The 56,313-nt window shown below is 71.8% G+C and carries 50 protein-coding genes and 1 pseudogene (2 of these 51 only partly in view); 28 read left to right on the forward strand and 23 right to left on the reverse strand.

The window, feature by feature from the left end; genetic code table 11:
- Window positions 1-212, reverse strand: the start of a protein-coding gene (locus ACWD5O_RS22365) for an aldo/keto reductase (protein ID WP_450086430.1). Its footprint begins 772 nt before the window's first position; the window shows 212 of its 984 coding nt (coding positions 1-212); the start codon lies at window positions 210-212; the stop codon falls past the left edge of the window.
- An 83-nt stretch (window positions 213-295) separates the two neighbouring features.
- On the opposite strand from ACWD5O_RS22365, the gene ACWD5O_RS22370 reads away from it, so the two are divergent.
- Together ACWD5O_RS22370 and ACWD5O_RS22375 are read left to right on the forward strand one after the other, a co-directional pair.
- Window positions 296-1,090 (forward strand): trans-aconitate 2-methyltransferase, encoded by a 795-nt coding sequence (locus ACWD5O_RS22370; RefSeq protein WP_450086431.1) that lies wholly within the window; start codon window positions 296-298, stop codon window positions 1,088-1,090.
- On the forward strand, window positions 1,087-2,112 hold the full coding sequence (locus tag ACWD5O_RS22375; RefSeq protein ID WP_450086432.1) for an adenosine deaminase: 1,026 nt from the start codon (window positions 1,087-1,089) through the stop codon (window positions 2,110-2,112). Before ACWD5O_RS22370 ends, ACWD5O_RS22375 begins: the two co-directional genes overlap by 4 nt.
- Window positions 2,113-2,328: 216 nt before the next feature.
- On the opposite strand, the gene ACWD5O_RS22380 is transcribed toward ACWD5O_RS22375, so the two are convergent.
- Together ACWD5O_RS22380 and ACWD5O_RS22385 are read right to left on the reverse strand one after the other, a co-directional pair.
- Complete coding sequence (locus ACWD5O_RS22380; RefSeq protein WP_450086433.1) at window positions 2,329-3,732, reverse strand: HAMP domain-containing sensor histidine kinase; 1,404 nt, start codon at window positions 3,730-3,732, stop codon at window positions 2,329-2,331.
- Window positions 3,733-3,761: 29 nt separating this feature from the next.
- On the reverse strand, window positions 3,762-4,451 hold the full coding sequence (locus tag ACWD5O_RS22385; protein WP_354964148.1) for a response regulator transcription factor: 690 nt from the start codon (window positions 4,449-4,451) through the stop codon (window positions 3,762-3,764).
- Between the two features lie 73 nt (window positions 4,452-4,524).
- Here ACWD5O_RS22385 and ACWD5O_RS22390 point away from each other — a divergent pair, with 73 nt between their 5' ends.
- Window positions 4,525-5,445 carry an ADP-ribosylglycohydrolase family protein gene (locus ACWD5O_RS22390; RefSeq protein ID WP_450086434.1) on the forward strand — a complete coding sequence of 307 codons (921 nt, stop codon included), beginning with the start codon at window positions 4,525-4,527 and terminating at the stop codon, window positions 5,443-5,445.
- Window positions 5,446-5,855: 410 nt separating this feature from the next.
- Here ACWD5O_RS22390 and ACWD5O_RS22395 read toward each other — a convergent pair whose 3' ends face one another.
- Window positions 5,856-6,833 (reverse strand): DUF1775 domain-containing protein, encoded by a 978-nt coding sequence (locus ACWD5O_RS22395; protein WP_450086435.1) that lies wholly within the window; start codon window positions 6,831-6,833, stop codon window positions 5,856-5,858.
- A gap of 220 nt (window positions 6,834-7,053) precedes the next feature.
- On the opposite strand from ACWD5O_RS22395, the gene thrS reads away from it, so the two are divergent.
- Window positions 7,054-9,063 carry a threonine--tRNA ligase gene (thrS, locus tag ACWD5O_RS22400; RefSeq protein ID WP_354964151.1) on the forward strand — a complete coding sequence of 670 codons (2,010 nt, stop codon included), beginning with the start codon at window positions 7,054-7,056 and terminating at the stop codon, window positions 9,061-9,063.
- A gap of 46 nt (window positions 9,064-9,109) precedes the next feature.
- Here the strand turns inward: thrS and ACWD5O_RS22405 are convergent, their stop codons facing one another.
- Window positions 9,110-9,838, reverse strand: coding sequence for a D-Ala-D-Ala carboxypeptidase family metallohydrolase (locus ACWD5O_RS22405; protein ID WP_354964152.1), 729 nt, complete (start codon window positions 9,836-9,838; stop codon window positions 9,110-9,112).
- 177 nt (window positions 9,839-10,015) lie between these two features.
- Between ACWD5O_RS22405 and ACWD5O_RS22410 the strand changes: the two genes are divergently transcribed.
- The gene (locus ACWD5O_RS22410; RefSeq protein WP_172899152.1) at window positions 10,016-10,528 is read left to right on the forward strand and encodes an HIT family protein; all 513 of its coding nucleotides are present in this window, start codon (window positions 10,016-10,018) and stop codon (window positions 10,526-10,528) included.
- A 37-nt stretch (window positions 10,529-10,565) separates the two neighbouring features.
- Here the strand turns inward: ACWD5O_RS22410 and ACWD5O_RS22415 are convergent, their stop codons facing one another.
- Window positions 10,566-11,048, reverse strand: a complete 483-nt coding sequence (locus ACWD5O_RS22415) for a hypothetical protein (protein WP_450086436.1) — start codon at window positions 11,046-11,048, stop codon at window positions 10,566-10,568.
- 97 nt (window positions 11,049-11,145) lie between these two features.
- Here ACWD5O_RS22415 and ACWD5O_RS22420 point away from each other — a divergent pair, with 97 nt between their 5' ends.
- A complete protein-coding gene (locus tag ACWD5O_RS22420; RefSeq protein WP_450086437.1) occupies window positions 11,146-12,204 on the forward strand; it encodes an aldo/keto reductase in 1,059 nt (352 codons plus the stop codon).
- Between the two features lie 421 nt (window positions 12,205-12,625).
- Here ACWD5O_RS22420 and ACWD5O_RS22425 read toward each other — a convergent pair whose 3' ends face one another.
- Window positions 12,626-14,782 carry an elongation factor G-like protein EF-G2 gene (locus tag ACWD5O_RS22425; protein WP_450086438.1) on the reverse strand — a complete coding sequence of 719 codons (2,157 nt, stop codon included), beginning with the start codon at window positions 14,780-14,782 and terminating at the stop codon, window positions 12,626-12,628.
- 250 nt (window positions 14,783-15,032) lie between these two features.
- On the opposite strand from ACWD5O_RS22425, the gene pgsA reads away from it, so the two are divergent.
- The 7 genes from pgsA (at window position 15,033) to ACWD5O_RS22460 (ending at window position 21,102) form a co-directional block, all read left to right on the forward strand.
- On the forward strand, window positions 15,033-15,662 hold the full coding sequence (gene pgsA, locus ACWD5O_RS22430) for a phosphatidylinositol phosphate synthase (RefSeq protein WP_089021603.1): 630 nt from the start codon (window positions 15,033-15,035) through the stop codon (window positions 15,660-15,662).
- A gap of 46 nt (window positions 15,663-15,708) precedes the next feature.
- On the forward strand, window positions 15,709-16,641 hold the full coding sequence (locus tag ACWD5O_RS22435; protein ID WP_450086439.1) for a phosphatidylinositol mannoside acyltransferase: 933 nt from the start codon (window positions 15,709-15,711) through the stop codon (window positions 16,639-16,641).
- A 57-nt stretch (window positions 16,642-16,698) separates the two neighbouring features.
- Window positions 16,699-17,859, forward strand: coding sequence for a glycosyltransferase family 4 protein (locus ACWD5O_RS22440; protein WP_450086440.1), 1,161 nt, complete (start codon window positions 16,699-16,701; stop codon window positions 17,857-17,859).
- Window positions 17,860-17,938: 79 nt separating this feature from the next.
- Window positions 17,939-18,442, forward strand: coding sequence for a hypothetical protein (locus ACWD5O_RS22445; RefSeq protein WP_450086441.1), 504 nt, complete (start codon window positions 17,939-17,941; stop codon window positions 18,440-18,442).
- Between the two features lie 148 nt (window positions 18,443-18,590).
- Window positions 18,591-19,508: a pyridoxal 5'-phosphate synthase lyase subunit PdxS gene (gene pdxS / locus ACWD5O_RS22450; RefSeq protein ID WP_449937214.1), complete on the forward strand. Its 918-nt coding sequence runs from the start codon at window positions 18,591-18,593 to the stop codon at window positions 19,506-19,508.
- 23 nt (window positions 19,509-19,531) lie between these two features.
- Entirely contained in the window at window positions 19,532-20,137 is a 606-nt protein-coding gene (gene pdxT / locus ACWD5O_RS22455) for a pyridoxal 5'-phosphate synthase glutaminase subunit PdxT (protein WP_354964160.1), read from the forward strand.
- Window positions 20,138-20,349: 212 nt separating this feature from the next.
- Window positions 20,350-21,102: a YebC/PmpR family DNA-binding transcriptional regulator gene (locus ACWD5O_RS22460; protein ID WP_354964161.1), complete on the forward strand. Its 753-nt coding sequence runs from the start codon at window positions 20,350-20,352 to the stop codon at window positions 21,100-21,102.
- A gap of 129 nt (window positions 21,103-21,231) precedes the next feature.
- Here ACWD5O_RS22460 and ACWD5O_RS22465 read toward each other — a convergent pair whose 3' ends face one another.
- The 6 genes from ACWD5O_RS22465 to ACWD5O_RS22490 form a co-directional block, all read right to left on the reverse strand.
- Window positions 21,232-22,293: an ABC transporter permease gene (locus ACWD5O_RS22465; RefSeq protein WP_450086442.1), complete on the reverse strand. Its 1,062-nt coding sequence runs from the start codon at window positions 22,291-22,293 to the stop codon at window positions 21,232-21,234.
- Window positions 22,290-23,183, reverse strand: coding sequence for an ABC transporter ATP-binding protein (locus tag ACWD5O_RS22470; RefSeq protein WP_450086443.1), 894 nt, complete (start codon window positions 23,181-23,183; stop codon window positions 22,290-22,292). Before ACWD5O_RS22470 ends, ACWD5O_RS22465 begins: the two co-directional genes overlap by 4 nt.
- An 81-nt stretch (window positions 23,184-23,264) precedes the next feature.
- Window positions 23,265-23,984 carry a response regulator transcription factor gene (locus ACWD5O_RS22475; RefSeq protein WP_354964164.1) on the reverse strand — a complete coding sequence of 240 codons (720 nt, stop codon included), beginning with the start codon at window positions 23,982-23,984 and terminating at the stop codon, window positions 23,265-23,267.
- Window positions 23,981-25,318, reverse strand: coding sequence for a sensor histidine kinase (locus ACWD5O_RS22480; RefSeq protein WP_450086444.1), 1,338 nt, complete (start codon window positions 25,316-25,318; stop codon window positions 23,981-23,983). Before ACWD5O_RS22480 ends, ACWD5O_RS22475 begins: the two co-directional genes overlap by 4 nt.
- A 132-nt stretch (window positions 25,319-25,450) precedes the next feature.
- Window positions 25,451-26,398: a permease prefix domain 1-containing protein gene (locus tag ACWD5O_RS22485; RefSeq protein WP_450086445.1), complete on the reverse strand. Its 948-nt coding sequence runs from the start codon at window positions 26,396-26,398 to the stop codon at window positions 25,451-25,453.
- Complete coding sequence (locus tag ACWD5O_RS22490) at window positions 26,395-26,736, reverse strand: PadR family transcriptional regulator (protein ID WP_450086446.1); 342 nt, start codon at window positions 26,734-26,736, stop codon at window positions 26,395-26,397. Before ACWD5O_RS22490 ends, ACWD5O_RS22485 begins: the two co-directional genes overlap by 4 nt.
- Before the next feature lie 234 nt (window positions 26,737-26,970).
- Here ACWD5O_RS22490 and ACWD5O_RS22495 point away from each other — a divergent pair, with 234 nt between their 5' ends.
- Window positions 26,971-28,152 (forward strand): low temperature requirement protein A, encoded by a 1,182-nt coding sequence (locus tag ACWD5O_RS22495; RefSeq protein WP_450086447.1) that lies wholly within the window; start codon window positions 26,971-26,973, stop codon window positions 28,150-28,152.
- Window positions 28,153-28,254: 102 nt separating this feature from the next.
- On the opposite strand, the gene ACWD5O_RS22500 is transcribed toward ACWD5O_RS22495, so the two are convergent.
- Window positions 28,255-28,875 carry an L-threonylcarbamoyladenylate synthase gene (locus tag ACWD5O_RS22500; protein ID WP_450086448.1) on the reverse strand — a complete coding sequence of 207 codons (621 nt, stop codon included), beginning with the start codon at window positions 28,873-28,875 and terminating at the stop codon, window positions 28,255-28,257.
- 132 nt (window positions 28,876-29,007) lie between these two features.
- Here ACWD5O_RS22500 and dnaE point away from each other — a divergent pair, with 132 nt between their 5' ends.
- On the forward strand, window positions 29,008-32,538 hold the full coding sequence (gene dnaE, locus ACWD5O_RS22505) for a DNA polymerase III subunit alpha (RefSeq protein WP_450086449.1): 3,531 nt from the start codon (window positions 29,008-29,010) through the stop codon (window positions 32,536-32,538).
- 24 nt (window positions 32,539-32,562) lie between these two features.
- Here dnaE and abc-f read toward each other — a convergent pair whose 3' ends face one another.
- Window positions 32,563-34,200, reverse strand: a complete 1,638-nt coding sequence (abc-f, locus tag ACWD5O_RS22510; RefSeq protein WP_450086450.1) for a ribosomal protection-like ABC-F family protein — start codon at window positions 34,198-34,200, stop codon at window positions 32,563-32,565.
- A gap of 267 nt (window positions 34,201-34,467) precedes the next feature.
- Between abc-f and ACWD5O_RS22515 the strand changes: the two are divergent.
- Window positions 34,468-34,859, forward strand: a pseudogene (locus tag ACWD5O_RS22515) (type II toxin-antitoxin system RelE/ParE family toxin).
- Entirely contained in the window at window positions 34,859-35,173 is a 315-nt protein-coding gene (locus ACWD5O_RS22520) for a transcriptional regulator (protein WP_354964173.1), read from the forward strand. Before ACWD5O_RS22515 ends, ACWD5O_RS22520 begins: the two are co-directional and overlap by 1 nt.
- Window positions 35,174-35,341: 168 nt before the next feature.
- On the opposite strand, the gene ACWD5O_RS22525 is transcribed toward ACWD5O_RS22520, so the two are convergent.
- Both ACWD5O_RS22525 and ACWD5O_RS22530 read right to left on the reverse strand, forming a co-directional pair.
- Window positions 35,342-36,037, reverse strand: a complete 696-nt coding sequence (locus tag ACWD5O_RS22525; protein ID WP_450086451.1) for a response regulator — start codon at window positions 36,035-36,037, stop codon at window positions 35,342-35,344.
- Window positions 36,034-37,620 carry an ATP-binding protein gene (locus ACWD5O_RS22530; protein WP_450086452.1) on the reverse strand — a complete coding sequence of 529 codons (1,587 nt, stop codon included), beginning with the start codon at window positions 37,618-37,620 and terminating at the stop codon, window positions 36,034-36,036. Before ACWD5O_RS22530 ends, ACWD5O_RS22525 begins: the two co-directional genes overlap by 4 nt.
- Before the next feature lie 100 nt (window positions 37,621-37,720).
- On the opposite strand from ACWD5O_RS22530, the gene ACWD5O_RS22535 reads away from it, so the two are divergent.
- Entirely contained in the window at window positions 37,721-39,112 is a 1,392-nt protein-coding gene (locus ACWD5O_RS22535; protein ID WP_450086453.1) for a cation:dicarboxylate symporter family transporter, read from the forward strand.
- Between the two features lie 192 nt (window positions 39,113-39,304).
- On the forward strand, window positions 39,305-39,625 hold the full coding sequence (locus tag ACWD5O_RS22540) for a hypothetical protein (protein ID WP_450086475.1): 321 nt from the start codon (window positions 39,305-39,307) through the stop codon (window positions 39,623-39,625).
- 707 nt (window positions 39,626-40,332) lie between these two features.
- On the opposite strand, the gene ACWD5O_RS22545 is transcribed toward ACWD5O_RS22540, so the two are convergent.
- The gene (locus ACWD5O_RS22545) at window positions 40,333-40,572 is read right to left on the reverse strand and encodes a winged helix-turn-helix domain-containing protein (RefSeq protein WP_067313483.1); all 240 of its coding nucleotides are present in this window, start codon (window positions 40,570-40,572) and stop codon (window positions 40,333-40,335) included.
- Window positions 40,573-40,990: 418 nt separating this feature from the next.
- Between ACWD5O_RS22545 and ACWD5O_RS22550 the strand changes: the two genes are divergently transcribed.
- Window positions 40,991-41,209 carry a flavin reductase gene (locus tag ACWD5O_RS22550; protein WP_450086454.1) on the forward strand — a complete coding sequence of 73 codons (219 nt, stop codon included), beginning with the start codon at window positions 40,991-40,993 and terminating at the stop codon, window positions 41,207-41,209.
- On the forward strand, window positions 41,206-41,379 hold the full coding sequence (locus tag ACWD5O_RS22555) for a hypothetical protein (protein WP_450086455.1): 174 nt from the start codon (window positions 41,206-41,208) through the stop codon (window positions 41,377-41,379). Before ACWD5O_RS22550 ends, ACWD5O_RS22555 begins: the two co-directional genes overlap by 4 nt.
- 128 nt (window positions 41,380-41,507) lie before the next feature.
- On the opposite strand, the gene ACWD5O_RS22560 is transcribed toward ACWD5O_RS22555, so the two are convergent.
- On the reverse strand, window positions 41,508-42,611 hold the full coding sequence (locus ACWD5O_RS22560) for a hypothetical protein (RefSeq protein WP_450086456.1): 1,104 nt from the start codon (window positions 42,609-42,611) through the stop codon (window positions 41,508-41,510).
- Between the two features lie 150 nt (window positions 42,612-42,761).
- Complete coding sequence (locus ACWD5O_RS22565) at window positions 42,762-43,343, reverse strand: hypothetical protein (RefSeq protein WP_450086457.1); 582 nt, start codon at window positions 43,341-43,343, stop codon at window positions 42,762-42,764.
- 319 nt (window positions 43,344-43,662) lie between these two features.
- Here ACWD5O_RS22565 and ACWD5O_RS22570 point away from each other — a divergent pair, with 319 nt between their 5' ends.
- The 3 genes from ACWD5O_RS22570 to ACWD5O_RS22580 all read left to right on the forward strand — a co-directional run bounded on the left by ACWD5O_RS22570 (window position 43,663) and on the right by ACWD5O_RS22580 (window position 49,229).
- The gene (locus ACWD5O_RS22570; protein WP_450086476.1) at window positions 43,663-45,708 is read left to right on the forward strand and encodes a protein kinase domain-containing protein; all 2,046 of its coding nucleotides are present in this window, start codon (window positions 43,663-43,665) and stop codon (window positions 45,706-45,708) included.
- Between the two features lie 102 nt (window positions 45,709-45,810).
- Complete coding sequence (locus ACWD5O_RS22575; RefSeq protein ID WP_450086458.1) at window positions 45,811-47,997, forward strand: FUSC family protein; 2,187 nt, start codon at window positions 45,811-45,813, stop codon at window positions 47,995-47,997.
- A gap of 194 nt (window positions 47,998-48,191) precedes the next feature.
- The gene (locus tag ACWD5O_RS22580; RefSeq protein ID WP_450086459.1) at window positions 48,192-49,229 is read left to right on the forward strand and encodes an aminotransferase class V-fold PLP-dependent enzyme; all 1,038 of its coding nucleotides are present in this window, start codon (window positions 48,192-48,194) and stop codon (window positions 49,227-49,229) included.
- 21 nt (window positions 49,230-49,250) lie between these two features.
- Here the strand turns inward: ACWD5O_RS22580 and ACWD5O_RS22585 are convergent, their stop codons facing one another.
- Window positions 49,251-50,423: an acyl-CoA dehydrogenase family protein gene (locus ACWD5O_RS22585; RefSeq protein WP_450086460.1), complete on the reverse strand. Its 1,173-nt coding sequence runs from the start codon at window positions 50,421-50,423 to the stop codon at window positions 49,251-49,253.
- A 98-nt stretch (window positions 50,424-50,521) separates the two neighbouring features.
- Between ACWD5O_RS22585 and ACWD5O_RS22590 the strand changes: the two genes are divergently transcribed.
- The 3 genes from ACWD5O_RS22590 to ACWD5O_RS22600 are packed head-to-tail and all read left to right on the forward strand — an operon-like array spanning window position 50,522 to window position 53,810.
- Window positions 50,522-51,187 carry a TetR/AcrR family transcriptional regulator gene (locus ACWD5O_RS22590; RefSeq protein WP_450086461.1) on the forward strand — a complete coding sequence of 222 codons (666 nt, stop codon included), beginning with the start codon at window positions 50,522-50,524 and terminating at the stop codon, window positions 51,185-51,187.
- 56 nt (window positions 51,188-51,243) lie between these two features.
- Entirely contained in the window at window positions 51,244-52,701 is a 1,458-nt protein-coding gene (locus tag ACWD5O_RS22595; protein WP_450086462.1) for an aldehyde dehydrogenase family protein, read from the forward strand.
- A complete protein-coding gene (locus ACWD5O_RS22600) occupies window positions 52,698-53,810 on the forward strand; it encodes a zinc-binding dehydrogenase (protein WP_450086463.1) in 1,113 nt (370 codons plus the stop codon). The genes ACWD5O_RS22595 and ACWD5O_RS22600 overlap by 4 nt, the downstream gene beginning before the upstream one ends.
- Here ACWD5O_RS22600 and ACWD5O_RS22605 read toward each other — a convergent pair.
- The gene (locus ACWD5O_RS22605) at window positions 53,794-54,750 is read right to left on the reverse strand and encodes a TetR/AcrR family transcriptional regulator C-terminal domain-containing protein (RefSeq protein WP_450086464.1); all 957 of its coding nucleotides are present in this window, start codon (window positions 54,748-54,750) and stop codon (window positions 53,794-53,796) included. The two genes, ACWD5O_RS22600 and ACWD5O_RS22605, sit on opposite strands and share 17 nt — an antisense overlap.
- A gap of 186 nt (window positions 54,751-54,936) precedes the next feature.
- Here ACWD5O_RS22605 and ACWD5O_RS22610 point away from each other — a divergent pair, with 186 nt between their 5' ends.
- Complete coding sequence (locus ACWD5O_RS22610) at window positions 54,937-56,136, forward strand: FAD-dependent monooxygenase (RefSeq protein ID WP_450086465.1); 1,200 nt, start codon at window positions 54,937-54,939, stop codon at window positions 56,134-56,136.
- 48 nt (window positions 56,137-56,184) lie between these two features.
- Here the strand turns inward: ACWD5O_RS22610 and ACWD5O_RS22615 are convergent, their stop codons facing one another.
- Window positions 56,185-56,313 carry the end of an SPFH domain-containing protein gene (locus ACWD5O_RS22615; protein ID WP_450086466.1) on the reverse strand. 729 nt of this gene lie beyond the right edge of the window, so the window shows 129 of its 858 coding nt (coding positions 730-858); the start codon falls outside the window, past its right edge; its stop codon occupies window positions 56,185-56,187.

Raw genomic sequence — 56,313 nt, forward strand, 5'->3', positions numbered from 1 at the left:
GAACGCAGGAAGCGGCCGATCAGCTGCTCGCTGCGGCCGTCGCCGTACACGTCGGCGGTGTCCAGGAAGGTGACCCCGGCGTCCACGGCGGCGGCCAGCACGGCCATCGCGTCGTCCTCGCTGACGGTGCCCCAGTCCGCGCCGAGCTGCCAGGCGCCCAGGCCGACCATTCCGACGGTCCGGCCGAGCCGGTTGAAGCTGCGCTGTTCCATTCCCCGAGCCTAGTGATCGGGTTGCCGGCCTGCCAGGCGAGCCGTACGGTAAACAAGACGGACGTACGGTTTGGGAGGCGACGATGTGGGATCCGACGACATACCTGCGCTACGGCGACGAGCGGTCCCGGCCGTTCCACGACCTGGTCGCCCGCATCCCGGCCGAACGACCCCGCACCGTGGTCGACCTCGGGTGCGGCCCCGGCCAGCTCACCGCCACCCTCGCCGAGCGCTGGCCCGCGAGCCGGGTGATCGGCCTCGACTCCTCGCCGGAGATGATCGACCGGGCCACGGCCCTGGATGCCCCGGTCGACTTCGCCGTCGCCGACCTGCGTGACTGGCGCCCGGCCGGCGACGAGGACGTGGTGGTCACCAACGCCGCGCTCCAATGGGTGCCGGGCCACCAGGCGCTGTTGCGACGCTGGGCCGTCGAGCTGCCCGCCGGCGCCTGGCTCGCCATGCAGGTCCCGGGCAACTTCGCCGCCCCCTCGCACCTGGCGCTGCGCGAGGTCGCCGGCCGACCGGCCTGGCGGGCCGAGCTGGCCCCGCTGCTGCGCGCCGACCCGGTCGACGACCCGGCCGACTACGCGGAGCTGCTGACCGGTGCCGGCTGCACGGTAGACGCCTGGGAGACTATCTACGTGCACCTGCTGCCGGCCCGGCCCACCGCCGACCACCCGGTGCTGACCTGGATGGAGGGCACCGCGCTGCGCCCGGTCCGGGCGGCCCTGGACGCCGCCGGCTGGTCCGCCTTCCGGGCCGAGATGGGGGTACGACTCGCCGCCGCGTACCCGGTGCGGCAGGGTCAGGTGTACTTCCCGTTCCGCCGCGTCTTCGTCGTCGCCCGCACCGGCGACCGTGCCCAGGAGAACCAGTGACCGACCTGCCCACCTTCATCGCCGGACTGCCCAAGGTGGAGCTGCACGTGCACCACGTCGGCTCCGCCTCGCCCCGCATCGTCGCCGAGCTGGCCGCCCGGCACGAGGGACGCACCCCGGTGCCGGCCGACCCGGAAGCACTCGCCGACTACTTCGAGTTCCGCGACTTCGCGCACTTCATCGAGGTCTACCTGAGCGTGGTGGACCTCATCCGCGACCCCGAGGACGTCTGGATCCTCACCCACGAGGTGGCCCGGGAGCTGGCCCGCCAGCAGGTCCGGTACGCGGAGCTGACCATCACCCCGTACTCGCACGTGCGCCGGGGCATCCCCGCGCCGGCGTTCTGCGAAGCCATCGAGGACGCCCGCAAGCGCGCCGCGGTCGACTTCGGCCTCGACCTGCGCTGGTGCTTCGACATCCCGGGTGAGGCGGGTCTGCCGGCGGCCGAGGAGACGCTGCGCATCGCGCTGGACGAGCGGCCGGACGGGCTGATCAGCTTCGGACTGGGCGGCCCGGAGATCGGCGTACCCCGGCCGCAGTTCCGGCCCTACTTCGACCAGGCCCGCGCGGCGGGGCTGCGTTCGGTGCCGCACGCGGGGGAGACCACCGGCCCGCAGACCGTCTGGGACGCGCTGAACGAGCTGGGCGCCGAGCGGATCGGGCACGGCATCTCCGCCGCACGGGATCCGGAGCTGCTCGCGTACCTGGCCGAGCGGCAGATCGGGATGGAGATCTGCCCGACCTCCAACGTGCGGACCCGCGCGGTGGCGAGCCTCGACAAGCACCCGCTGCCCCGGTTGGTCGAAGCCGGGCTGCTGGTCACCATCAACTCCGACGACCCGCCGATGTTCGGCACCACCCTCAACGACGAGTACGCGGTGGCGGCCCGGCTGCTCGGGGTGGGCCCGCAGGGGCTGGCCGGGCTGGCCCGCAACGCGGTGGCCGCGTCCTTCCTCGACGCGGAGGGCAAGCAGCGGATCACCGCGGAGATCGACGCCCACCTCGCCACCGTCACCGGCTGAGCCGTTCCGGGGGAGCCGGGCGCGCGGCGGGAGCGTGGGTGTGGGGGGACCTGGACTCCCGCCGCGCGCGCGGCTCCACCGGCCGGTGGGTGCGCGGTGCGCTGGCTGGTGGAACTGGTGGGTTCGTGCCTTGATCCTGACAGCCCGCGGCGGCTTCGCCGCCGTCGTTAACCGCGATCTAAGGAAGACTTGCGCCGGGCCACAACCCCGGGCCGGTCAGTCGTCGGTGGGCCGCTGGCGGGGCCACCGTCGGCCGGTGGTTTTCTGGTCCCGGGCGTCCCGCGCCATCCGGCCGACCAGGCCGAAACGGTTGACCTGCCGCGGCGTCGCCTCCGGATCGGCGAGCAGCATCACCACGCTGGCTCCGCCCAGCCGGGCGCGGTCGATGCTCACCGAGCCGTTGGCCTGCAACGACACCCGCTTGGCGATGTCGAGGCCGAGCCCGGTCGAGCCCTGGTCGCTGGTGCCCCGGCGCAGCGCCCGGTCCGGGTTGGCGATGCCGGGGCCGGCGTCGTCGATCCGGATCGCCACATAGCCGTCGCGACGGGACACGGCCACCTCGAAGGCAGTGCCCTGCGGCGTGTAGCGGAAGACGTTGCCGATCACCGCGTCCAGCGCGGCGGCCAGTTCGGCCCGCGGCACCGGTGCGGGTGTGCGCAGCTGCGCGCCGATGACCCGGTGCGGCCGGTTCTGGTCGCCGGCCAACGCCGCCCAGAACACCATCCGATCCCGGACCACCTCGCTGACGTCACACATCGCCGGCCCGGCCTCGTGCGCCACCGCCTTGCGGGTGGTCTTGATCAGCACGTCGATCTCACCCTCCAGGGTGACGATCGCCTGCCGGATCCGTCGGATGCCACGTCGCCGGTCCAGCTCCGCCTCGGAGAACGAACCCACGCTGGTGTCGTCGGACTCCAGCGCCTCCGCGTCCAGCCGCAGCACGGTCAGCGGGGTACGCAGCCGGTGCGACAGGTCGGCGACCAACTCCCGTTCGTCGGTGCGGGCCGCGTCCAGCCGGTCGGCCATCCGGTTGAAGGCGTACCCGGCCTCGGCCAGCTCGCGTGGGCCGGTCGGCTCCACGCGTACCCCCAGGTCGCCGTCGCCGATCGAGAGCGCGGCCTTGACCAGCCCTCGGGTCGAGTCCACCGCGCGGGCGGCGACCCGGTCCACGACCAGCACCGCCGCGCCGGCCATCGCCGCGCCGACCGCGAGCAGCAGCAGCCAGATGCCGCCAGCGCCCTCGCCCAGCGTCGACGCCGGCACGAACACCTCGACCACGGCCGTCCGATCACCGAGGACCACCGGGTCGAGCCGGACCACCCCGCCGTCGACGTCGACAACCAGTGAGCGCCGGTCGGCACGTGCCCGGTCCAGGTCGGAGTCGCTGGCCCGGCCGGCGGACTCGTCGAGACCCAGCCCGTGCACCACCGGTCGGGCCGGTGCGCCCTCGCCGCTGGCCACCACGGCCCGCTCGACCACCGCGGGCTCCGTGCTGACCGCCAGCGCCCCGGTCACCAGCGCGCTCCGTCGGGCGGCGTCGCCGATCGCCTCCTCGCGGGTCTGCTCGCGCAGACTCAGCCCGAGCGGGATCAGGAAGGCGAGCGCGACGAGGCTGCACATGCCGGCCGTGAGCAGGGCCAGCGCCGTCCTCAGTCCGGCGCCACCAACCGGAACCCGACCCCCCGCACGGTGCGCAGGTAGCGCGGCTTCGCCGCGGACTCGCCCATCTTTCGGCGAAGCCAGTACAGGTGAACGTCGATGGTCTGATCCTCGCCGACCGATGGCTGCCGCCATACCTCCTCCAAGAGCTCCCGGCGGGACACTACCCGCCCGGGTCGTGCGGCGAGATACGCCAGCAGGTCGAATTCCTTGCGGGTCAGCGCCAGCGGCTCCCCGTCAAGGTGGGCGCTGCGCTCGCCGACATCCACCCGCAGCCCGCTGACGGTGTGCACCGCGGGCTGCACCGTCCGGCTGGCCCGACCGGCCCGGCGCAGCACGGTGGTGATCCGGGCGTCCAGGTGCGCACCGGTGAACGGCTTGACCATGTAGTCGTCGGCGCCAGCCCGCAGCAGCTTGACCACCGACTGCTCGTCGTCACGGGCGGTGGCGATGATGATCGGGATGTCGGTGATGCCGCGCAGCATCCGCAGCGCGTCCGAGCCGTCCAGGTCGGGCAGGCCCAGGTCCAGCACCACCAGGTCGGGCGTCTCCGCGGCGACCCGGCGCAGGGCGTCCAGCGCCGTGCCCACGGCGTGCACGGCATGCCCCCGGTCGGCGAGGGACCGCAGCATCGCGCCGCGTACGACGTGATCGTCTTCGACCAGGAGCACGGAGGCCACCCCAAGACCGTACTTGGCCTGGCAAGTTGATCGCGTTGCGGCGTACCTGGCGAGCGGGCAAGCTGGTACGACGATGTCCTTCACCCTGTTCGCCGATGCCCGCCTGGCGCTCGCCCGGGACAGCCTCGCCGGTCTCTCCACCGGCGACGCGCTCGGCGCGCGGTACTTCGTTCCCGGGACACCTCCGGCGGATCTTGCGGAGGGCGTCCTGCCGCCGGCGCCCTGGGAGTGGACCGACGACACCGAGATGGCCTGTTCGGTCCTCGCCGGGCTGGCGGAGTCCGGCGGCGTAGACCGGGACCGGCTGGCCCTGGCGTTCGCCCAGCGCTGCGATCCGCGCCGCGGCTACGGCTCGGGCGCGATGCTGATCCTGCGGCTGATCCGCACCGGCACGCCGTGGCCTGTGGCCGCCGCGTCCGCCTTCGACGGCCAGGGCTCGTGCGGCAACGGCGCGGCGATGCGGGTGGGTCCACTGGGCGCGTACTTTGCCGACTCGACCGTCCGCGCCGCAGCCCAGGCCCGCGCCTCAGCCGAGGTGACGCACGCGCACCCGGAGGGGATCGCCGGTGCGGTCGCGGTGGCCGTCGCCGCCGCACTGGCCGGCCGGGCCCGCCTCGACGGGCACCGGCCGGCCCCGGAGCGGCTGCTCGCCGGGATCGCCGGTGCGGTCGATCCGGGCACCGAGGTGCACCGCAGCGTGAACCGGGCGGCCGGGCTGCTCGGCCGCCCGCTGTCCCGGGTGGTGGCGGCGCTCGGCAACGGCTCCCGGGTGACCGCCCAGGACACCGTCGGCTTCACCCTCTGGGTGGCCGCCACCCACCTGGACGACTACCCGGCGGCGATCCGGGTCTGCGTGCAGGCCGGCGGGGACGTGGACACCACGGCCGCCATCGTGGGCGCGGTGGTGGCGGCGCACACCGGTGTCGGCACGCCCGGCGGCGTGCCCGAGACGTGGCTGGCCGCCCGCGAGCCGCTGCCCTCCTGGGCGCTCTGACGTCCTGAGGCTCTGACCTGCGCGGTGCTCTGACCTGCGCGGTGCTCTGATCTCCGCGGTGCTCTGATCTCCGCGGTGCTCTGATCTCCTTGATGCTCCGACGCCCTGGGTCGCTCTGACGTCGCCGTCGTCGCCGTGTCGTCGCCGCGTCGGACCGCCGAGCCGACCGCACCCTGCCGTCTTCGGGCCCTTTGCTCTGCTTCAACCGACGCAACAGCCACGGCCCTGAACCGTTGCGCGGGTTGAAGCAGAGCAAAGGTGGCGACGTGACCGCCGGCCGCGCGGGATGCGGACCGTCGAAGCCACGGCCGCGGACCGTGTGGGCCGCCGACCGCGCGGGCTGCTGAAGGTGCGGGCTACGGACTGTGCGGGCTGCTGACGGTGCGGACCGCTGACCACGCGGGCCGGCCTCAGCCGGCGCGGACCGGGGTGGCGACCGCCGCCGCCTCCGCGTCGGCCTGTGCTGGCGCCCCAGGCCCCACTGGCGGCGAGTCACCCGGCGCGGAGTCACCGGGCGCGGAGTCACCGGACGTCGCATCACCCGGTGCCGCACCACCCGGTGTCGCATCGGTCGGCGCGGGATCGTCGTCGCTTCCGCAGGTCACCTCGGCCAGCGCCGCGCGCTCGGCCGGGTCGCGCCGGCGCCACCGGCTGACCAGCCAGCCGATCGCCGCGCCGCCGCCCAGCCCGGCCAGCAGCCCGGCGGCAAGCATGACGTCGGCGCTGCCGGACTCCTCGGCGTTGCCGCCCGCGCGGTCCGCCGGCGCGGGGGCGCCACCGGCGTCGGGGTCGGTCGCCGCACCGGCCGCCGGGGCGCCGTGCCCGCCGTGCCCGGCCGGGCCGGCCGCGCCCGCCGCCACCGGCAGCAGGGTGAGCACCGGGGCTCGGTGGGTGCCGGTGGCGTCCGCCCAGCGGACCACCGAGCCGTCGGCGTACGTCTGGACCACCTCGAAGGTGAGCCGCTCGACCTGCGGCAGCGGGCCCATGGACAGCGCCAGTCGGGCGGGGCCCGGTTCGCCCTTGCCGATCCGGATCCAGGTCACCGCGGTGGTCACGGTGCTCACCCCGGAGGAGTGGATGCCGGCCACCGGCCGGTCCAGGGTGCGGGAACTGATCCGGGGCGCCCAACCGGTCACCGACATCGGGTACACCTCGGCGACCGGCGCGTCGGCGGGCAACCGAACCTCGATCTGGCGGGTCGTCGTACCGGCCCGTTCCTCCGGCACGGTGAACTCCAGCCGCACCGCGTCGCCCTGCCGAGCCTGGGTCGGAGTGGTCGTCACGTCCACCGCGTGCGCCGTACCGGGCCAGAGCAGCAGGCCGGCGGCGGTCAGCGCGGTCACCGCCGCGGTCCGCTGCCGCCAGCCACCGCCGTGCGTGCTCGCCATCTGGTGCCCCCATCCGTGTCGACGCGACCGGCACCGGTTCCGGCCACACCTCCTAGTTCGGCTCCGGGGCGCGAAAGGTTCAACGCCGACCGTTAAGAAGGTGCTCTTCCTCTCCCGGAGGCGTTAGGAAGGTGCCCTTCCTTACCTGGGGTGGGGGGACCGATAGCATCGGCAGGAGCCGAGGATCGGCGTCCGTTTCGTACCGCATGAAGGAGTCACCGTGTCCGCACCCCGTACCCCCGCCGTGGCCGACCCTGTCGTCGTCGCCGCCGGGACCACGGCGGCCGACGCGGTGGCCGCGGCCGGACTGCCCGCGAACGGCCCCAAGGCGATCGTCGTGGTCCGCGACCCGGAGGGCCAGCTGCGCGACCTGGACTGGTCGCCGGCCGAAGAGACCGTCGTCGAGCCGGTCAGCCTGGATTCGCCCGACGGGCTGAACGTGCTGCGCCACTCCACCGCGCACGTCCTGGCCCAGGCCGTGCAGGACATCTTCCCCGAGGCCAAGCTGGGCATCGGCCCGCCGATCGAGAACGGCTTCTACTACGACTTCGACGTCGACAAGCCGTTCCAGCCCGACGACCTCAGCCGGGTCGAGAAGCGGATGCAGGAGATCGTCAAGTCGGGGCAGCGGTTCCGGCGTCGCCGCTTCGGCAGCCTCGACGAGGCCCGCGCCGAACTGGCCGACGAGCCGTTCAAGCTGGAGTTGATCGAGGTCAAGGGCGAGGGCCTGGACACCGACGAGGTGATGGAGGTGGGCGGCGGCGAGCTGACCATCTACGACAACCTCGACGCCAAGGAGGACAAGGTCTGCTGGTCGGACCTGTGCCGGGGCCCTCACTTGCCGACCACCCGGCTGATCGGCGCGTTCAAGCTGATGCGCTCGGCCGCCGCGTACTGGCGCGGGTCGGAGAAGAACCCGCAGTTGCAGCGGGTGTACGGCACCGCGTGGCCGACCCGCGACGAGCTGAAGGCGTACCTGAAGCTGTTGGAGGAGGCGGCCCGGCGCGACCACCGCAAGCTCGGCGCGGACCTGGACCTGTTCAGCTTCCCCGACGAGATCGGCTCCGGTCTGGCGGTCTTCCACCCCAAGGGCGGCATCATCCGTCGGGAGATGGAGCACTACTCGAGGCGCCGGCACGAGGAGGCGGGGTACGAGTTCGTCAACACCCCGCACATCACCAAGGCGCAGCTGTTCCAGACCTCCGGGCACCTGCCCTACTACGCGGACACCATGTTCCCGCCCATGCAGCTCGAAGGCGCGGACTACTACCTCAAGGCCATGAACTGCCCGATGCACAACCTGATCTTCAGGGCGCGCGGGCGGTCGTACCGGGAGCTGCCGCTGCGGCTGTTCGAGTTCGGCACGGTCTACCGGTACGAGAAGTCCGGTGTGGTGCACGGCCTGACCCGGGTACGCGGCCTGACCCAGGACGACTCGCACATCTACTGCACTCGTGAGCAGATGGCCGGCGAGCTATCCACGCTGCTCAGCTTCGTGCTGGACCTGCTGCGCGACTACGGCCTGGACGACTTCTACCTGGAGCTGTCCACCCGCGACGACTCGCCCAAGTTCATCGGCGAGGACGAGGACTGGGCGGAGGCGACCGAGGCGCTGCGGACGGCCGCCGCGACCTCCGGGCTGGAGCTGGTGCCCGACCCGGGCGGCGCGGCGTTCTACGGGCCGAAGATCTCGGTGCAGGCCCGGGACGCGATCGGCCGGACGTGGCAGATGTCCACCATCCAGGTCGACTTCAACCAGCCGGAGCGGTTCGGGTTGGAGTACCAGGCGGCCGACGGCAGCCGCCAGCGGCCGGTGATGATCCACCGGGCGCTGTTCGGCTCGATCGAGCGGTTCTTCGGGGTGCTCACCGAGCACTACGCGGGGGCGTTCCCGGCATGGCTGGCCCCGGTCCAGGTGGTCGGCATCCCGATCCGCGAGGACCACACCGACTACCTGCACGGGTTCGTCGCGGCGCTGCGCGCCGAGGGGATCCGGGCGCAGGTGGACGCGGGCGACGACCGGATGCAGAAGAAGATCCGCACCGCCCAGCAGCAGAAGATCCCGTTCATGGTGATCGCCGGGGACGACGACGTGGCGGCCGGTACGGTCTCCTTCCGCTACCGGGACGGCTCGCAGCGCAACGGTGTGCCGATCGCCGAGGCGGTGACCCACGTTCTCGACGTGGTCAGCTCGCGGACCAACGTCGGCCCGTCCGCCGCCGCCGAGTAGCGTCCCGGCGCGGACCGCCCCACGATGTGGGGCGGTCGCCCGGGCGTCAGATCCCGCAGTTCGGTGCCGACCAGCCGCCGACCGCAGCGACGTGGGTGTGGTCGTTGTGGTCCGGGTAGCCGGGGCCGAGGATCTGCCCGAAGCCGTGGTAGCGGGCCTGCTGGGCCAGCCGGCAGAACGACGGGGATCCGACCAGGTCCACCGCGTCGCCGTACAGGTGCCGGCTGTTCGACGCCCCACCGACCGCGCTGTTGCAGGCGTAGCTGCGGAAGCTGCTGCTGATCGAGATGGACACGTCTCCGAGGGCGTGCCGCAGGGCCTGGAGTTTCCACATCGAGACGAGCGCGTTGAATCGGGCGGTGCTCGCCGCGACCGCGCCGCCGGACCAGGTGCTGTTGCAGTTGTTCAACTCGGCGTAGCTGAAGTTGACCGGGGTGCAGTCGTCGTCCTGGAGGGCGTAGATCCGGTTGAAGGTCTGCGGGCCGGCGATGCCGTCCGCGGACAGCCCGTACGCCTGCTGGAAGCGGATCACCGCCGATCGGGTGGCCGGGCCGTACGCGCCGTCCAGGGTGAGCACGGCGCCGTAGCCGGGGTAGCCGGCGACCCGGATCTGGAGTTGCCGGACGTCCTCGCCGGACATCCCCTGGGACAGCGTGCGACCCCAGGTGTAGCAGCCGTCGGCGTGTGCCGCGCTGGTGGTGACGGTGATGCCGGCCACCGTGGTGGCGGCGGCGAGCGCAAGCGCCGCGACGATCCTGCCGAGCCGTCGGATCATGGAACCCTCCATCAATGTATGGAAGTATCTGGATGCATGGAATCTTCATGTTCCTGCTCCAGTCCGTCAACAACTTCCGGCGATCGAGTTTCCCAACGGTGGGTGTCGCAACCCGCCCGCCCGGCTCCGTAGGATCGGCTCGTGACAGGGGCGGAACGGCACACGGACAGCGGCGGGATGGCCGACGGCCTGGAGCGGCTCTGGACGCCGCACCGGATGACGTACATCTCCGGCGAGGATCGCCCGGCCGAGGGCTACGAGAAGCCGACCGGTTGTCCGTTCTGCCGGGCGCCCAAGCTGCCGCCCGAGGAGAGCCTGGTCGTGGCCCGCGGCGAGCACGTCTTCGTGGTGCTCAACCTCTACCCGTACAACCCGGGCCACCTGCTGGTCTGCCCGTACCGGCACGTCGCCGACTACACCGACCTGGACGGGCCGGAGACCAGCGAGCTGGCGTCGTTCACCCAGGCCGCGATGCGGGTGATCCGCAAGGTGAGCAACGCCCACGGCTTCAACCTGGGGATGAACCAGGGCGGGGTGGCCGGCGCCGGCATCGCCGCGCACCTGCACCAGCACGTGGTGCCGCGCTGGGGCGGCGACGCGAACTTCATGCCGGTCATCGGCCGCACCAAGGTGCTGCCGCAGCTGCTCGGCGACACCCGCGACCTGCTCGCCCGCGCCTGGCCCTCCTGACCCGTCGCGCCGGCGCGCGAGGTGCGCGCCGGTCCGGCTAGCCGGCGCGCAGCAGGCCGGCCAGCTCCGGCCAGTTCTCCACCCGGTGTACGCGGGGCAGCAGCCCGGCGTGCGCGGCGACCTCCGCCGGACGGGGGCGGAACAGGTAGCGGTGCGGCACCGAGTCGAGGTAGCCGAGCACCTCCAGCTTGTCGTCCACGAAGTGGGTCAGCCCGAGCCGCCGGGCGATCGGCGCCTTGTCCGGCCGGGTCCGGCAGAAGTGCAGCCGCTCGACCGGGATGCCGGTGCGTGCCGGGAAGTCGTGGTGGGCGAGCCACTCCCGGGTCCGCCGCTCGGTGGCCTCGCCGCACTTGGAGACCAGGTGCACCTCGTCGAACTCCGGGCCGAGCGCTGCCAGCGCGTCGAACGCCCCGTCGACGGCGGGGGTGCGCAGGTAGTGCGCGCCGAAGAACGACGTGTCGGCGTCCTCGTCAGCCGGCTCGATGAGCACGCCGCCGATGTCCACGCCCAGCCGTTGCATGGGCCGATCATGCCGCACCGCACCGGCGTTCGCGCACCGACGTCCCCGGCCCGGGAACCGCTACGTCCGGACTCGGTGGAGGTGGCACGATCGTTCGATGGCAGTCACGACACGGACGTTGGGGCGCAGCGGCATCGAGGTCAGCGCCCTCGGCATGGGGTGCTGGGCGATCGGCGGCCCCTGGGCGGAGGGGACCCAGCCGCTGGGCTGGGGCGCGGTCGACGACGACGAGTCCGTGCGGGCGGTGCGCCGCGCGCTCGACCTGGGCGTCACCCTGTTCGACACCGCCGACACCTACGGCGCCGGGCACGGCGAGCGGGTGCTCGGGCGTGCGCTCGCCGGCCGCCGCGACGAGGCCGTGATCGCCACCAAGTGGGGCTACACCTTCGACGAGGCGAGCCGGCAGGCGACCGGGGAGGACGCGTCGCCGGCCTACCTGCGGCGAGCGGTCACCGACTCGCTGCGCCGGCTGGACACCGACCGGATCGACCTGTACCAGCTGCACCTGGCCGACCTGCCGGTGCCTCGGGCCGAGGCGCTGATCGGCGCCTGCGAGGACCTGGTGACCGAGGGCCTGATCCGGGCGTACGGGTGGAGCACCGACCGCCCCGACCGGGCGACCGCGTTCGGGCACGCGGCCGCGGGTGCCACCGCCGTGCAGCACACCCTGTCGGTGCTGCACGACGCCCCCGAACTGCTCGCGATCTGCGACAAGTACGACCTGGCCAGCGTCAACCGCGGGCCGCTCGGAATGGGGCTGCTCACCGGCAAGTACTCGGCCGCTTCGACGCTGCCCCGTGACGACGTGCGTGGGCTGACCCCGGGCTGGCTGGAGTGGTTCCGTGGCGGCCGGCCGGCACCGGAGTGGCTGCGCCGGGTGGGCGTGGTCCGTGCCGCGCTCACCGCCGACGGGCGCACCCTCGCGCAGGGCGCGCTGGGGTGGATCTGGGCCCGCAGCGGGCGCACCGTCCCGATCCCGGGCTGCCGTACGGTCCAACAGGTCGAGGAGAACGCCGCCGCGCTGCACCGGGGCCCGCTGCCGCTGGATCAGTTCGCCGAGGTGGAGCGCCAGCTGGCCGCCCTGCGCACCGCCGCCCTGCGGGACGCCGACCGCCCGCACTGGCCCCGCCCCACCCACCCCGTCACCCACCCCTGATCCGCGCTGGCGTGTTCTTCCCGACCTGCGAGGGGTTCCCATCCCGGGCCCGGCGGGGGCCGCTTCCCCTGCTGACCCCGCACGGCCGCTCTCGACCCCGTGCCGGCAGGCCCGCTTCAACTCCGGGTCCCGCGCGGAGGCTCCCCACCGATGTCGATGCTGTCCGCTGTCGAGCTGCCCCGGATCTCGGGCGGTGTCCCGCCGGCTCTGTGCGCGCGGTGTCCCGCCGGCTCTGTGCGCGCGGTGCGGTGTTGCCCCGATTCCGGGGCAGCTCGACAGGCGCAAGGCGGAAGCCCCCGCCCCGCCCCGCCAATCCCCACTTTCGCCGATCATGGAGTTGTGGTGGGCGTTATAGCCACGCCTTCCCGTTCTGTCCGGCACCACAACTCGATGATCGCCGGCGGCGGGGCGGGGCGGGTGGTTAGGGGGTTTGTTCCTTGCGGGCCTGGTCGGCCAGGTGGGCGGGCATGGGGTCGTGGCGGACGAAGTGGCGGCGGAACGTGCCGGTGCCAGCGGTCATCGAGCGCAGCTCGACGGCGTAGCGGAGCAGCTCGGTGGACGGCACCTCGGCGCGGACCAGGGTGCGGCCCTCGGCGTCCGGGTCCGGCTCGGTGCCGAGCACCCGGCCGCGCCGGCCGGACAGGTCGCCCATCACCGCGCCCACCGAGCCGTCCGGTACCCGGATGGTCACCTCGTCGATCGGCTCCAGCAGCGCCGGCTGGCCACGTTCGGCGGCGTCGCGCAGCGCCAGCGCGCCGGCGGTCTGGAAGGCCGCGTCGGAGGAGTCCACGCTGTGCGCCTTCCCGTCGACCAGGGTCACCCGCAGGTCCACCACCGGGTGGCCGGCGACCAGGCCGCGCTCCAGCTGGTCGCGGACGCCCTTCTCCACCGACGGGATGTAGTTGTGCGGCACCGCGCCGCCGACCACCCGGTCGACGAACTCGAAGCCGCCACCCCGGGGGAGGGGCTCCACCTCGATGTCGCAGACCGCGTACTGGCCGTGGCCGCCGGACTGCTTGACGTGCCGGCCGTGCCCCTTCGCGGGCACCGTCAGCGTCTCGCGCAGCGACACCCGGACCGGCTCGGTGTCCAGCTCCACGCCGCCGGCGCGCAGCCGGTCCAGCACCACGTCCGCGTGCGCCTCGCCCATGCACCAGAGCACCAGCTGGTGGGTCTCCGGGTTGCGCTCCAGCCGCAGCGTGGGGTCGCCGGCCACCAGCCGGGCCAGGTTGCGGGCCAGGGCATCCTCGTCGGCCCGGCTCCGCGCGACGATCGCCACCGGCAGCAGCGGTTCCGGCATCTCCCACGGCGCGATCAGCAGCGGGTCGTCCTTGGCGGAGATGGTGTCGCCGGTCTCGGCGCTGCCCGACTTGGTGATCGCGCAGATGTCGCCGGCCACGCAGAGTGACACCTCGCGCAGGGTGGCGCCCAGCGGGGTGTAGATGTGCCCGACCCGCTCGTCGGCGTCGTGGTCGGGGTGGCCGCGTTCGGCCATGCCGTGCCCGGAGACGTGCACGGTCTGGTCGGGGCGCAGCGTGCCGGAGAAGACCCGGACCAGCGAGACCCGCCCGACGTGCCGGTCGACGGTGGTCTTGACCACCTCGGCGACCAGTGGCCCGGCCGGGTCGCAGGTCAGCGGAGGGCGGGGCGAGCCGTCCACGCCGGCCACCGGCGGCACCTCGTGCTCCAGCGGCGACGGGAACGCGGCGGTCAGCACCTCCAGCAGGGCGTCCAACCCGACCCCGGTCTCCGCGCAGACCGGCACGACCGGGTAGAAGTGACCTCGGGCGACCGCCTTCTCCAGGTCCTCGACGAGCACCTCGGTGCCGATCTCCTCGCCGCCGAGGTAGCGGTCCATCAGGGTCTCGTCCTCGCTCTCGGCGATGACCCCCTCGATCAGCTCGTTGCGGGACTCGGCGATGGCCGGCAGGTGCTCCGGGTCCGGCTCGCGTACGTCGGCGGGCAGGCCGGCGGTGTAGTCGAAGACCCGGCGGGTGATCAGGCCGAGCAGGCCGACGGTGGAGACCCCGTCGTCGCCGAGCATCGGCAGGTACAGCGGCATCACGTTGTCGCCGAAGACCCGCTGGCAGAGCGCCACCGCCTCGTCGAAGTCGGCGCGCGGCTGGTCCAGCCGGGCCACCGCGACCGCACGCGGCATGTCGACCGCCGCGCACTCCTCCCACAGCGCCACGGTGGCCGCGTCCATCCCGCCGGCCGCGGACACGACGAAGAGCGCGGCGTCGGCGGCCCGCAGCCCGGCGCGCAGCTCGCCGACGAAGTCGGCGTACCCCGGGGTGTCCAGGAGGTTGACCTTGATGCCGTTGTGCAGCAGGGGCGCGCAGGCCAGGCTCACCGAGCGCTGCTGGCGCACGGCCGCCGGGTCGTGGTCGCTGACCGTGGTGCCGTCGACCACGTTGCCGGCCCGGCCGATCGTGCCGGTGGCCGCGAGCAGCGCCTCGACCAGGGTCGTCTTGCCCGCTCCGGAGTGCCCGACGAGCACCACGTTGCGAACCCTGTCGGGTTCGGTCACCACCGGCGTGCCGCCGGCGGGACCCTTCTCCTGACTCTTCTGCGCCATGGGGCGCACCTCCCTCAGCCGGTGGTTGGTGGCGACCGCCGCGCGACGGGAAGCGGCCCGGGGCGAGTGCGCGGCGATATCCTCCGGTGGTCTGCTGCACAGCGGGAACGGGACGGGCGGACGGGTGAGCTGGCTCACCTCCTGGCTCGATCTCACACCCGTTGCCGGGTAGGCACAAGCCTCCCCCGGGCGGGTCGGTGGGACCGGCCGTATCGCCGGAGCTGGGCGGACCGTTATCGTGGGGACCGCCATGGCGAAGATCTTCCAAGTGTCGGCCCGCGCGGGGATGACCCGCGTCGTCGAGCCGATCGCACGCGCCCTGCTCCGTGCGGGCGTCACCCCCAATGCCGTCACCGTTGCGGGCACCGTCGGTGTGCTCATCGGTGCCCTCGGCTTCGGTGCCCGCGGCCATCTGGTCGCGGGCGCGTTGATCGTGACCGTTTTCGCGCTCACGGACCTGCTCGACGGGACGATGGCCCGGATGAGCGGTGGCTCCACCCGGTTCGGCGCGTTCCTCGATTCGAGCATGGACCGGGTTGCGGACAGCGCCGTCTTCGGCGCGGTCGCGTACTGGTTGGCCACCCAGAACAACCACTCCGGAGTGGCCGCCGCGCTGCTCTGCCTGGCCGCTGGCGCGTTGGTCTCGTACGTCAAGGCCCGCGCCGAGGGGTTGGGCATGACCTGCAACGTGGGCATCGCCGAGCGCACCGAGCGGCTGCTCATCGTCGGGGTCGGCGGAATCCTGACCGGCGTCGGCGTCGACCCGGCGCTGGAGATCGCGCTCTGGCTGCTCGCCGCAGTGTCGATCTTCACGGTGGGGCAGCGGATGGCGCACGTCTACCGCCAGGCCCAACAGCTCCAGCCGGACGGTCAGGCGTGAGTGGCGTGCCGGCGACCCGGCGTCGGACGACCGGCGGCCGAGTCGCGTGAACCTCACCGAGCTGGGCTACATCGCCGGGTGGCGGGTGGTCCGCGCGCTACCCCGGCCGTTGGTGGCGGCGGCGTTCCAGGCGGGCGCGGACCGCGCCCACCGCGCCGGCGGCGGGGGTACGGCCCGACTGCGCGCGAACCTGCGCCGGGTGGTCGGCCCCGAGCTGCCCGACGCCGAGTTGGACGATCTCGTCAAGCGCGGGTTGCGCTCGTACGCCCGGTACTGGATGGAGGCGTTCCGGCTGCCCGCCCTGAGCCGGTCGCAGATCCTGTCCAGTTTCCGGCTCGACGGCGCCGAGCTGCTCGCCGCCGACGTGGCCGCCGGCCGGGGCGCGGTGGTGGCGCTGCCGCACGCCGGCAACTGGGATGCCGCCGGCGCCTGGGTGGCGGCCACCGGTTGGCCGATCACCACGGTCATGGAGCGGCTCAAGCCGGAGGGCGTGTACAAGCGTTTCCTGGCGTTCCGAGAGGTCCTCGGGATGGAGATTCTGCCGACCCACGGTGGGCCGCGCCCGGCGTTCGACGTGCTGCTGGATCGCGTACGCACCGGTGCGGTGGTGCCGCTGCTGGCCGACCGGGATCTCTCCGCCCGCGGGGTGGAGGTGGACTTCTTCGGCGGGAAGACCCGGATGCCGGCCGGGCCGGCCCTGCTCGCGTTGCACACCGGAGCGCCGCTCTACGTGGCGTCACTGTGGTACGAAACGGACGCGGCGTGCGCCTCGCTCTCCGGCCCGCTGCCGGTGCCCGCACCCGAGACCGGGCCGCTGGACCAGCGGGTCCGGTCGCTGACCCAGATGATCGCCGACCGTCTGGCGGCGGGTATCGCCCGGCATCCGGAAGACTGGCACATGTTGCAGCGGATGTGGCTGGACCAGCGGGGGACGGGGGGCGGCGCCGCGCTGCCCTCGTCGGCCACCGGTCAGGCCTGAGGGGGTGGGTGCACGGTGAGGCGGAGCCCCACAGTCTCGGACGAGGGGCGCTGACGCATGCGGATCGGCATCGTGTGCCCGTACTCCTTCGACGTCCCGGGCGGCGTGCAGAACCACGTGATGGACCTCGCCGAAGCGTTGATCGCGCTCGGCCACCGGGTCAGCGTGCTCGCCCCGGCTGACGAGGACTCTCCGCTGCCGGAGTACGTGGTCTCCGCCGGCCGGGCCGTGCCGCTGCCGTACAACGGCTCGGTGGCCCGGATCGCGTTCGGCCCGGTCTCCACCGCCCGGGTCCGGCGGTGGATCACCAACGGCGACTTCGACGTCCTGCACGTGCACGAGCCGCTCACGCTGAGCCTGTCGTTGCTGGCGGTGCTGTCCGCCCGCGGTCCGGTGGTGGCCACCTTCCACACCGCGATGACCCGCTCGCGGGTGCTGGCCGCCGCGCAGGGTGTGCTCCAGATCGTGCTAGAGCGGATCACCGCCCGGATCGCGGTCAGTGCCCTGGCCCGCAAGGTGCAGGTGGAGCACATGGACGGCGGCGCCGTGGAGATTCCCAACGGGGTGGCGGTGGCCAAGTTCGCCGACGCCGAGCCGTTGCCCGGCTGGCCGGGGGAGTGCACTCCGGGTACGGGCGGCACGCTGGGTTTCCTGGGCCGGTTCACCGAGGCGCGCAAGGGCTTCCCGGTGCTGCGGGACGCCTTCGTCGAGCTGGCCGCCACCCGCCCCGAGCTGCGGCTGCTGGTCGCCGGCCCGGGTGACGCCGACGACCTGTACGACCAGTTCCCGGCCGAGCTGCGCGAGCGGGTGACCTTCCTCGGGCTGGTCTCCGAGCCGGACAAGGCACGGATGCTGCGCAGTGTGCACCTCTACGTGGCGCCGAACACCGGCGGCGAGTCGTTCGGCATGATCCTCACCGAGGCGCTGGCCGCCGGCACGACGGTGGTGGCGAGCGACCTGGACGCGTTCCGGCGGGTGCTCGACGGCGGGCGGGCCGGGCGGCTCTTCCCCACCGGCGACCCGACGGGGCTGCACGACGTGCTGGCCGACCTGCTGGACGACCCGGCCGGTCGGGCCGAGCTGAGCGCTTGCGGCGATCAGGTGGTGGCGAATTACGACTGGCCGGTGGTTGCTCGCCGTGTTCTGGAGGTATACGCAGCGGCGATCGAGGCAACCGATGGGCGGGTCATCGACCAGGAATGGGTGGGGCTGGGCTGAGCCGGTGTGACGGATGGTGCGGACGCCCGGGTGACCGGCGTGGCCGTGCCCGGACGGACGGAAACGGAGCAGCACTACGATGCCGCACATGTGGTGGGTGGTGGCCGCGATCCTGGTCGTGGGGCTGGTCGCGGCGTACCTCATCTGGACCGCAGGCCGGGTAGAGCGGCTGCATGGCCGCGCGGAACTGGCGGCGCGGGCTCTCGACGCCCACCTGCTGCGCCGGGCGGCGGCCGCCGCCGTGCTGGCCGAGCGGCGCTTCGGCGTCGAGCTGTACGCGGCGGCCCGGATCGCTCTGGACGCCCCTCCGGACGAGCGGGAGGCGGCGGAGAACGACCTGACCCGGCAGCTGCGCGGGGTGCAACTGGACCCGGCCGATCCGGACTGTGGGGCGGTCATCGCCGCCAGTCGCCGGCTCGCGTTGTCCCGGCAGGTGCACACCGACCTCGTGCGTGACGCCCGATCGGCGCGCAGCCGACCGCTGGTGCGGTTGTTGCGGATGGGGCGGGGCCGGGAGTGGCCGCGGTACTTCGACATCGACGACCCGACCCTGACGGTGCCCGCGGACGTGCCCGCGAACTGACCGGCCGCCGGCGCCCGGCCACTCCGACGGCCGGTGACGAGGGCCACATCGCAGGCCACCGGGGGTCTGATTGGCTGTCGGTGCGGCGTTGGCTCGGGCGTAGCATTTTCGCTGCCACCCTCAGAGCACGTCCAAGGAGCGATGACCCGTGTCCGAAACCACCGCCCCGAACGCCGGTACCACCCCCGTCGTCGGCACCGCCCGCGTCAAGCGTGGCATGGCCGAGATGCTCAAGGGTGGCGTGATCATGGATGTGGTCAACGCCGAGCAGGCCAAGATCGCTGAGGACGCCGGCGCGGTCGCGGTGATGGCGCTGGAGCGCGTGCCCGCCGACATCCGCGCGCAGGGCGGGGTGTCGCGGATGAGCGACCCCGACATGATCGACGGGATCATCGAGGCGGTCTCCATCCCGGTGATGGCCAAGGCCCGCATCGGCCACTTCGTGGAGGCGCAGATCCTCCAGTCGCTGGGCGTGGACTACGTCGACGAGTCCGAGGTGCTGACCCCGGCCGACTACGCCAACCACATCGACAAGTGGGCCTTCACGGTCCCCTTCGTCTGCGGTGCGACCAACCTGGGCGAAGCGCTGCGGCGGATCACCGAGGGTGCGGCCATGATCCGCTCCAAGGGCGAGGCCGGCACCGGTGACGTCTCCAACGCCACCACCCACATGCGCAAGATCCGCCAGGAGATCCGCCGGCTCTCCTCGCTGCCGGCCGACGAGCTGTACGTCGCGGCCAAGGAGCTTCAGGCCCCGTACGAGCTGGTCAAGGAGGTCGCCGAGAGCGGCAAGCTGCCGGTGGTGCTGTTCACCGCCGGCGGGATCGCCACCCCGGCCGACGCCGCGATGATGATGCAGCTCGGCGCGGAGGGCGTCTTCGTCGGCTCCGGCATCTTCAAGGCCGGCAACCCGGCCCAGCGGGCCGCCGCGATCGTCAAGGCCACCACCTTCCACGACGACCCGGACGTGCTGGCCAAGGTCTCCCGCGGCCTCGGCGAGGCGATGGTCGGCATCAACGTCGACGAGATCCCGCAGCCGCACCGCCTGGCCGAGCGCGGCTGGTGAGGCGCGAGGAACGACCGGTGCGCATGAGCGGGCCAACGATCGGTGTGCTCGCGCTCCAGGGGGACGTCCGCGAGCACGTCGCGGCCCTGGCCGCGGCGGGCGCGGACGCCCGCCCGGTGCGCCGTCCGGCCGAGCTGGACGCGGTCGACGGGCTGGTCATCCCCGGGGGCGAGTCCACCACGATCAGCAAGCTCGCCGACATCTTCGAGATGCGCGAGCCGATCGACAAGCGGATCGCCGGCGGCATGCCGGTCTACGGGTCCTGCGCCGGCATGATCATGCTGGCCACCGAGGTGCTGGACGGCCGCCCCGACCAGCGGGGCTTCGCCGGCATCGAGATGACGGTGCGGCGCAACGCGTTCGGCCGGCAGGTCGACTCGTTCGAGGCGCCCGTGGAGATCAGCGGAGTCCCAGGTGAGCCGTTCCACGCGGTGTTCATCCGCGCACCGTGGGTCGAGCGGGTCGGTGACGGGGTCGAGGTGATCGGGAAGGTGACCGGTGGCCCGGCCGCCGACCGGATCGTGGCGGTCCGGCAGGGCAACCTGCTGGCCACCTCGTTCCACCCCGAGTTGACCGGTGACCTGCGCGTGCACGCGTACTTCGTGGACCTGGTGCGCACCGCCAGCTGACGGAGTGGCCCTTTCCGGGGCGGACGAGGCGGAGCCGCCGCGCGGTGGATGACAGCGGCCCGGGGGACGTCGGTAGGATTGCTGAGATTCGGCAGGGCCATCTGCCCGTCACGGCTTCCACCAGAGCTGACCGGCACCTCCGCGTGCGCCGGCGGGAGCGGGGCGTCAGCGGTGCGGTCGATGCAGACGGCGGGTAGCAACGGAGGTAGAAGATGTCCGGCCACTCAAAGTGGGCGACGACCAAGCACAAGAAGGCCGTCATCGACGCCAAGCGCGGCAAGATGTTCGCCAAGCTGATCAAGAACATCGAGGTGGCCGCGCGGACCGGCGGCGGCGACCCCTCCGGTAACCCGACGCTCTACGACGCCATCCAGAAGGCCAAGAAGAGCTCGGTGCCGAACGACAACATCGACCGCGCCGTCAAGCGCGGCTCCGGCCTGGAGGCCGGCGGCGCCGACTGGCAGACGATCATGTACGAGGGGTACGGCCCGAACGGCGTGGCCATGCTGATCGAGTGCCTCACCGACAACCGTAACCGGGCGGCGACCGAGGTGCGCACCGCGCTGACGCGCAACGGCGGCTCGCTCGCCGACGCCGGCTCGGTGTCGTACATGTTCTCCCGCAAGGGCGTGGTGATCGTCCCCCAGGAGGGCACCAGCGAGGACGACGTCATGATGGCCGTCCTCGACGCCGGCGCCGAAGAGGTCAACGACCTCGGCGAGGCGTACGAGGTGGTATCCGAGCCGACCGACCTGATCGCGGTCCGCACCGCGCTGCAGGACGCCGGCATCGAGTACGAGTCGGCCGAGTCCTCCCTCATCCCCAGCATGAACATCCCGCTGGACGAGGAGGGCGCGCGCAAGATCTTCAAGCTGATCGACGTCCTGGAGGACTGCGACGACGTGCAGAACGTCTACGCGAACTTCGACGTCAGCGACGACGTGATGGCCGCGGTCGACGCCTGACGCGGTAGGACTGGGGCGCTGATTCCCGCCGGGCCGGTTGGTCGTCCGGCGGGAATCGCCTCTTTCCGGCTGGGACGAGGTGCCGCCCGCCCACTGAGGACGAACGGCACCCGCCCGGGTCGTCGGCGCTCAGCCGATGGTTTCCCGCTCCCGCCAGGCGGCGCGCAACGAGGTTCGCCCGTTGGTCCGCAGCAGTGACCCCTCGTAGATCCGCGCCCCGGCGACCACGAACGCCACGGCGGTGGCCAGCAGGATGGCCAGCGAGACGAACGGCTCCCAGACGGCGGCGTCCCCGGTGAACAGCCGCAGAGGCATCGCCGTGGGCGACGAGAACGGCAGGTAGGACAGCAGCCGCATGGCCGCGGCGTTGTCGTTGAGGAAGATCACCGCGAAGAACGGCAGCATGACGGCGAGCTGCACCGGCGTCGACGCGGCGGCGATGTCCTCCTGCCGGTTGACCAGCGCGCCGGCAGCCGCCCACATCGCGGCCAGCAGCACGAAACCGAGCAGGAAGAACGGCACGAACCAGCCGATCGCCGGGGCGAGCAGGGTGAGCAGGTCGCCGCTGTCGCCGATCTGCATGCCGGCGACCGCCACGATGGCGATCAACACGATCTGCCCGAGCGCCAGGATGCCGCCGGCGATCACCTTGCCGGCCAGCAGCGCTCGCACCGGTACGGCCGCGACCAGGATCTCCACGATGCGGGTCTGCTTCTCCTCGGTGACGCTCTGCGCGATCTGCAGGCCGAACGTCTGCGAGGTGAGGAAGAAGACGAACGCGAAGACGAACGGCACCAGGAACGCCACCACCGGGTCGACCGCGTCGGGGTCGAGCAGCTGCACCGGCGGCGCGCTGCTCAGCGCGCGGACTACGTCGTTCGGGGCCTCGTCCATGGCGAGCACCTTCGGACCGGAGACCACCGCGGCGTCCACATCGCCGTCGCGAACGGCCTGTTCGGCGGCCCGGTCGTCGGCCACCACGCGGACGTCGAGGCCGGCGTCCCGCAGCGGGCCGGCGGCCTCCTGGGTGACGGCGACGCTCTCCGGCCCGCCGGAGAGCAGCGGCGGCAGGATGGTGCCCGCCGCGGCGATCAGCAGGAAGAAGAGCGTGCCGAACAGGAAGGTACGGTCGCGGAGCTTGACCCGGATCTCGCGTTCGGCGACCAGCCGGGTGGCCTGGGTGACGTTCACTGGGTGACCTCTCGGAAGATCTCGGTGAGCGAGGGGCTGACCGGGCGGAAGGCGCGGACCGGGCCCCGGGCGAGGGCCGCCTGGAGCACGGCCTGTTCGTCGGTGCCGGCGGGCAGGTCGAAGACCACCCGCGCGCCGTCCAGCTCGACCAGGGTCACCCCGGGGTGGTCGCGGACCCAGCCGGCGTCGGTGGCCACCACCAGCTCGAAGCGGGGCACGGTGTACGAGTCGCGCAGCTGCTGCCGGCTGCCGGCGGCCCGGATCACCCCGTCGCCGATGATCACCAGGTCGTCGCAGAGCCGCTCCACCACGTCCAGCTGGTGACTGGAGAAGAGCACCGGCACCCCGGCGGCGGCACGTTCCCGCAGCACGGCCACGACGGTGTCCACGGCGAGCGGGTCGAGGCCGGAGAACGGCTCGTCGAGCACCAGCACCTCCGGGTCGTGCACCAGCGCGGCCGCGATCTGGGCGCGCTGCTGGTTGCCCAGCGACAGCGTCTCCAGCAGGTCGTCGCCGCGCTCGCCCAGCCCGACCCGCTCCAGCAGGGTGTCGGTGGCGCGTCGGGCGGCGGTGGCGTCGAGGCCGTGCAACCGGCCCAGGTAGGTCACCTGCTCCCGTACGGTCATCTTGGGGTAGAGGCCGCGTTCCTCGGGCATGTAGCCGAACCGCTGCCGGCCCTCCCGGGTCAGCGGCGCACCACCCCAACTCACCTCGCCAGCGTCCGGGGCGAGCACGCCCAGGATGATCCGCATAGTGGTGGTCTTGCCGGCGCCGTTGGCGCCCACGAAGCCGGTCATCCGGCCGGCGGCCACCTCGAAGGACACGCTCTTGAGCACCTGCCGATCGCCGAAGCTGCGGTCGATGCCGTTCAGGCGGAGTGTTCTGGTCACGCACCCACGCTAGATCGAGTACGTCGGTCCGCCGTCCGCCCGGCGGCTGAGTCGGCGGGTCCACCGTGCGGCGGACGCCGGTCAGCCGCCGGGGCGGACCACCCCGTTCTCGTACGCGAAGACGACCGCCTGCACCCGGTCGCGCAGACCGAGCTTGGCCAGCACCCGGCTCACGTGGGTCTTCACCGTCGCCTCGCCCAGGTGCATGGCCGCCGCGATCTCCGCGTTGCTCGCCCCGGCGGCGAGCAGCACCAGCGCCTCCCGTTCGCGCGGGGTCAGCTCGGCCAGGGCGGTTTCGGCGTCCGGCCCGTTGCGGGCGGCGCCGGTCGGATCGCCGGGGCGGGCGAAGGTGGAGATCACCCGGCGGGTGATCTCCGGGGCGAGCAGGCCGTCGCCCCGGGCCAGCACCCGGATCGCCTCGACCAGCTCCTCCGGGGTGCCGTTCTTGAGCAGGAAGCCGCTGGCCCCGGCCCGCAGCGCGGCGAACAGGTAGTCGTCGCGATCGAAGGTGGTGAGGATCAGCACCGCGGGCGCTGCGGGCCCCTCTCCGGTGATCAGGCGGGTGGCCTCCAGCCCGTCCATTCCGGGCATCTCCACGTCCATCAGCACCACGTCGGGACCGGTGGCCCGGGCCATGGTGACGGCGCGTGCGCCGTCCGCGGCCTCGCCCACGACCTCGATGTCGTCCTCCACCTCGAGGATGACCCGGAAGCCGGTGCGGACGAGGTGCTGGTCGTCGGCGAGCAGCACCCGGACCGGCCGGCCGACGTCTGGTGCCTCGTGGGCTGGTGCGGTGCTCATGCCGAGCGCTCCGCGCCGGCCGCCAGCTGATGCCCGTCGCTCGGCTCCCGCTGCCTGCCGACCGGCGGGTCCGCCGACGCCGCCAGCGGGAAGCGGGCGCGTACCCGCCAGCCACCGCCGACACGCGGCCCAGCCTCCAGGTCGCCGTCGTGCGCGGCGACCCGTTCGCGCATCCCGATCAGACCCAGCCCCAGGGCGTTGGCCATGCCGCCCGCCCGTCCGTCGTCGGTCACGTCGACCTCCATCTCCCGGGCCAGGTACCGGACCCGCACGTCCAGCAGGTCCGCTCCGGCGTGCTTCAGCGTGTTCGTCACCGCTTCCTGCGTCACCCGGTAGGCCGCCTGCGAGACCGATTCGGGCAGCGCGACCGGGCCGCCGTACACCCCGAGGGTGGCCGTCAGTCCCGCGGCCCGGGCTCGCTCGACCAGCTCGCCGATCCGTTCGACGCCGCCGGCCGCCGGCGACTCGGCGTCGGCGCCGGCAGAGGTCCGCAGCACGCCGAGCATCCGGCGCAGCTCGTCCACGGCGGTGCGGGCGCTCTGCTCGATGGCGGCCAGCGCCGTGCGGGCCTTGCCCGGGTCGCGGTCGAACACCCGGCGGCAGGCGGACGCCTGCACCCCCATCACCGACACGTGGTGGGCGACCACGTCGTGCAGTTCCCGGGCGATCCGGACCCGTTCGCCGAGCACCGCCCGCTCCCGGGACTCGGCCTGCGACCGGCGCAGGTCCTCGGCCTGGGCGCGCAGCTCATGCTCGCGCCGCGCGGCCACCCAGGCGGTCTCGCCGAAGAAGTACGCGAATCCGAAGACCAGCACATTGACCAGTACGCCGGTGACCATCGCGGCGAGTACCGGTGGCACCGGACCGGCCGCGTCAGCGAAGGCATCGGGCGGGATGTGGTCGATGGTCACCGCGTAGTAGATCCCCAGCCAGACGAACATCGTGGCGATCACGCCGATCCGCAGCCGGCGGGTCAGTTGATGGTCCTGCCCCCAGGCGCCGACGGTGTAGATGGCGCAGAACAGGGCCCAGGAGGAGAACTGGGTCTCCGGGGCCGACCGGGCCTGCGCGGCGATGAACGCCACCGCGACGATCAGCAGGGTGGCGGCCGGCCGGCGCCGTCGCCAGATCAGCGGCAGGGTCACCGCGACGGTCCAGAGCAGCTGCTCCGGCCAGGACGGCGGCGGGCCCAGCAGGAACGCCCCGGCGCTGCGGGCCAGAGTGAGGCTGACCAGCGCCAGCAGCGTCACCCCCAGCCCGAGCCAGAGATCGATTCGGCGCTGCTCCGGTGTCGGGCCCGGGCGGCGCCATTCGTCACGCTGTGCCACGGTCATCCCGGAACGATGCCACGCCGGCCACGCCGGCCGCCACGGCCGCTCGCCGGGACGTACGGCGGTGACGTGGTTTGGCGGACGGGCGGCGGCCCGGCGCGGGGGTCCGCACCGGGCCGCCTGGTCGGCTGCTGCTCATGCCGTCTGGCGGCGGGTCTTGACGGCGGTGTCGATGAGGTCCCAGACCAGGACCACGGCCACGCCCACCGCGATGAAAGCGCCCAGGCTGTTCCGGTTGTCCGCCTCCGCCAGCCAGCTCAGGCGCTCGGCCAGGGCCGGGTTGAGCAGCCGGTCAGAGAGCGCCAACCACAACACCGGCACCGTGAACGCCAGGTTGAGCAGCGCCTTGGTCCCGAACAGGGCCCAGTTCCAGCGCCCGATCCGGTACTTGACGATCTCGAAGATCACGGTGGCGGCCAGTACCCCGATCAGGGCCGGCAGCCAGAACGACCACAGGGCCGGGTCGAGGATCGGAATGTTGTCGCCGTCGTTGCCGTGCACCCAGGACTGGTAGTGCTGGAACGGCAGGTAGCCGATGGTGAGCACCAGCATGGCCACCGACGCGATGGTGTCGACGAGGGAGACGTCCTTGTGCACGGGGACGTCGGGCAGTTGGTCGACGGTCCAGTAAGGCAGGCCGGTGCCGGGTTGGGCGCGTTCGATGAGGGCGAAGGTCAGGGTGAGCCAGAAGCCGATCTGCACGCCGACTTGGAGGGCGGTGACGATGCCGGTCCCGATGGCCCCGAAGCCCTTGCCCTCCGTGACCTGGACGACTGTCACCACCGTGCCGACGAGCGCCGGGATGAAGCTGAGCAGCAGCTTCAGCAGCCGCAGCCAGACCAGGTAGTACGTCGGGCCGATGAGCTGCAACCGGCGGTCGGCGTACTGCGCGGCCAGGAGGTCCGGGTTGCCCAGCTCAGTGAGCACCTCCCGCTCGGCGGTGGTGGGTTCCTGGCCGCCGCCGGCCCGGTCCTCGATCATGTCCTCGATCGAGGCGCGCAGCTCGCTGGCGATCTCGTCCCGGCGAGGGGTGGGAACCGAGCGCAGAGTGGCGGCGAGATAGCGGTCGGTCAGGGTGTTCATCGGTCCACTCCTTGGATCAGTCCGGTGATGGAGGTCTGTACGGCGGCGAGGTCGTCAAGGAGTCGGCGCAGCATCGACTCGCCCTCGTCGCTGGTCCGGTAGAACTTGCGCGGCCGGCTCTCCTCGGTGTTCCACTCGCTGGTCAGCAGGCCCTGGTCCTCCAAGCGGCGCAGCAGCGGGTAGAGCGTGTTGGCGTCGACCGGGAAGCCGTGGTCGGTGAGCCGTTGCAGCAGTGCGTAGCCGTAGTCCGGTCGGCGCAGCGCGACCAGGCTGGCTACCACGACGGTGCCTCGACGCAGCTCCTGTAGGTGCGTCCGTAGAACGTCCTCGCTAACCATGTGTCACACCATACTGTGTGGCACACACTGTTGTCTACAGCAATAACATCGTGTTTGCCGGTGCCCCTTCGAGCGGCCGGAGGGTGCGGGTGCGGTCGCTCGCCGTCGCGGTGCGGGCGAACGCGCCCGGTGGCGGTCCCTCGGATGTGAAGCTGTCACCGTGGCGGAGAAGCGCCGTCAGGCCGTGGTCGCGGCGCCGCCCGCCGGCCGCCGGGTGGGCGGGAGTACGAGCGGATGCCGGTGACGCGCGGCCCGCGCCGGCCGCTGACCCGCGCGGCGGAGGGGCCGCAGCGTGCGGACCTGCTGGAGCTGTTCTTCGACCTCGCCTTCATCGCCAGCCTGACCCTGGCCTCGCAGAAGATGGCGGCCGAGCAGACCTGGACCGGCATCGGCCAGGCGCTGCTCGCCCTGTCGACGCTGTGGGCGGTGTGGGTGACCACGACGTTGATCACCGACACCTACAGTCCGCGGAAGCAACCGATTCCCTACCTGATCCTGGGCATCATGTTCGGCGTCATGCTGATGTCCGCCGCGCTGCCGACGGCGTTCCGTGACCACGGACTGGTCTTCGGTGGGACCTGGGCCGCGATAAACCTGGGCCGGGGGCTGGTGCTCATCCGGTCCCTGCGCGGTCGGCAGGGGCAGGAGCGCTCCCTCCGCGCCATGGTCTGGAACCTCTGCTCAGGGACCCTCTGGGTGGTCGGCGGCCTCGTGGCCGACCCCGGGTGGCGGCTCGTCGTGTGGCTCGCCGCGCTGGCCGTGGACTACATCGCGTTCGGGTTCCGTTTCCCCATCCCCGGTCGGGCGCCCCTGCCGAGGTACCGGGTGGCGCCGGAGCACCTCGCCGAGCGGTACCAGCAGATCTACATCCTCACCCTGGGCGAACTCGTTCTGGTCAGCGTCCTCAGCCTGAGCCACCAGCCCTTCACCCCCGGTCGGATCGGCGCCTTCGGCACCGCGTTCCTGACGGCCGTGGTGCTCTGGTGGAGCTACGCCCAGGGAGCGGGCGCGACGCTCCGCAGCGCCATCGAGGCGTCACCGCACCGGGCGCGGCTGGTGCAGACCAATCCGTACGCCCACTGGCTGATGGTGGCCGGTGTCGTGTGCACGGCCGCCGGCGTCGAAGGGATCATCGCGTTGCCGGAGGACCGGCCCGGCAGCCCCATGACCGCACTCATCCTGGGTGGCGCCGGGCTCTTCCTCTGCGGTCGGGCGGTCCTGGAACACGAGGTCTACGGGCGGGTGCCGCTGTCCCACGTTATCGGTGTCGTCGCGGCGATCGCCCTGGCGCCGTTGGCGGCGCACCTGCCCGGGCTGGCGCTGGGCGTCGCCGCAGCCCTGGTGCTGCTGGGGGTGGCGGCCGGCGAACTGTTCCGCGCGCGGCGCCGATCCGCCCCGGAGGCGGTGGCATCCTGACACTGGCTTCGACCGCGAACCGGCGCGCTAGCGGACCACCACCCTGATGGTGTGCGCCCGTCCACCCGCGTACGGTCCGGCACCCGATCCGAGCCGGGCGCCCTACTCGAAGCGGGACGGGTCCCCGGCGCCCCGGCGCAGGATCTCCGGCTCCGGCCCGGACAGGTCGACCACGGTCGTCGGCTCCTTGCCGCACTCGCCGGCGTCGAGGACCGCGTCGAGCTGGTGGTCGAGCCGCTCCTTGATCTCCCACCCCTGGGTCATCGGCTCGTCGTCGCCGGGCAGGGTCAGGGTGCTCGACACGAGCGGCTCGCCCAGCTCGGCCAGCAGCGCCTGGGTCACGGTGTGCCGGGGTACGCGGACACCCACGGTGCGCTTGCGGGGATGCAGCATCCGGCGGGGCACCTCACGGGTGGCCGGCAGGATGAAGGTGTAGCTGCCCGGGGTGGACGCCTTCACCAGGCGAAAGACCGAGTTGCTGATCTGGACGAACTGGCCGAGCTGCGCGAAGTCCCGGCAGACCAGCGTGAAGTGGTGCCGGTCGTCGAGGTGGCGGATCTGGCGGATCCGGTCCAGCCCGTCCCGGTTGCCCAGCTGGATGCCGAGCGCGTAGCAGGAGTCCGTCGGGTAGGCGACCAGCCCGCCGCCGCGGATGAGGTCGGCGACCTGGCCGATGATCCGGGGCTGCGGGTTCTCCGGGTGCACGTCGTAGTACCTCGCCATCCTCCGAGACTAGCCGTGGGGGAGACGAGGGCCACCCTCGGCGCGGACGGTGGAGCCGCCGAGATCACCTCGGTAGGGTAGGTCCCGGTCGGCTCCGACCACCAAGATCCAAATCGCCGGGGGGCGCCACGCATGGCCGATTCGTTCGCGCATCTGCACGTGCACACCGAGTACTCGATGCTCGACGGGGCGGCCCGGCTCAAGGACCTGTTCGCCGAGGCCAACCGGCTCGGCATGTCGGCGGTGGCGATCACCGACCACGGCAACATGCACGGCGCGAACGACTTCTACAAGCAGGCGATGGCCGCTGGGATCACCCCGATCCTCGGCGTCGAGGCGTACGTGGCGCCCGAGTCGCGCTACCACAAGGCGCGGGTCAAGTGGGGTCGGCCGGAGCAGAAGAGCGACGACGTCTCCGGCAACGGCGCGATCACCCACAAGACGATGTGGGCGAAGAACGCGCAGGGCCTGAAGAACCTGTTCACCCTCAACTCGCGCGCGTCCATGGAGGGGCACTACATCAAGTGGCCGCGGATGGACATGGAGTTGATCGCCGAGCACGCCGAGGGGATCATGGCCACCACCGGCTGCCCGTCCGGCGCGGTGCAGACCCGGCTGCGGCTGGGCCAGTTCGACGAGGCCCTCAAGGTCGCCGCCAGCTACCAGGACATCTTCGGCAAGGACAACTACTTCGTCGAGATCATGGACCACGGCCTCTCCATCGAGAGTCGGGTCCGTGAGGGGCTCACCGAGATCGCCCGCAAGTTGAACATCCCGCCGGTGGTCACCAACGACTCGCACTACACGGTCGAGGAGCAGGCCACCGCGCACGACGTGTTGCTCTGCGTGCAGACGGCCAGCAACATCGACGACCCGAACCGGTTCCGCCTCGAGGGCGGTGGCTACTTCATCAAGAGCGCCGACCAGATGCGCGCGGTCGACTCCTCCGAGCTGTGGCAGCAGGGCTGCCGCAACACCCTGCTGGTCGCCGAGAAGGTCGACCCGACCGGGATGTTCGAGTTCCACAACCTGATGCCGCGCTTCCCGGTCCCGGAGGGGGAGACCGAGGAGACCTGGTTCCGTAAGGAGACCTTCGCCGGGCTGGCCCGCCGCTACCCGAACGGCATCCCCGAGGGGCACGTCGTCCAGGCCGAGTACGAGCTGGGCGTCATCAACCAGATGGGCTTTCCGTCGTACTTCCTCGTGGTCGCCGACTTCATCCAGTGGGCGAAGAACCAGGGCATCGCGGTGGGTCCGGGCCGAGGTTCGGCCGCTGGCTCCCTCGTCGCGTACGCGCTGGGCATCACCGACCTGGACCCGATCCAGCACGGCCTGATCTTCGAGCGGTTCCTCAACCCCGAGCGCGTCTCGATGCCCGATGTCGACATCGACTTCGACGAGCGTCGGCGCGGCGAGGTGATCAAGTACGTCACCGACAAGTGGGGTGAGGACAAGGTCGCCCAGATCGCGACCTTCGGCACGATCAAGGCGAAGGCCGCGATCAAGGACTCGGCCCGGGTGCTCGGTTTCCCGTACGCGGTCGGCGACCGGATCACCAAGGCGATGCCGCCGGCCGTGATGGGCAAGGACATCCCGCTCACCGGCATCTTCGACGCGAAGCACCCGCGCTACGCCGAGGCCGGCGAGATCCGCGGCCTGTACGACTCCGACCCGGACGTCCGCAAGGTGATCGACACGGCCAAGGGCATCGAGGGGCTGATCCGGCAGACCGGCGTGCACGCCGCCGGCGTCATCATGTCCGCCGAGCCGATCATCGAGCACATCCCGTTGATGCGCCGGGACGCCGACGGGGCGATCATCACGCAGTTCGACTACCCGACGTGCGAGTCCCTCGGGCTGTTGAAGATGGACTTCCTCGGCCTGCGCAACCTGACGATCATCGACGACGCGGTCAAGAACATCGAGCTCAACCACGGCACGAAGCTCGACCTGCTGGGCCTGCCGCTGGACGACCCGGCCGCGTACGAGCTGCTGGCCCGTGGTGACACCCTCGGCGTGTTCCAGCTCGACGGTGGCCCGATGCGCTCGCTGCTGCGGTTGATGAAGCCGGACAACTTCGAGGACATCTCCGCCGTCCTGGCGCTGTACCGGCCCGGCCCGATGGGCGTCGACTCGCACACCAACTACGCGCTGCGCAAGAACGGCCTCCAGGAGATCACGCCGATCCACCCGGAGCTGGAGGAGCCGCTGCGGGAGATCCTGGCACCTACCCACGGCCTGATCGTCTATCAGGAGCAGGTGCAGCGCGCCGCGCAGATCCTCGCCGGTTACACCCTCGGCCAGGCCGACCTGCTGCGCCGGGCGATGGGCAAGAAGAAGAAGGAGATCCTCGACAAGGAGTTCATTCCGTTCCGGGACGGCTGCCGCGAGCGCGGCTACTCCGACGAGGCGATCCAGGCGGTCTGGGATGTCCTGGTGCCGTTCGCCGGGTACGCCTTCAACAAGGCGCACTCCGCCGCGTACGGCCTGGTCTCCTACTGGACCGCGTACCTCAAGGCGCACTACCCCGCCGAGTACATGGCGGGGCTGCTCACCTCGGTTGGTGACGACAAGGACAAGATGGCCCTCTATCTGTCCGAGTGTCGCCGGATGCGTATCCAGGTGCTGCCACCGGACGTGAACACCTCGGCCGGGCCGTTCACCCCGGTCGGCACGGACATCCGCTTCGGCCTGGCCGCGGTGCGCAACGTCGGTGCGAACGTAGTGGCCTCGATCATGCGCTGCCGGCAGGAGAAGGGCGACTACACCGACTTCTACGACTTCCTGTCCAAGGTGGACGCGGTGGTCTGCAACAAGAAGACGATCGAATCGCTGATCAAGGCGGGTGCCTTCGACTCGATGGAGCACCCGCGCAAGGGCCTGCTCGCGGTGCACGCGGACGCCATCGACGCTTACGCCGACGTCAAGCGCAAGGAGGCGGTCGGCCAGTACGACCTCTTCGGCGCGGGCTTCGGTGACGCCGACACCGGCAGCACGACGGTGATGCCGACCATCGGCGACAGCGAGTGGGACAAGCGCGACAAGCTGGCCTTCGAGCGCGAGATGCTCGGCCTGTACGTCTCGGACCATCCGCTGTTCGGCCTGGAGCACATCCTCGGCGCGGCGGCCGACACCACCATCGCCTCCCTCGCCGAGGACGGCGCGGTGCCGGACGGCGCGGTGGTCACCCTCGCCGGCATCCTCTCCGGGGTGCAGCGCCGGGTCACCAAGCAGGGCCGGGCCTGGGCCTCGGCGACCCTGGAGGACCTGGCCGGTGGGGTGGAGACGCTGTTCTTCCCCAACACCTACGAGGTGATCGGGCAGTACATCGCCGAGGACGCCATCGTGGTGGTCAAGGGGCGGGTGGACCGCCGCGACGACACCCCACGGATCATGGCGATGGACATGTCCATGCCGGACGTCAGCACCAGCGCCACCAACAAGCCGGTCACCCTCACCATCCCGGTGCACCGGTGCACGCCGCCGCTGGTGGAGCGGCTCAAGGAGACCCTGGTGCTGCATCCCGGCGACACCGAGGTGCACGTCAAGCTGCTCAACGGCGGCCGCACCACCACCCTGCGGCTGGGTCCGTTCCGGGTGGCGGCGACGACCGCGCTGATGGGTGACCTGAAGAGCGTCCTGGGCCCGGCCAACGTGAGCTGACCGGGCCCCGGGACGCCGCCGGGCTCAGCCCCGGTCGGGGGCCGCGATCTCGCGTAGCTGGCCGTCGGCCAGCCGCAGCCAGCGCTGCACGCCGATCTCGGCGAGGAACCGCTCGTCGTGGCTGACCACCACGAACGCGCCCTGGTACGCGCTCAACGCGCTCTCCAGTTGGGCGACGCTGACCAGGTCCAGGTTGTTGGTCGGCTCGTCGAGGAGCAGCAGTTGCGGCGCCGGTTCGGCGCAGAGCACGCAGGCGAGGGTGGCGCGCAGCCGCTCGCCGCCGGAGAGCACCCCGACGGGCAGGTTCACCCGGGCGCCCCGGAACAGGAACCGGGCGAGCAGGTTCATCCGCTTGGCGTCCGGCAGGTTCGGCGCGTACGCGGCGAAGTTCTCCGCCACCGTGCGGTCTAGGTCCAGCAGGTCCAGCCGCTGCGACAGGTACGCGATCCGCCCGTCGGCCCGTTTGATCTCGCCGCCGGTCGGTTCGAGGTCACCGTTGACGAGGCGTAGCAGGGTCGACTTGCCGACGCCGTTGGCACCGGTGAGCGCGATCCGCTCCGGCCCCCGGATCACCAGATCGGCGCCGTCGCCACCGAACAGCTCCCGGTCGTCGAAGCGGGCCCGCATCCCCTGACCGGAGAAGACCGTGCGCCCGCCCGGGACGCTGGTGTCCGGCAGGTCGACGGTGATCCGGTCCTCCTCGCGTACCGCCCGCCCAGCCTCGTCGAGTCGGGCCTTGGCCTGACCGAGCCGCGCGGAGTGCGTCTCCTGTGCCTTGCCCGCCGACTCCTGCGCACTGCGCTTGAGCCCGCCGGCCACGATCCGGGCCAGGCCGGCGTTCTTCAGGTTCTTGGAGGCGTTGCTGGCCCGCCGGTCGGCCCGCTCCCGGGCCTGCTGCATCTCCCGCTTCTCCCGCTTGACCTCCTGCTCGGCGTTGCGCAGGTTACTCTCGGCCACCTCCCGGGCGGCCTGCACCGCCTCGGTGTACGCGGTGAAGTTGCCCCCGTACCAGCGGATCTCACCGCGGTCCAGCTCAGCGATGCGGTCCATCCGGTCCAGCAGTTCCCGGTCGTGGCTGACCAGCAGCAGGCAGCCGGCCCAGTCGGTGAGGACGTCGTAGAGCTTGTGCCGGGCATCCAGGTCCAGGTTGTTGGTCGGCTCGTCGAGCAGCAGCACGTCCGGGCGTCGCAGCAGCTGGGCCGCCAGGCCGAGGGAGACCACCTGGCCGCCGCTGAGGGTCTGCAACCGCCGGTCGAGCTCCAGGTCACCGAGGCCGAGCCGGTCCAGCTCGGCGCGGGTGCGCTCCTCGATGTCCCAGTCGTCGCCGATCGTGGCGAAGTGTTTCTCGCTGGCGTCGCCGGCCTCGATGGCGTGCAGCGCCGCGATCCGCTCGGCGACGCCGAGTACCTGGGCCACGGTCAGGTCGCCGGCCAGCGGCAGCGTCTGCGGGAGGTAACCGAGCACCCCGTCGACGGTGACGCTGCCGCCGCTGGGCCGCAGCTCCCCGGCGATCAGCCGCAGCAGCGTGCTCTTGCCGGCGCCGTTGGGCGCGACCAGGCCGGTGCGACCGCCCGGCACGGTGAAGGACAACTCCGAGAAGACCGGGGTGTCGTCCGGCCAGGAGAAGGACAGATTCGAGCAGACAATGAACGCATCAGACATGCGAGTGACCTCAAAGGGTGGGGTGGGCGCGCCAGAGCCGCCCGACGACAAACGGGGACCGGTGGAACGACGACATGGCCACGGCAGCCGCGCACACGCGCGCCGAACCGATGGCCGAACACATCCGGTCTCACCCGGAGATGTCGTCGTCACCCGCCATGTCTGGTCTCCCTGGTCGTTCGTTGACACCCAACTCCGCCGATTCTAACAACGGATCAGACCTGCTCGTCTGAGGACGCCATGTATAGGCTGAGCTATAGTTTTCCTATGTCTCATGAGCCGCCACGTCGTTGGGCGATCAGGACGACAGCGGACGTCCGCGACTGGTTGCGATCCCTGCGCCACGGACCCCGCGACCTACCGGTCGGTCAACGTGGCGATTGACATGCTTGCGGAGACCGGTCCGGGCCTGGGGCGTCCCCTGGTCGACACCCTCAGAGGTTCGAGCATCAGCAAACCTCAAGGAACTCCGGCCGAGATCTGGAAGGGACGTCGCCGTTCGGGTGCTGTTCGTCTTCGATCCCTGGTCCCAGGCAGTGCTGTTGGTTGCTGGCAACAAGGCAGGAGATTGGAATCGATGGTACGAGAAAGCGGTTCCGGTCGCTGAGATTGCGTACGAGGGCTGGCTTGCCTTTGAGAGGAAGCGGAGGGAGGGCTGATGAGCGAATTCCATGACTGGGACGACATCCGAGCTGAGCTGCACGACGGGGACGATGAAGCGCTCGATGCGGAGCGTGCCCGCACCGAAGCGTGGATCAGTGCATTCCATCTTGCTGAGGAGCGGAAGCGGCTGGGTCTGACCCAGCGGCAGGTGGCCGAGCTGATGGGCGTCACGCCTGGTCGAGTCAGCCAGATCGAGAACGGCGACCTGGAGGCCAACGAGGTTGCGACGCTGAGTCGGTACGCGCGAGCGCTCGGGGCCCGGATGCGGATCATCTTCGACTACGGCGATGACCTGCGTCAGATCGCCTGACCCTGATCCGGTTGCCAGGAAACGTCGAAGAGACGAAGGCCGTCGTGATCGGCGAAGTCGGCGTAATCCTTGCCGTGGAACGTCGCCAACGGTGGCCGGTCGACCAGACAGCACGCCGCACGTCGCGGCCGGTTGTCACGGTGGCGCAATTGGTTTGTCGGCCGGGGCTCACCTTGGCCGGTACTCGACCTCGGGGCGGCCGGGGGTGCCGTAGCGGGGGTGGCGCGCGGCCCGGTCGACGGTGACCAGGTACTCCAGGTAGCGGCGGGCGGTCACCCGGGAGATGCCGGTCAGCGCGCTCACCTCGGTCGCGGACAGCCCCACCTCCGCGCGCGTCGGGTCGGTGAGGGCGGCGCGTACCCGCTTGAGGGTCTGCGCGTCCAACCCCTTGGGCAGGCTGTGCCCGGTCGTGCCGCGCAGGGTGGCGAACATCTGGTCCACCTCGTGCTGGGCGGCCACCTCCCCGTCGGCGAGCGCCTGGGCGCGGTAGTCGGCGTAGCGCTCCAGCTTGTCGCGGAAGGCGGCGAAGGTGAACGGCTTGAGCAGGTAGTGGGTCACGCCGAGGGAGACCGCGGTGCGTACCACCGCCAGGTCCCGCGCCGAGGTCACCGCGAGAATGTCGACGCTGCTGCCGGCCGCGCGCAGCGCCCGGCAGACGTCCAGGCCGTGCAGGTCAGGCAGCCGGAAATCGAGGAGTACGAGGTCCACGTCGCCGCCGTCGTTGGCTTGCAGCGCCGCCATGGCCGCCCGCGCGGTGTGCGCCACCCCGACCACGACGAAGCCGGGAACCCGTTCGGTGTACGCCGTGTGCGCCTCCGCCAGCAGCGGCTCGTCCTCGACGACGAGCACCCGGATATCGGTCACCGGCGCACCCCGACGACCGGCAGCCGGACGGTGAACAGGCTGCCGCCGTCGTCCGAGCGGCCCACCTCGGAACGACCACCGTGCCGGTGGATCACCTGACCGATCAGGGCCAGGCCGAGGCCACGGCCGGTGCTCTTGGTGGACCAGCCGCGCCGGAACGCGTCCGCCACCCGATCGGGCGCCAGCCCGGGGCCGCTGTCGGCGACCCGTACCACCAGTTCGTCGTCGACCGCGCCGACGAAGACCCGCACCCGGCGGGGCGCCGGCGTACCGGCCACCGCTTCGAGGGCGTTGTCGAGAAGGTTGCCGACCACCGTGAGCAGATCGTTGGTCGGCAGCGGGCTGTCGTCGAGCCGGCAGTCCGGTTCGATCACCAGGTCCACACCGCGCTCGCTGGCCTGCGCCGACTTGCCGAGCAGCAGCGCGGCCAGCGCCGGCTCGGTCACCGCGCCGACCACCCGGTCGGTCAGCTGCTGAGCGAGGGCCAGGTCCCGGGTGCCGAGCCGCACCGCCTCGTCGGGACGGCCCAGCTCCACCAGGGTCAGCACGGTGTGCAGCCGGTTGGCCGACTCGTGGGTCTGCGCCTGCAACGCCTCGGTGAGCGCACGTACCGAGTCCAGTTCGCTGGCCAGGGTCCGCAGCTCGGTCTGGTCGCGCAGGGTCAGCACCGTGCCGAGCACGGCGCCCTCGAACCGGGTGATCCGCTGGTTGGCCACCAGCACCCGGTCACCGGCCAGGACCGGCTCGTCGAGGGCGTCCCGCCCCGAGTCGAGCAGCTCGGCCACCGCCGGTGGCAGGTCGACCCTGGCCACCAGCTGGTCGATCACCGCCGCGTCCGCGTCGAGCCCCAGCAGCCGGCGGCCCTCGTCGTTGATCAGTGCCACCCGGCGGTCGGTGGTCAGCACGACGAGACCCTCGCGCACCGAGTGCAGGACCGCGTCGTAGTACTCGTACATCCGGGTCATCTGGGCCGGCCCCAGGCCGTGCGTCTGGCGGCGCAGCCGGCGGCTGAGCAGCCAGGAGCCGGTCGCGGCGAGGGCGAGCGCCGGCGCGGCGACGCCCAGCAGCACCGGCAACTGCCCGAGGAGCTTGCGGTTGATCGCCGAGGTGGTGATGCCCACCGAGACCAGGCCGACGATCCGGCGCTGGTCGTCGTACACCGGAACCACCGCGCGCACCGACTCGCCGAGCGTGCCGACGTTGGTGACGGTGAACGGTTGGCCGGCCAGCGCCGGCGCGATCTCCCCGACGAACGGCTGGCCGATCAGCTCCCGGGTCGGGTGCGAGAAGCGGGTGCGGTCCGGGGCCATCACCACCACGAAGTCGGTGCCCGTCGCGAGCCGGGTCGACTCGGCGTACGGCTGGAGGGTGCTGGCCGGGTCGGCGGTCGCGAGGGCCGCGCGGACGTCGGGGGAGCGGGCCACGGTCTGCGCCACCGCGAGCACCTCCTCCTGTGCCGCCTGCCGGGCGTCGCTGCGGGCCAACCAGACGGCGCCCGCCGCGCCGGCCAGCACGAGCAGCGTCACCACCACCGCCTGGAGGGCGAACAGCTGCCCCGCGATGCTCCACTGACGCTGGGCCACCTCCACCACCTCCTCGTTGCGCCGGTGCCGTTGCTGCTTCCGCGGTGAACAGAATGACCGCAAGGCTGTCAACGGGTGAGACGCGCTTCACATTGTCGACATGGACTCCACCGCAACCACCACCACACCGGCGCCGCCGGTCCGTCGGGACCGTACCCGTTACCTCTACCTGGCCGTCATCGTCGCCGTGCTGGCCGGCATCGTGGTCGGCCTGGTCGCCCCTGATTTCGGCAAGGAACTCAAGCCGATCGGCACCGGCTTCGTCAACCTGATCAAGATGATGATCAGCCCGGTCATCTTCTGCACCATCGTGCTGGGCGTCGGCTCCGTCCGGCAGGCCGCGAAGGTCGGCAAGGTCGGCGGACTCGCCCTCGGCTACTTCCTGACCATGTCGACCGTCGCGCTCGCCATCGGCCTGGTGGTCGGCAACCTCATCCACCCCGGCTCCGGCCTGGACCTGGGTCAGGACCTCGCCGGCGCGGGCAAGGCCGCCGCGGGCGACGAGGCCGGGGGTACGGCGGACTTCCTGCTCGGGGTCATCCCGACCACGCTGCTCTCCGCGCTCACCGAAGGGGAGGTGCTCCAGACGCTGCTGGTCGCTCTGCTGGTCGGCTTCGCCGTACAGGCCATGGGCCGGCGCGGTGAGCCGGTGCTGAGCGCCATCGGCGTCATCCAGCGGGTGGTCTTCAAGGTGCTCGCCATGATCATGTGGCTGGCGCCGATCGGCGCGTTCGGTGCCATGGCCGCCGTGGTCGGCGCGACCGGCGTGGACGCGCTCAAGAGCCTCGCGCAGATCATGGTCGGCTTCTACGCGACCTGCCTGATCTTCGTGCTGGTCGTCCTCGGCGCGCTGCTGTGGTTCGTGGCCCGGATCTCGATCTTCTCGCTGCTGCGGTACCTCGGCCGGGAGTTCCTGCTGATCCTGTCGACCTCGTCGTCGGAGTCGGCGCTGCCGCGGCTGATCGCCAAGATGGAGCACTTCGGGGTGAGCAAGCCGGTCGTGGGCATCACGGTGCCGACCGGGTACTCGTTCAACCTGGACGGCACGGCGATCTACCTGACCATGGCGTCACTGTTCATCGCCGACGCCATGGGCAAGCCGCTGTCGATCGGTGAGCAGATCTCGCTGCTGCTGTTCATGATCATCGCTTCCAAGGGAGCGGCGGGGGTCACCGGCGCCGGGCTGGCGACGCTGGCCGGTGGGCTTCAGTCGCACCGGCCCGACCTGGTGGACGGGGTCGGTTTGATCGTGGGCATCGACCGGTTCATGTCGGAGGCACGGGCGTTGACGAACTTCGCCGGCAACGCGGTCGCGACCGTGCTGGTGGGGACGTGGACCGGGGAATTTGATCGGGATCGGGCGGTTGAGGTGCTGCGCGGCGACGACCCGTTCGACGAGGCCACGATGCTTGACGAGCACGACAACGAGGACGAGTCGGCGTCGTTGCGGGCTGCCGATGAGGCGGCCACGCCGGCAGGGGTGCCGGCCTGACCTCGCGATCAGGAACATCCCAGGGGTCGCGTTGGCCGAGCGTAGGCGCGACCCCTGGGTTATCGCTTAGGCAGGTGAAAGGCCACTCCCCGGAAACGGGAGGTGGCCTTGCTGCTGTCGTACAGCAGTCTTGTGAAGCAATCGCGGTTGTTGTGTGCGGGTGCTACCGGGAGGGTGGTGACCGTGACGGACATGCTGAGGGTCCAGGACCTGCGCCAGGCGTGCGCAATGCTGCTGGGCGTAGTGGAAGAGCGGTTCGGGCCGGAGATCGACCTGTCGGACGTCGGTGTCGATGCCTACTGGAACGTCGACCTGCGGACCGCGTTTGAGGTGAGGGAGGCACCGGCGATCGATGTCGGGCAGAGCAGCGACGACATCGCGGAGCTGCGTGCGCTGCTGCGCCGTCCGGCGGACGACGTGCCGGTGCTCTGGCACGACCTGCAACACCTTGCTGGAGCGCTGCGGCTACTGGCCTATCTCGACCTACCAGCCACGGAAGCCGACGGGAGCTGAGGTCAGCCGCTGTGACTGGTGCCGTCTGGGAGCTCACAGGGTGCCGGGGTCAGCGGCCGAGGGTGCCGTGCGGCCATCCAAAGACACGGTCGGCGGTGACACCTCGGAGGTTGGCCCCGTCCCACCAGACCCCGGTCACGTCCGTGTGCCCGTACCCCGGATTACATGCCTGAACGTTGGTGAACGATGAAGGACGCGGACGCCAGCCTACGACGTGTTGGGGCAGGTTGATGCGTCCGGGTCGTTCCCTGAGGGTGAAGTTGCCATTGCGCAAAGAGGTACATGGCTGTTGCTTTCAGCCATTAGCAGCAGCGTGTAGCGGTGCGCGCCGCAGTTCTTTCTACCTCATGACGCTCGCCTCAAGGTACTGCTGGACGTACCGATGCCTCACCATCGGAGGTGTGCTCATGGATGAGGACACTGGGGGCCACGCTAAACCGTATTTATTGCAACTTCCGCAAACCTCGCGAACTTTTCTGCCGAACGGTTTCGCCTTAACTGTTTTCTCAACTTCGATTCTCTGGCCGTCGCTATTAATCAGCCAGCCGGAGTCTGTTCTGTCGAAGAGGGATGCGCCGAAAACCTTGCGCCAACTCTCGGGCAGAACGTGTTCCGCCGTGATGTTGCTGGTGGACTGGCAGAAGAGGCAAACCGTGGGTAGGCGGGTGGCCATGGAGTTACCTCGCTTCTCGCCAGATGGGTGGTCGCTACTCGGCGACGAAGACTCCCACTCCCGGCAGGGTCTCGGTCATCCCCTTGATCCGTAGCACCTGCATGGCGCGGTCGATGACCGGCTCCGTGACGCCGTAGTGCTCGATCAACTCTCGCCGACTGGGCAGCTTCGAGCCGGGCGGGAACTCGCCGGTCGCGATGCGTTCGGCAAGGTCGTCGGCGATCTGCTCGTAGCGGTAACGCGGTGGCACGGTGTTCCCCTCGGTTGGCAACACGAGTAGACCACCTACGTCAGCCCTTGACTACCCAACGGTAACTGTGGGAGGTTGCCGAGGAGGTCATCCCCTCGGTTGGCGCTGTCGGGCCGTCCTCACCGGCGTGGACGCCCGTCGCATCCCCCGCGTTCGGGCGTCCACGCCTTCAGACAGTTGCGGCACGAGGAGGATGCGGTGCTCCCTTCGGCTTGGCGACCAGTGCCACCCGAGGACCAGGCGCGAGCGGCAAACTGATGAAGCGGGTGTCCTACGACGAGTACGTCCTGGCGGCAGCGCTAACCCTCGCCCGACGCCACCGGCCCGTGTGGTCCTGGCGGTACTGGCGACGCATCTGCCGCTGCGGCGCAAACCTGCCCTGCCAGAGCCGTCACCGCATCCCGATCAACCGCGGCCACTGGCCCAGCCAGGACCACCCGCGATGACCCCTCACCACGCGGTCAAGCCAGCATGGACGTGCGGCGACTGTGCGGGCGAGTGGCCCTGCCAGAGCCGGCGGCGGGAGCTGCTGGCCGAGTACGACAAGGCTCCGGTGTCGCTCGCCCTCTACCTGGCAGCCCAGTTCGTGGACGCCACCCAGGACTTGGCCTCTGTCCCTGCCGGCCACCTCCACCACCGATTCCTCAGCTGGACCCGATGAGCATCCTGCGACCCGGCGATGAGAAGTTCCACTACAGCGACGGCTCCCACAAGTGGATCCCGCCAGGCCCCGACTACGACCAGGAGGTCTGGGACGAGCAGGTCCGCCAACACAAGCACGGCCACCTGCGAAACGAACGAGCCAAGATCCGAATCCAACGCCTCGTCTGACGCCAGAAGCACAGCAGCGAAGTGCAGTAGCCGTGCCAACCCAGCCGAGCCGAAAGGCGTCAGCAGGTCGTCTGACCTCGTATCAAGCCGGAGGACGGCCGCCCCGCCGAGAATTCACACCGAAGCGGTCACTCCATCACGGCTGAGTGGTTGGTTGCGGTAGACGAGACACGTTCCACCGGGGGAAGACTCCACAGCAGGAGCTGGAACGGGTCCTCGCCGCAGGTGAGCCAGGTGCCGTCGCCGAGGGCCATCGGGCTCTCTGAAATGGGCATCGAGTACTCGACCCGACCGAGCACGTCACCCTGCGACGCGTCGACGAGCCAATGCTGCGGGCGACCGTACTCCTCGTCGTTCTCGTCGGCGCTCGCGATCACCGTGCGGTCGTCGACGAAGCCGCACTGGTAGTCCCAGTAGGGCTCCTCCGCCGTGTCCGACGGTTGTTCCGAGGGGGGCTGAAGCTGGTCGGCGGCAACCTCGTGCAGCACCGCCCCGTCGGGAAGCCGATGGACCGCCAGGTCTCCCTGATGGTGGGCGACCGTGAGCAACAGTTTCCCGGACGGGCTGACGTCGATGAGGGAACGGTCGTCATCCCCGATCGAGGTGACGGTGAGTTGGACGCCGTCCCACCGGCCCCACCGCAGCGGGACACCGTCCTGGCCCTCGCCGATGCTGATGCCCATCTGGCCGGGGTCGGGGTGGGGAACGTGGTCGGAGCCGGCGGCTGCGGTGTCGGTCGAGGCCCGTCCCAGGATGCGACCGTCGGTGGCATCGATCACGAGCCACTCCTCGTCGTACTCCGCCTCCGCGTCGTCGGGCAGAGGGGTGCGTACGTGCGCCCAAACCGTCGAGCCGTCCCCGCTGATCGCGCACGAGCCCCGATCGGGATAGCGGTGCTCGTCGGTGCCCGCGTACTCCTCGTAGGACTCGTGGAGCGACGAGCAGGGGGAGCCCCAGCACGCGTGCCGCACACTCCAGCGCAGCGTGCCGGTCTGGTCGACCGCGTGCAGAGCGTGCTGGCCGCTGAAGACCGCCAGGTCGAGGGTGGGGCTCACCGCATCGACCCCGCCCGCCCCACGCGGCCATGGCGCCGGGAACCGCGCGGCGGGAGTGTCGTCGCCGCTGAGGAGCCGGTCGAGGTCGTATGCCAACAGCTCGTCGTGCCGGCGGATCACGACGAGCCGGCGATGCGGCCACCGCTGGACGGCGGGAGTGTCGGCGGTGCTGGCCATATCGGGTACGCGAGGGGCGTTCGACGGCATCCGGAAGGACGTTACGAGGTGAGGGGTGAAGCGCACCGGAACATCCTGCCAGGATGCGCCGCCCCACCACGGCTCCGGAGCGTCGTGGTCATTGGTCAGCTGCTTTCAGACGGCCTGGGGCTACGGCGTGTTGGTTTCGTCGCAGGGACGGCCGATGCCGAGGTTGACTCGGTCCTGCCGCCCGTCCGCCCGGACGATGAGCGGTAGGCAGGTGGCTCGTGCAACCCACGTGCCGCCGACGAAGGCCATCCACTGAGGTTGTCCCTCCGTGGGCGCGCAGGCGTGCACCCGGGCGGTCGCCGCAGGCGTTCCCGAAGCGCCCCATCCGATCCGGGCGTCGTCTTCCCATCCGGGCGCCACCTGAAGGTCAACGACAGTTCCGGCGCGTACGACCAATCCCCATTTGGCGAATAGCCGAGCTGCTGGATCGGCCTCGCCCGATTCCTCCGCGGGCAGCACCGTGCGGCCCGGCACCGCCGCATTCTCGCCCACGAGCCGATAACCCTCCGGTGGCGTGGGCATCGCCGCTGCCGATGTCGTGCACGGCGTCTCACCGCTGCTTCCGGCCGTTGCCGTGGCCGCGCCATCGACAGACGGCGTGGCAGGGCGGCTGGAGTCGCTCGGGGGCGTGCAGGCAGTCAGCGTCACCATCAGGAACGTGAGGCCCCAGCGCAGGTTCGGCCTGGTCCAGATGCCCTGCATGGGCCCCGGTCCGCCCGGGGGCCGTGCCGTACGGGTCTCGACGGGATTCGAGTTCATTCGATATTCATATCAGATTGCCGATGTACGCATTGGTAACATCGCGTTGGGCGACAGTGGGCGTGCAATAGTGGAGTTGTGTCGGAATGGTCCAGTGGAGGGCCGCCGAAAGCCGCGTGTGACATATCCAACTGTCGCTTTCCACCTGTCGGGAAGAATTGGGCACGTAATGATCGCCGGGTACCTTCCTGTCGTGCCCGACACCCCTCGACAGTTGATTGCCAATCGCTACCGGCTGGTACGTCCGCTCGGACAGGGCGGAATGGGCCGTGTGTGGCAGGCCCGTGACGAGATGCTCCAGCGGGACGTGGCCATCAAGGAGTTGGTGGCACCGCCCGGTCTGCGTGACGACGAGCGTCGGGAGATGCGCGAACGGTCCATGCGCGAGGCGCGGGCCGTCGCCCGCCTGGGCCATGTCAACGTGGTACGCGTCTTCGACGTGCTGCACTCGGGCGACGACCCCTGGATCGTGATGGAGCTCGTCCCGTCCCGTTCCCTGCACGAGGTGCTCGAATCAGAGGGTCCGATGCCGGTGGCCCGCGCCGCGCGGATCGGGCTGGGTGTGCTGGGCGCGCTGCGGGCGGCACACCAGGCCGGCGTGCTGCACCGCGACGTCAAGCCGGCCAATGTACTGCTCGCCGACGACGGCAGGGTGGTGCTGACCGACTTCGGTCTGGCCACCCTCCCCGGCGACCCGCGCATGACGCAGACCGGCATGGTGCTCGGCTCGCCCGCGTACCTCGCACCGGAGCGGGCCACCGACGGCGACGTCGGCCCCGCCGCCGACCTCTGGTCACTCGGCGCCACCCTCTACGCGGCGGTGGAGGGACGTACCCCCTATCAACGCTCGTCCCCGATCGCCACGCTCGCCGCCCTCGCCACCGAGGCGCCACCACCACCGCCGCAGCGAGCCGGGCTGCTGAACCCGCTCCTCGAAGGACTGCTGCGGCGGGAGCCGGCTCAGCGGATCAGCGCCGAGGAGGCGGATCGCCTACTGCGCCGCGCCGTCGACCCGGACGTTCCGGTCGCCCGGATCAACACCGGCGACGATTCTCGTCCGCAGATCGTGCCCGAGTTCGTCACCGTCGGGTCCGGTCCGCCAGCGTCACCGGCCGTCCCCGACGCGCCTGTTCCAACGCCGGTCCGCAGGCGTCGGGGTCGGCTGATCGGGTCACTCGCCGCTGCCCTGCTGCTCGTGTCGTTGGTGAGTGCGGCGTTGGTGAACCGCGGATTGTCCGGCGGAGCGGGTGACCGCCAGGTGGCGATGCCGACCGCGAACCCGTCGCCCATCGCCGAGACGCCGGTGTCCAGGGTGCTGCCACCGCCGCCCGCCGGCTGGCACTACCACCGCGACGATCCGCGCTTCCTCGTACCGGTGCCGGACGGCTGGCAGCCGCGGCGAAACGGTGAGCGGGCCGAGTTCCGCGAGCCGGACGGCAGCCGCGTGCTCGTCGTCGACGAACTCCGCAGCGTCCCGGCGGACCTGGCCGCCGAGCTACGGGCGCGGGAGAAGGCGGAACGCAAGCGGTACGCCAAGTACCGGCAGGTCCGGCTCGCCGCGCTGCGCTACCAGGCGCGGGCGGCCGAACGGGAGTGGACGTACACCGCCGAGGACGGTACTCCGATGCGCGCGGTGAGCCGCGCCTTCGTCGGTCACAACGGCCACGCGTACACGATCGGCTGGACCACCTCGGCGGCCGAGTGGTCGGCCAGCGCGGGTGTCTTCGCGCTGATCACGGATGGTTTCCAGGGCCTGCCCGTCACGGGCGGCTCGCCGTCGAGATCAGCCGGCCCACCGCCGTCCGGGGACGCGGGGCAGTCGTCGCCGCGGTCGGGCAGCGGCGCGACGACCGGCCCGGGGAATCCGGCGCAGCAGCCGTCGGCACCGCCAGCGCCCCCGTCGCCGACGCCGACCAGCACGCCGACCGGGAAGCAGATCGTCGGCTTCGCCAGTGACCGCTGCATCGACATCCCGGACGGCAACGCCACCGCCGGTGTTCGACTCCAGATCTGGGACTGCCGCCGGACCGCCAAGCAGCTGTGGACCTTCCCGGCGGACGGCACGGTCCGCTCGATGGGCAAGTGTCTGGACGTCGCCGGCCACTCCACCGAGAACGGGGCCGCTGTCCAGCTGGCCGACTGCACCGGCGCGGGGTCCCAGAAGTTCACCCTGAACAAGGCCCACGACCTGGTGAACACCAGGGCGGACAGGTGCGTCGACGTGCTCGACCAGAACCCCGACAACGGCGCCCGCCTGCAGCTCTGGCAGTGCAACGGGCAGGCGAACCAGAAGTGGCGGGCCAGCTGAGCGCTGACGCGCGCTATTCGGCGCGAAACCCGCCGCCACCGGGAGGCTCCATGGAAAATGGTGGGCCGGGGAGGGCGCTGCGACGAACCCGGGGGAGCAGGCGTGCTCGGAACCAGCCTCCTGGGCCGGCTTCGCAGCCGTGACCCGGGGGATGCCGTCCTGCGGCGCGCGGCACGCCTGACCCTCGTCGCGTCCGTCGTCTTCTACGCCTGCCGCTACGGCGCGGGCAGCCCGATGCTCGCCACGTACGGTCTGTTCGGCGTGGTCGCCGCCGGGTCGTTCGCGCAGCTGCCCGGTCCGGCGCCGCAGCGGGCGCGGATCCTCGTCACGTCACTGCCGGCGGTCTGGGCCCTGATCGCCGCGGGCTCGCTGCTGGCGTGGAGCACCTGGGCGGCGGCCGGCGGAATGCTGGTCATCGGGTTCGTCGTGGCGTTCGCCGGAGTCGGCAACCCGCGCCTGGTCGGGCTGGCCAGCGCGTTCCAGCTCTTCTACATCCTGGCGTCCTTCCCGCCGTACCAGCCGGACACCCTGCCGGGGCGGCTGGCGGGGGTCACGCTCGCCGTCGTGCTGCTCGCGGTGGCCGAGGTGTTCCTCTGGCCCGATCCGGTGCCGGTCACCTACCGGCAGCGTCTCGTCGAGGCCACGGGTGGCGTCGCGGCGTTCCTGGAGGCCACCGCCGCCCTGTTGACCGATCCGCGGGGCGGTCACGGCGGTCGGGACACACGGCGCGAGCGGGCGTGCGACGCGGTGGCTGGCCTCGCGTTGGGTCGCAATCCCCCGGAGTGGGCACCCACCGCGGCGGGCGCTCGGGACCGGGCGTTGCGAATCTGCGCGGCGGCGTTGCGGGAGGTGCTCGCCGAGGCGGACCGGTTGGCGGCGGACGCGCCGCCGGAGCCGATCCCTGACCTAGCCGCGGCGCGGCTGCTGAGCTCGTGTGCCGAGACGACCCGTGCCGCTGGCGGGAGCCTGTCGCCGGGTGCGCCGCCGGTCGACCTCGGCGACCTGGACGCCGCGATCGGGCGGGCCGAGAGGGCGTACCCCGTTGGAGAGGGCAACGACCGCCACGCGCCGGACGTGCCCCGGTTGTGCCGGGACGCGACGGCGCTGGCCCTCGCCGACCAGGTACGGGTTCTCGCCGTCGGTGCCCGGGTGGCCAGCGGGTCACGGCTCGAGGGCGAGGAGGTCTCGGGGCAGTTCGAGTACGCGCGGCATGGCCCGTGGACGCTGTACTGGCGACAGTTCCGCCTCCACCTGGCGCCCCGATCCGACTACCTGCACAGCTCGCTGCGGCTGGCCGTGGCGCTGGCCGTCGCGCGGGTGGCCGCCGGGGTGTTGTCGCTCACCCACGGCTTCTGGGTGCTCCTGGCGACTCTCACCGTCCTGCGCACCTCGGCGGCGGACACCCGCACGGCGCTGCGGCCCGCCGTGCTCGGCACGATCGCCGGTGTCGTCGTCAGCGGCGGGCTCCTGCTCCTCGTCCAGGAGCCCATCGTGTACGCCATCGCGTTGCCGTTCACCCTGATGCTGGCCTTCGGCGTGGGCCGCCTGCTGGGGCCGGTCTGGCAGCAGGCCCTGTTCACCCTGCTGCTGACGTTCGTCTTCGCCCAGCTCGCCCCCGAAGGATGGCGACTCGCCGAGGCCCGCCTGGTCGACGTCGTGCTCGGCGCCGTGATCGGCGTGGTCGCCGGCATCGCCATGTGGCCGCGCGGCGCGAGCCGCGACCTGCGGCGCAACGCCGCCCGCTACCTGGAGGCCAGCGCGGACGCGGTCGACCAGACCATCCGGGCGGTGCTCGGCGGCCCTCGGCCCGACCAGGCTTTCGAACGGGTCCGCAGGAGCATGGTCCTCGTCGACTCGTCCTACTGCCAGTACCACACGGAGCGGCCCGACCCGCCGAGCCGGCGCGTGGACTGGGACGCCGTCCTGGCCGCTGGGCACCGCGCGGTGCCCGCCGCCGAGTCGTTGCTGCGGCGCAACCCACCCGGCTGCCTCGCGGGCTGGCCCGCGGTGGCGCCGTTACTACGGGACTCCGCAGGTCAACTGCGATCGGAGTACGACGATCTCGCCGACGAGGTCGCGCACGGCCGGCCGTCGGGCCCGCTGCCCCCGCCGGCTGACTGCGTCGACGAACTCGACCGGATCCGCCCTCTGCTGGGTGCGGTCGGCTCCCAGTCCTCGATCCGGCATCTGGTGGAGGTCGACCGTTGGCTGGCCGGTCTCGCCGACAGCCTCTCCCGGATCCACCCGCCGGGCGGCGGTGACGTGTCCGGCCGAGGTGGGAAGCCGTGACGGCTCAGCCCGTTGGGGCGGCAGGATGTTCGTGAGCGTTATACCTCAGAGTCATATCTATACCTCAGAGTCATCATGCTCGTCAGGGACCGGCCCGCCGCGCAGGGCGCACAGGTGGCTCGTCCATGCGCCGCAGGCCGCCGGTCGCCGATTGGCCGTGCCGAACCCCGCTCGTCCCGCCTAGCGTCGGTCCCGTGGACATCGAGCAGGCACAGCAGTTGTGGAAGCCGGAGCCCGGCTGGTTGAACACCGCCTCCTACGGCTTGCCGCCCGAGCCGGCCTGGACGGCGATGCAGGAGGCCCTGGCCGACTGGCGGGTCGGCCGTACGTCGTGGGAGGGCTGGGGAGACTCCGTGCAGCGGGCGCGTACCGCGATCGCCGGCCTGATCGGGGTGCCGGTCGGTGACGTGGCGGTCGGTGCGGCCGTGTCCCAGATTCTCGCGCCGGTCGCGGCGGCGCTGCCGGCCAGTGCCACGGTGGTGGTCCCCGAGGTCGAGTTCACCTCGAACCTGTTCCCCTGGCTGGTCCAGGAGGATCGCGGGGTCAAGGTCCGGACGGTGCCGCTGGAGTCGCTGGTCGACGCGATCGACGCCGACACCGATCTGGTCGCGTTCAGCCTGGTGCAGTCGGCAGACGGGGCTGTCGCGGCGTACGACGAAATCGTGGCCGCGGCCCGCGCGCACGGCGCGCTGGTGGTGGTGGACGCCACCCAGGCGTGCGGCTGGCTGTCCTTCGACGCGAGCCGGGCCGACGTGGTCGCGGTGGGCGGCTACAAGTGGCTGATGAACCCGCGCGGCACCGCGTACGCCTATCTGGCACCGGCGTTGCGTGACCGGCTCCGCCCCGACGCCGCCGGCTGGTACGCGGGCCGCGACCCGCACGCCTCCTACTACGGTCCGCCGCTGCGGCTCGCCGACGACGCCCGCCGGTTCGACATCTCACCGGCCTGGTTCAGCTGGGTCGGCGCGGCGCCCGCCCTGGAGTTGGTCGCCGAGATCGGCGTGCCTGCGATCCGGGCACACGACGTGGCGCTGGCCAACCGGTTCCTGACCGGGCTGGGCCGGCCACCGGGGGAGAGCGCCATCGTCACCGTCGACGTGCCCGACGCGGAGCGGCGCCTGGCGGCGGCCGGCATCCGGGCAGCGGTGCGCGCCGGCCGGGTCCGGGCCTCCTTCCACATCTACTCCACCGAGGCCGATGTGGACGCCGCCCTGGCGGCGCTGACCAGCTGAGCTGGTCAGCACCACCCCCGCTCAGGCCAGGTGACCGCCGATCTTCGTGTACCCGCGCAGCAGGTCGCGCGAGATGATCAGGCGCTGCATCTCGTCGGTGCCCTCGAAGATCCGGTAGAGCCGGACCTGCCGGTACCAGCGCTCGATGGGCAGCTCACGCGTGTAGCCCATGCCGCCGTGGATCTGGAGCACCCGGTCGACCACGCGGTTGACCATTCCGGCGCCGTAGAGCTTGCCCATCGACGAGGCGTGCCGGGGGTCCATGCCCTGGTCGACCGTCCACGCCGACTTCAACACGAGCCAGCGGGCCGCCTCCAGCTCGGTCTCCGAGTCGGCGATCATCCACTGGATGGCCTGGTTGGTGCCGATCTTCGAGCCGAACGTCTCCCGGGTGTTGGCGTGGTCGATGGCCATCTGGAGGACCCGCTCGGCGATGCCGATGGCGTGCGAGGGGATGGTGTAGCGGCCCTTGCCGATCCACTCCATGCCCAGCGTGAAGCCCTGCCCGACCTCGCCGAGGATGTTGCGGTGCGGCACGCGTACGCCGTCGAAGATCAGCGACGCGGGCCCGCCCTCGCCCATGGTCTGGATGAACTCCGAGCGCCAGCCCATCGCCCGGTCCACCAGGAACGCGGTGGCGCCGCCGTTGCGGGCGCCCTTCTCCCGGTCGGTCACCGCCACCACGATGGCGAAGTCGGCGTCGTTGCCGCCGGTGATGAACGTCTTCTCGCCGTCCAGGATCCAGTCGTCGCCGTCGCGGCGGGCGGACAGCCGAATGTTCGCCGCGTCCGAACCGGCACCCGGCTCGGTGATCGCGAAGCAGGAGCGCCGCTCGCCCTCGATGGTCGGGATGAGGAACTCCCGCTTCTGCTCCTCGGTGGCGTGGAACAGGATGTTGTCCGCCTCGCCACCGAAACGGAACGGCACGAACGTGTGGCCCAGCTCGGTCCAGATCAGCGACTGGAGCACCGCCGGCAGGTCCATCCCGCCGTACTCCTCCGGGGTGGCCAGACCCCAGAAGCCGAACTTGCGCGCCTTGAGTTGCAGCTCGCGCACCTCGGAGTGGTCCAGGCCCGGCTGGTGCGCCCGTTCCCGGCGGAGCACCTCCTCCTCCAGCGGCATCACCTCGCGGCGGATGAACGACCGGACGGTGTCCCGTACCGCCCGCTCCTCGTCGGTCAGCGAAAAGTCCACGGTGGTCCTCCTGGCGTCGGTGCTGCCGGTCACCCTTAAACTAGCGGTGTAAGTTTTGCCGCGTCCAGACCCCACGGCCGAGACCCGCGAGGAGCGCAGTGCCCCGACCACGCCAGCCCCGGCTCACCCGGCAGCTCATCGTCGAGACCGCCACCGCGGTGATCGACGCCGAGGGCCTGCCGGCGTTCTCCACCCGCCGGCTCGCCGCCGAGCTGGGCGTGCGCGGTCCCTCGCTCTACAACCACTTCGCCACCAAGGACGAGATCCTGGACGCGGTCGCCGACGCGGTCACCGCCGCCGTGGACACCGGTGGCTTCGCCAGCCGGGACTGGGTCACCGCGCTGCGCGACTGGGCCTGGTCGTACCGGCGGGCGCTCACCGCGCACCCGAACATCGTGCCGTACCTGGCCCAGGGGCCCGGCCGTCGGCCGGCCGCGCTGGCCATGGCGGACGCGGTCTACGGCGGGCTGGTGCGCGCCGGCTGGCCGCCGGCCCGGGCCACCCACATCGGCGCCGCGCTGCGCTACTTCGTGGCCGGGTCGGCGCTCGGCTCGTTCGCCCGCGGCTTCGTCGAGGACCCCGAGCTGTACGCCGCGCACTACCCGCACCTGCGCCAGGCGCACCGGCTCGCCGAGCACCAGCAGAGCGTGGACGAGGGCGCGTTCGCCCTCGGCCTGGACGCCCTGCTGCACGGCCTGGCCGCCGAGTACGCCCGCACCGTCGGCCCCCTCGACCCGGTGGAGTCCACCCGGTCCAGCGGGTAGCGTCGAAACTCCCAGCGCTAGTTTCATCGCCCATCGCCCACCCCCGAAGGGACGACATGGACCTCGCCGCCGCGCCGTCGCAGCTGCTGCCCGACGCCCTGCGCCTCCGGCGCCACCTGCACATCGCCGGCCAGTGGACCGAGTCCACCGCCGGCGAGGTGATCGCAGTGGAGACCCCGAGCACCGGCGAGCCGGTCGGGCAGGTGCCCGCCGGCACGCCGGCCGATGTGGACCGGGCCGTGGCCGCGGCCCGCGCCGCCTTCCCCGGCTGGTCGGCCGCCACCCCCGCCGAGCGCTCCGCTCACCTCGACCGGCTGCACACCGCGCTCGCCGCGCGCGCCGACGACCTCGCCCGCACCATCGCGGTGGAGCTGGGCGCCCCGCTCAAGCTCGCCACCCGGGTGCACGTCGGGCTGCCGCTGATCGTGCTGCGCGACCACATCGCGCTCGCCGCCCGACCACCAATCGAGGAGAGCATCGGCAACTCCCTCGTCGTCCGCGAGCCGATCGGCGTCGTCGGCGCCATCACCCCGTGGAACTACCCGCTGCACCAGGTGATGGCGAAGCTGGCACCCGCGCTGGCCGCCGGCTGCACGGTGGTGCTCAAGCCCAGCGAGCTGACCCCGCTGACCGCGTACCTGCTCTTCGACGCGGTCACCGAGGCCGGGCTGCCGCCGGGTGTGCTCAACCTGGTCCCCGGCACCGGCCCGGTGGTCGGCGAGGCGCTCGCCGGGCACCCCGACGTCGACCTGGTCTCGTTCACCGGCTCCACCGCCACCGGCGCCCGGATCATGCGGCTCGCCGCCGACCGCATCGCCCGGGTCGCGCTGGAGCTGGGCGGCAAGTCCGCCAACGTGATCCTCCCCGACGCCGACCTGGCCGCCGCCGTCAAGGTCGGCGTCGGCAACGCCCTGATCAACTCCGGCCAGACCTGCACCGCGTGGACCCGGATGCTGGTGCACCGCGACCGGTACGCCGAGGCCCTCGACCTGGTCGCCGCCGCCGTCGCCGGCTACCGCCTCGGCGACCCGTTCGACCCGGCGACCCGGCTCGGCCCGCTGGTCTCCGCCGCCCAGGCCGAGCGCGTCCGCGGCCACGTCGACCGGGCTCTCGCCGACGGGGCCCGGCTGGTCGCCGGTGGCCCGGACGCCCCGGTGCCGGCCCAGGGGCACTTCGTCGCCCCGACCGTCTTCGCCGACGTGCACCCGGACAGCGCGCTCGCCCAGGAGGAGGTCTTCGGCCCGGTGCTCGCCGTCATCCCGTTCGCCGACACCGACGAGGCGGTGGCCATCGCCAACAACTCAAAGTACGGGCTGGCCGGCGCGGTGTGGTCCGCCGACACCGACGCGGCGCTCGCGGTGGCCCGGCGGCTGCGTACCGGCGCGGTCGACATCAACGGTGCGCCGTTCAACCCGCTCGCCCCGTTCGGCGGTTACAAACAGTCCGGCCTCGGCCGGGAGTTGGGTGTGCACGGGCTGGCCGAGTTCAGCGAGCTGAAGGCGATCCAGCGATGAGCCCCGAGCCGGCCCCGGCCGCGCCGGTCACCGTCCACGCGCTGGTCGCGCGTGGGGCCGGCGCCGAGCTGCGGGTCGAGCGGGTACGCCTGCCCGCGCCCGGCCCCGGCGACCTGCGGGTGACGATCACCGCGGCCGGCGTCTGCCACTCGGACCTGTCCATGGTGAACGGCACCCTGGCCGCGAGGTTCCCGCTGGTGCTCGGGCACGAGGCGACCGGGGTGGTGGCCGAGGCCGGGCCGAACACCCGGTTGGCGGTCGGCACGCCGGTGGCCCTCAACTGGGCGCCCGCGTGCCGGGCCTGCTGGTGGTGCCAGCACGACGAGCCGTGGCTCTGCGCCGCGAACACAGCCCCGACGGTGGCGCGCGGCGAGACCGACGACGGCACCGGACTGCACCTGACCCTCGGCCTCGGCGCGCTCGCCGAGGCGGTGGTGGTGCCCGAGAGCGCCGTCATCGCCATCCCCGGCGGGCTGCCGCCCGAGCAGGCCGCGCTGCTCGGCTGCGCGGTGCTCACCGGCATAGGCGCGGTCGGCAACACCGCCCGGGTGGCTCCCGGCGAGTCGGTGGCGGTGATCGGGCTCGGTGGGGTCGGGCTCGCCGTGCTCACCGCCGCCCGCCGGGCCGGCGCCACGTCGATCCTCGCCATCGACATCGCCGAGGCCAAGCGCGACCTGGCGCTCGCCGCCGGCGCGACCGACTTCCTGCTCTCCGACGACCGGCTCTCCAAGGAGGTACGGGCACGCACCGAGGGCCGGGGCGTCGACCACGCCTTCGAGTGCGTCGGCCGCGCCGCCACCATCCGGGCGGCCTGGCGGCTCACCCGGCGCGGGGGAGCGGTGACCGTGGTCGGCATGGGCGCGAAGGACGACATCGTCAGCCTCGGCGCGCTCGACATCTTCCACTCCGCCCGGACCCTGCGCTCCTCGGTGTACGGCTCGTCCGACCCGGATCGGGAGGTGCCCGAGCTGGCCCGGGCCGCGCTCGACGGCACGCTCGACCTGGCACCGCTGGTCAGCGGGGTGGTCACCCTCGACGAGGCGCCGGCCGCGTTCGACCGGCTGGCCCGGGGCGAGGGCGCCCGCTGGGTGGTCAGCTTCCCGGACTGAGCTGAGGGTCGGCCTGCGGCGGCTGCTCGATCAGCGCGGCGTAGCCGTCGAGGAGCCGCCGCAGGCCGAACTCGAAGACGCTCTCCAGGTCGAGGTCCAGGTCGCCCTCGTCCGTGAGCGCGGCCATCGTGGAGTAGCCGCGGCTCGTGATCGCGTGCTGAAACGTGGCCACCTGACGGTCCACCCACTCGTCGTCGGTGAGGCCGGTGTCCTGCTCCGCCTGCGCCCGCATCTCCAGGTTCGTCGCGATTCCGCGGACGTACGCCAACAGGGCGATGGCGACGTGCCAGCGCACGTGCCGGTCGAGGCCCAGGCCGGCGGTGGCCCGCAGGCCCCACTCGGTGTGCGCCATGGCGTGGGGCAGCACCTGCGGACGGGCGATCGAGATGGCGTGCGGCAGCCAGCGGTGCCGCCGGTAGGTCGCCCACTGCGCTCGGCCGAGCAGCTCCAGCTGGGCCCGCCACCCGGCCGGCGGAACGGCCGGCAGCGGCGCGTTGGCCAGGACCGTGTCGGCCATGGTCAGGATCAGCTCGTCCCGGCCGCGCACATGCCGGTAGAGCGACATCGTGGACACGCCCAGCTCGGCGGCGATCTGCCGCATCGACACGGCAGCCAGGCCGTCCGCGTCGGCCCGGGCGATCGCGGCCCGGATCAGCCGCTCCCGGGTCAGGTTCGGCTCCGCGCCGGCACCGCTCCGGCGCACCTGCGGCACCGCCGCGCGGGCCGGGGCCACCACCGTGCCCGCGCCCGGTCGGGTCAGCACCAGACCCTCGTCACGCAGCAGTGCGAGGACCTTGGTGGCGGTGGCGATGGCCACCCCGTGCTCGCGGGTGAGCTGCCGGGCCGACGGCACCCGATCGCCCGGACGCAGCTCCCCGACGTCGACCCGGCGGCGGATCTCCGCGGCGATCAGCCGGTACGGCGGCTCGGAACCAGTCATGGCGCACCTCCGGTGCAGCGTACTAGTACGTGCCGCGCCCGGCGGCTCTCCCTGGCGCAGCGTACTAGGTCGGGCCGAGCGCGTGGATCCCTGTGTAACTACCGTTCGCTGCGCGGGACGACCTCCCGTCCGAGCCGCGGTGACGGCTGGGTTGACGGTGTAAAGCACGATCTCAGGAGCGGTGCGATGGACGACAGGACCGTACTCATCTCCGGCGCCGGTGTGGCCGGCCCCGCGCTGGCCTTCTGGCTGCGCCGGCACGGCTTCGCCGTCACCGTCGTGGAGCGGGCGACCGGGCTCCGCCCCGGCGGGCAGGCGGTGGACGTGCGGGGGACCGCCCGGGAGGTCGTCGACCGGATGGGGCTCACCGCCCGGATCCGGGCCGAGTGCGTCCGGGAGCAGGGCATGGCGGGCGTCGACGCGCGGGGTCGGACGCGTTACCGGATGCCGGTGCACGCCTTCGGTGGTGAGGGCATCGTCGCCGACATCGAGATCGAGCGCGGCGACCTGGCCCGTCTGCTGTACGAGGAGACCCGCGCCGACGTGGAGTACATCTTCGACGACTCGATTGAGACACTCACCCAGACCGGGGACGGGGTGCGGCTCACCTTCGCGCGATCCGCCCCGCGGACCGTGGGCCTGGTCGTCGGGGCGGACGGCTCGCACTCGCGTACCCGGGCTCTGGCCTTCGGCCCCGAGTCGGCGTACGTCCGGCCGCTCGGGGCCTACCTGGCCTACTTCACGACCCCGTACCGGAACGAGACGGGCTGGTTCGAGCTGCACAACGCACCGGGTGGTCGGGTGGTGGGCACCCGTCCGACCCGGCACGGCGCGACCAGCGCGCTGTTCAGCTTCGTCTCCCCACCGCTCGACCTGGACCGCCGGGACCGGAACGCCCAGCAGCGCCTCCTCACCGAGCGCTTCGCCGACGTCGGCTGGCGGACCGGGGAGCTGCTGGCCGCGATGCCCGACGCCCCCGACTTCTATTTCGACTCCTACGGGCAGGTGCGGATGGACGCCTGGAGCGCCGGGCGGGTGGCGCTGCTCGGCGACGCCGCCTGGTGCCCGTCCCCGCTGACCGGGCAGGGAACCAGCCTGTCCCTGGTCGGGGCGTACGTGCTCGCCGGTGAGCTGGCGGCGGCCCGGGGTGACCACGTGGTCGCGTACCGCCGCTACGAGGAGACGCTGCGGGCGCACGTGGCGCGCGGCCAGGATCTACCAGGCGGAGGCGTCTCCGGCTTCCTGCCGGCGACACGGACCGCGATCCGTTTGCGCGACGCGTCCATGCGGGCGATGACCTCCCGCCCGTTGCGGGCGCTCACGACCAGGCTCGTCTTCGGCCGGGCCGACGGGTTGACCCTGCCGGAGTACGCCGTCGCCGCGTGACGATCGCCGGGTGACCCGGCCCACCCGGAGCGGGTGGGCCGGTCCCGGTCACTTGCCGGTGACGATGCCCGGGTTGATGCAGAGTCCCGGGTTGGCCCCGTTCTTCTCGGCGATCTCCAGGCAGCGGGTCACCTTGTCGACCTTCGCGTTGGTCTCGGTGATCTGCTTGGAGATCTC

The organism is Micromonospora sp. NPDC005161 (genome assembly GCF_053599855.1).

Excerpts from the sequence above, each read along its gene's own strand:
- ACWD5O_RS22370 (WP_450086431.1), top strand. The coding sequence starts at position 296 with ATGTGGGATCCGACGACATACCTGCGCTACGGCGACGAGCGGTCCCGG.
- ACWD5O_RS22380 (WP_450086433.1), bottom strand. The coding sequence starts at position 3,732 with ATGTGCAGCCTCGTCGCGCTCGCCTTCCTGATCCCGCTCGGGCTGAGT.
- ACWD5O_RS22390 (WP_450086434.1), top strand. The coding sequence starts at position 4,525 with ATGTCCTTCACCCTGTTCGCCGATGCCCGCCTGGCGCTCGCCCGGGAC.
- ACWD5O_RS22395 (WP_450086435.1), bottom strand. The coding sequence starts at position 6,833 with ATGGCGAGCACGCACGGCGGTGGCTGGCGGCAGCGGACCGCGGCGGTG.
- ACWD5O_RS22405 (WP_354964152.1), bottom strand. The coding sequence starts at position 9,838 with ATGATCCGACGGCTCGGCAGGATCGTCGCGGCGCTTGCGCTCGCCGCC.
- ACWD5O_RS22410 (WP_172899152.1), top strand. The coding sequence starts at position 10,016 with ATGGCCGACGGCCTGGAGCGGCTCTGGACGCCGCACCGGATGACGTAC.
- ACWD5O_RS22415 (WP_450086436.1), bottom strand. The coding sequence starts at position 11,048 with ATGCAACGGCTGGGCGTGGACATCGGCGGCGTGCTCATCGAGCCGGCT.
- ACWD5O_RS22420 (WP_450086437.1), top strand. The coding sequence starts at position 11,146 with ATGGCAGTCACGACACGGACGTTGGGGCGCAGCGGCATCGAGGTCAGC.
- ACWD5O_RS22425 (WP_450086438.1), bottom strand. The coding sequence starts at position 14,782 with ATGGCGCAGAAGAGTCAGGAGAAGGGTCCCGCCGGCGGCACGCCGGTG.
- pgsA (WP_089021603.1), top strand. The coding sequence starts at position 15,033 with ATGGCGAAGATCTTCCAAGTGTCGGCCCGCGCGGGGATGACCCGCGTC.
- ACWD5O_RS22440 (WP_450086440.1), top strand. The coding sequence starts at position 16,699 with ATGCGGATCGGCATCGTGTGCCCGTACTCCTTCGACGTCCCGGGCGGC.
- ACWD5O_RS22445 (WP_450086441.1), top strand. The coding sequence starts at position 17,939 with ATGCCGCACATGTGGTGGGTGGTGGCCGCGATCCTGGTCGTGGGGCTG.
- pdxT (WP_354964160.1), top strand. The coding sequence starts at position 19,532 with ATGAGCGGGCCAACGATCGGTGTGCTCGCGCTCCAGGGGGACGTCCGC.
- ACWD5O_RS22460 (WP_354964161.1), top strand. The coding sequence starts at position 20,350 with ATGTCCGGCCACTCAAAGTGGGCGACGACCAAGCACAAGAAGGCCGTC.
- ACWD5O_RS22475 (WP_354964164.1), bottom strand. The coding sequence starts at position 23,984 with ATGAGCACCGCACCAGCCCACGAGGCACCAGACGTCGGCCGGCCGGTC.
- ACWD5O_RS22480 (WP_450086444.1), bottom strand. The coding sequence starts at position 25,318 with ATGACCGTGGCACAGCGTGACGAATGGCGCCGCCCGGGCCCGACACCG.
- ACWD5O_RS22485 (WP_450086445.1), bottom strand. The coding sequence starts at position 26,398 with ATGAACACCCTGACCGACCGCTATCTCGCCGCCACTCTGCGCTCGGTT.
- ACWD5O_RS22490 (WP_450086446.1), bottom strand. The coding sequence starts at position 26,736 with ATGGTTAGCGAGGACGTTCTACGGACGCACCTACAGGAGCTGCGTCGA.
- ACWD5O_RS22495 (WP_450086447.1), top strand. The coding sequence starts at position 26,971 with ATGCCGGTGACGCGCGGCCCGCGCCGGCCGCTGACCCGCGCGGCGGAG.
- ACWD5O_RS22500 (WP_450086448.1), bottom strand. The coding sequence starts at position 28,875 with ATGGCGAGGTACTACGACGTGCACCCGGAGAACCCGCAGCCCCGGATC.
- dnaE (WP_450086449.1), top strand. The coding sequence starts at position 29,008 with ATGGCCGATTCGTTCGCGCATCTGCACGTGCACACCGAGTACTCGATG.
- abc-f (WP_450086450.1), bottom strand. The coding sequence starts at position 34,200 with ATGTCTGATGCGTTCATTGTCTGCTCGAATCTGTCCTTCTCCTGGCCG.
- ACWD5O_RS22520 (WP_354964173.1), top strand. The coding sequence starts at position 34,859 with ATGAGCGAATTCCATGACTGGGACGACATCCGAGCTGAGCTGCACGAC.
- ACWD5O_RS22535 (WP_450086453.1), top strand. The coding sequence starts at position 37,721 with ATGGACTCCACCGCAACCACCACCACACCGGCGCCGCCGGTCCGTCGG.
- ACWD5O_RS22540 (WP_450086475.1), top strand. The coding sequence starts at position 39,305 with ATGCTGAGGGTCCAGGACCTGCGCCAGGCGTGCGCAATGCTGCTGGGC.
- ACWD5O_RS22550 (WP_450086454.1), top strand. The coding sequence starts at position 40,991 with ATGACCCCTCACCACGCGGTCAAGCCAGCATGGACGTGCGGCGACTGT.
- ACWD5O_RS22555 (WP_450086455.1), top strand. The coding sequence starts at position 41,206 with ATGAGCATCCTGCGACCCGGCGATGAGAAGTTCCACTACAGCGACGGC.
- ACWD5O_RS22560 (WP_450086456.1), bottom strand. The coding sequence starts at position 42,611 with ATGGCCAGCACCGCCGACACTCCCGCCGTCCAGCGGTGGCCGCATCGC.
- ACWD5O_RS22565 (WP_450086457.1), bottom strand. The coding sequence starts at position 43,343 with ATGCAGGGCATCTGGACCAGGCCGAACCTGCGCTGGGGCCTCACGTTC.
- ACWD5O_RS22570 (WP_450086476.1), top strand. The coding sequence starts at position 43,663 with ATGGGCCGTGTGTGGCAGGCCCGTGACGAGATGCTCCAGCGGGACGTG.
- ACWD5O_RS22595 (WP_450086462.1), top strand. The coding sequence starts at position 51,244 with ATGGACCTCGCCGCCGCGCCGTCGCAGCTGCTGCCCGACGCCCTGCGC.
- ACWD5O_RS22600 (WP_450086463.1), top strand. The coding sequence starts at position 52,698 with ATGAGCCCCGAGCCGGCCCCGGCCGCGCCGGTCACCGTCCACGCGCTG.
- ACWD5O_RS22605 (WP_450086464.1), bottom strand. The coding sequence starts at position 54,750 with ATGACTGGTTCCGAGCCGCCGTACCGGCTGATCGCCGCGGAGATCCGC.
- ACWD5O_RS22610 (WP_450086465.1), top strand. The coding sequence starts at position 54,937 with ATGGACGACAGGACCGTACTCATCTCCGGCGCCGGTGTGGCCGGCCCC.